Origin of the sequence: Allobosea rubneri (assembly GCF_032464875.1) — a bacterium.
GTDB lineage: Bacteria > Pseudomonadota > Alphaproteobacteria > Rhizobiales > Beijerinckiaceae > Allobosea > Allobosea rubneri.
In genome coordinates, this window is the sequence record NZ_JAWDID010000010.1 from 56,396 (window position 1) to 110,996 (window position 54,601).

Here is a 54,601-nt window from a genome sequence, read left to right on the forward strand (position 1 = left end):
GCTGCTCCGGCAGGATGCCGACGGCATCGCCACGCTGACGCTGAACCGGCCGCAGGCCCGCAACCCGCTGAGCGAGGCGATGCTGGCCGCGCTCGCCGAGAACTTCGCCGCTATCGCAGCCGACCGCAGCGTGCGGGCGGTGGTGCTGGCGGCGGCCGGCCCGGTCTTCTCGGCCGGGCACGACCTCAAGGAGATGAGCGCGCGGCGCGCCGATCCCGATCGCGGCCGCGCCTATTTCGCCGACATTCTCGGTCGCTGCTCGCGGGTGATGCAGCAGATCACCGCCCTGCCCCAGCCGGTCATCGCAGCCGTCGAGGGCACCGCCACAGCCGCCGGTTGCCAGATCGTCGCCAGCTGCGACCTCGCCGTAGCCGGCGAGGATGCAAGGTTCAGCACCCCCGGCGTCCATATCGGCCTGTTCTGCTCGACGCCGATGGTCGCGCTGTCGCGCAACCTTTCGGCCAAGCACGCAATGGAGATGCTGCTGCTCGGCGAAATGGTGCCGGCGCGGGAAGCGGCCCGGATGGGGCTGGTGAACCGCATCGTTCCGGCAGGAGAGGCCCTCGCGGGGGCAAGGGCGTTTGCGGCGATCATCGCCTCCAAATCCGCCGCCACGATCAAGACCGGCAAGCGCACCTTCTACGAGCAGCGCGAAATGGGGCTCAAGGCGGCCTATGACCATGCCAGCGCGGTGATGGTCGAGAACATGCTGGCGCGCGATGCGGAGGAAGGCATCGGCGCCTTCATCGAAAAGCGGCCGCCGGTCTGGGGCCAGTCGTGACGCGGCAGGCCAGCCTCGGTCGGCCGGCCTGCCGGAAAGGCGGCCGCCGGAACCTCCGGCGGCCCGGTTAGCGCGATGTGCCCGTCAGAAGCCGAAGGAGATGAGCGCCATCTCCGATGCGGGCCTCGCCTCCTCCTGCGGCTGCGTCCTCGGCTCCGCATCGGAGGTCTGATCCGCTGGCAATTGCAGGACGGTGGCCGTCTGGCCATCCGACAGGTTGGTCACCAGAACGATCTGCCCATCGGGCAGTTCGAGCGCGTCATGGTGGACATAGGGCTTGTCGAGATCGACCTGGCGGAAGCGCGCGACCCTGGCCGCGAACTTGCGGTGCGGCAGGAAGCCGACAAGGCGGTCGCATTCTATATCGGCCGCGAAGGCCAGTTCCGTGCCGGGCAGGACACAGACCGCAACATTCGGATCGCCCGCGGCGCAGAAGCCGCGCGTGCTCGAACCGATGAAGCTGGTCGTCTTGAGGACATCGCCGACCTTGGCCGGGGTCGACATCACATGCTGCAGACTATAGTCGCACATGGCAGGCCCTCCTCGCTGGGAAGACTGGGATTGCCCCTCCAGTCCCTATCGACCAAACGACCATGGCGAAGCTGTGTTCCAGGCGCCGCCCCGCCGGGCCGGAAAAACCGCCGATGCTCGCAACCGCCTCGATTTGCTAGGATTTTCGTGCCGTGAACCATGATTCCTATGATGATGCGCTCATTCGCCGCATTCTGCGCGAGGTCAAGACCGTGGCCCTGGTCGGCGCTTCCGCCAACGAGGCGCGGCCGAGCTGGATCGTCACCAAATACCTGCTCGACCGCGGCTACGAGGTGATCCCGGTCAATCCCGGCCTCGCCGGCCAGACGCTGCTGGGCCGGACGGTCTACGGCTCGCTGAAGGACATCCCCGGCCCGGTCGACATGGTCGAGATCTTCCGCAACTCGGAAGCCGCCGGCCCGATCACCGACGAGGCGCTGACGCTCGATCCCTTGCCGAAGGTGATCTGGATGCAGCTCTCGGTGCGCAATGACGAAGCCGCGGCCCGGGCCGAAGCGAAAGGCCTCACCGTGATCATGAACCGCTGCCCGAAGATCGAATACGGCCGGCTCTCGGGCGAGATCGGATGGCAGGGCATCAATTCGCGCATCCTCTCCTCGAAGAAGCCGGTGCTCGCCGGCAAGGGCTTCCAGAAGCTGACGATCAACCGGCCGGGAACGTAAGACCACAGGCTCGACAGAGCCGCTTGATCACGAGTGTCTTGATCTCCACTCTTCGGGGCGTCCCGGGCGACCGAAGGGAGACCCGGGACCCATTCCGGAACCTCTCTCGGAAAGGCTCCGGAATGGATCCCGGATCGGCGCCGCTGACGCGGCTTGTCCGGGATGACCACGATGTTTGTGAGCCATCCCGTGGAGAAGGCCGATGCCCCCTCTCGATCGCCGCACCCTCCTGCTCGCCGGCCTCGCCAGCGCGCTCGGCGCCGGCGGCGCCCGTGCCGCTTTCCCGGAACGGCCGATACAGCTCGTCGTGCCCTTCGCCCCGGCAGGTGGTACCGACATCGCAGCGCGCCGCCTCGGCGAGACGCTGGCCGGGAAGCTGGGCGGCTCGGTGATCATAGACAACCGCCCGGGCGCGAACGGCATCGTCGCCGGACAGGTGGTGGTGAAGGCGCTAGCCGACGGCCACACCCTGCTCATCGCGACCGCCGCGAGCTTCGCCGCAGCCCCGGCGCTCGGCCAGAAGCTGCCCTATGACGTCGCATACGATTTCGCGCCGGTCGCGATGCTCGGCCTGTTCCCGCTGGTGCTGAACGCTTCGCCGACGCTCCCGGTCAGGACGCTGTCCGAGTTCATCGACTATGCCGGGCAGCGGCCGGGACAGCTCAATTTCGCCTCGGCCGGGATCGGCGGCACCAACCACCTCGTCTTCGAGATGATCATGCAGGCGACGGGAATCCGGCTGGCGCATGTGCCCTATCGCGGCGCCGGTCTCGCCGCGGCCGATCTCATCTCCGGCCAGGTCCAGGTGATGATCGACAGCCTTGCAGCCAGCCTCGGCAATCTCCAGGGCGGGAAGCTCAAGGCGCTCGGCGTCACGACCGCTGAGCGCCAGCCGCAACTGCCCGATCTGCCGACGCTCAGGGAACAGGGCGTCGACGTGGTCTATCCCGGCTGGGCCTCGATCGTCGCGCCGGCCGGCATACCGGCCGAGACGATGCGCACCCTCAACGGTGCGATCAACGAGGCGATGGCCGATACGACGCTGGTCGCCCGCTATCGCGAGCTGGTGATCGAACCGGTCGCATGGAGCGCCGAGGAGACCGGCGCCTTCATGGCCCGCGACCGCGCGGCGCTGAGCGAGCTGGTGGCAAAGACCGGCATCAAGCTCACCGAATAGGTGGAGCAATGGCCATGCTCCGCGAGAGGACGACCTGCTGCATTGCCGGGGGCGGCCCGGCCGGGATGATGCTCGGCTTTCTGCTCGCCCGGGCGGGAGTCGACGTCGTCGTGCTGGAGAAGCACGCCGATTTCCTGCGCGATTTCCGCGGCGACACCATCCATCCCTCGACCATGGAGGTGATGCACGAGCTCGGCCTGCTCGATGAATTCCTCGAGCTGCCGCATGTCCGGGAGACCGATCTCGTCGCCCGCTTCGGCAAGGAGGACATCACCGTCGCCGATTTCAGCCATCTGCCCGTCAGGGCGCCCTTCATCGCCTTCATGCCGCAATGGGACTTCCTGGACTTCCTCGCCGACCACGGCCGGGCCTACCCTAGCTTCCGGCTGCTGATGCGAGCGAAGGCGACCGGGCTGATCGAGGAGAACGGCCGCGTCGTCGGTTTGAAGGCGGAAGGGCCGGACGGCCCTATGGAGATCGCTGCCGATCTCGTCGTTGCGGCGGATGGGCGGCGCTCCGATGTGCGCGCCGCGGCGGGCTTCGCGGTGACGGAGCTCGGCGCGCCGATGGACGTGCTCTGGTTCCGCCTGAGCCGCCGGCCGGACGAGCCGGCGCAGGCCATCGGCCAGGTCGCAGCCGGGCGTTTCTTCATCCGGCTCAACCGCGGCGACTACTGGCAATGTGCCTTCATCATCCCGAAGGGGTCGCTGGAGCGTCTGCAGGCCGCCGGGCTCGATGCCTTCAAGGCCGGGCTGCTCGCGCTCGAGTCGGAACTCGCAGACCGCACCGGCGAACTTGCCTCCTGGGACGACATCAAGCTGCTCTCGGTCGCCGTCGACCGGCTGGAGCGCTGGTGGCGGCCCGGGCTGATCTGCATCGGCGATGCCGCGCACGCCATGTCGCCGATCGGCGGCGTCGGCATCAACCTCGCGATCCAGGATGCGGTCGCGACGGCGAACCTGCTGGCCAGGCCGTTGCGCGATCGCCAGCTTACCAACAGCGACCTCGCCGCGGTTCAGAAGCGGCGCGAATGGCCGGCGAAGGTCACGCAGACCGTGCAGATCGCGATCCAGAACCGGGTGATCACGCCGCTGCTGGCAGCGGACAAGCCGATCGCTCCACCCTGGCCGCTCAGGCTGCTGCAACGCTTCCCACTGCTGCGGCGCCTGCCGGCGCGCATGGTCGGCATGGGCGTGCGGCCGGAGCATCTCGGGCCGGAGCTGAGCCCTCGACGCTGATTTGACGCCCTGCGAGGCGTTCGTTAAATCGAACAAGACGTCCGAGATCAGAAGTTTCGAGGGAGCACGCCATGACCGACCGCATTCCGGGTTTCAACACGCTCGCCATCCATGCTGGCGCAGCCCCCGACGCGGCGACCGGCGCGCGTGCGACGCCGATCTACCAGACCAGCAGCTTCGTCTTCGACGATGTCGACCACGCCGCCTCGCTGTTCGGCCTGCAGGCCTTCGGCAATATCTACAGCCGCATCGGCAACCCGACCAATGCCGTGCTCGAGGAGCGCGTCGCGGCGCTCGAAGGCGGCACCGCGGCGCTCGCCGTCGCCTCCGGCCATGCCGCCGAGTTCCTGACCTTCCACGCGCTGCTGCAGCCCGGCGACGAGTTCGTCGCGGCCAAGAAGCTCTATGGCGGCTCGATCAACCAGTTCAACCATTCCTACAAGAACTTCGGCTGGAACGTGATCTGGGCCGATTCAGACGATCTCGAAGCCTTCGCCGCGGCGGTGACACCGAAGACCAAGGCCATTTTCGTCGAGTCGATCGCCAATCCGGGCGGCGTCATCGTCGACCTCGCCGGCATCGCGGCCATCGCCAAGAAGCACAACATCCCGTTCATCGTCGACAACACGATGGCGAGCCCCTATCTCGTCCGACCGTTCGAGCATGGCGCCGACATCGTCGTGCATTCGGCGACCAAGTTCCTTGGCGGCCATGGCAACTCGATTGGTGGCCTGATCGTCGACGGCGGCTCGTTCAACTGGGTCGGCGACGAGCGCTATCCGATGCTCTCCAAGCCGCGGCCGGAATACAACGGCATGGTGCTCGGCGAGACCTTCGGCAATTTCGCCTTCGCGATCGCGACCCGCGTGCTCGGCCTGCGCGACATGGGCCCGGCGCTCTCGCCCTTCAACGCCTTCATGATCCTGACCGGCATAGAGACCCTGCCGCTGCGCATGCAGCGCCACTGCGAGAACACGCTGAAGGTCGCGACGCATCTCGCCCAGCACCCGGCGGTGGAATGGGTGAACTATGCCGGCCTGCCCAACAACAAGTACCATGCGCTGGCCCAGCGCTATTGCCCGAAGGGCGCCGGCGCGGTCTTCACCTTTGGCCTCAAGGGCGGCTACGACGCCGGCGTCAAGCTGGTCTCGAACCTCCAGCTGTTCTCGCATCTCGCCAATATCGGCGACACGCGCTCACTGGTGATCCACCCGGCCTCGACCACGCATCGCCAGCTCAGCGACGCGCAGAAGACGGCTTCGGGCGCCGGGCCGGAAGTTGTGCGTCTCTCGATCGGTCTCGAGGACGTCGAGGACATCATCGCCGATCTGGAGCAGGCCCTGGCCTGAGCCAAGACGACGTAAGATCCTGAAGTATGGCCGGCCTCGCGCCGGCCATTTTGGTTTCCGCCCCCAGCGCGCACTCAGGGCAGGATAATCGCTACCGAGGCGCGGCCAAAGGCGCGTCAGGCGCTTTCCGGACGCAGGCCCTGCTCGGTGCGGGTGAGATGAACGACGCCCATGGCGAGCACGGCGAAGCCGAGCGCCTGATGGGCGAGGCCGGCCCAGAGCGGCACCACCAGCAGCAGCGTGACGATGCCGAGCGCCGATTGCGCCAGGACGAGGCCGGTGATCGCGGTCGCGCGCTTGGCGCCGCCCGAGCCCGGCGCAACACGGCGCAGGCCGGCGAGGTGCCAGAGCGCCAGCGCCAGCAGCAGATAGGCGCCGATGCGGTGGTTGAACTGCACCAGCGCGACATTGTCGACGAAGTTCTCCCAGAAGGGCGTTCCGGCGAAGAGCGTCGAGGGCGGCGGCATCAGCGCCCCGTCCATCAGCGGCCAGGTATTGAAGGTGAATCCCGCCTTGGAGCCGGCGACGAGCCCGCCGAGCGCGATCTGGACGAAGAGCATCAGCAGCAGGAACCGGGCGCCCGCCCCGCCCTGCCGCGCCTCGAGCCGGCGGAGCGGCGTCAGCCAGGTGGCGAAGGCGATGACGCTGGCGAAGAACAGGCCGGCGAAGGTCAGATGCAAGGTCAGCTTGACCGGCGCGACGGCGACCATGCCGGGCTCGAGGCCCGAGGCGACCATGATCCAGCCGATCGTGCCCTGCAGGCCGAGCAGCAGGCCCATGCCGAACAGCACCGCGACTTGGCGCCAGGGCAGCAGCCGGCGCAGCGCCACGACGAAGAAGCCGGCGAGATAGAACAGGCCGATGAAGCGGCCGAGCTGGCGGTGGCCCCATTCCCACCAGTAGATGAACTTGAAGTCGGCCAGGGCCATGCCGGCATTGAGCAGCTGGTATTGCGGGCTGGCGCGGTACTTGTCGAATTCGAGCGCCCAGGCGGCGTCTGTCAGCGGCGGCAGCGCGCCGGTGACCGGCCGCCATTCGGTGATCGAGAGGCCGGATCCGGTCAGACGCGTCGCGCCGCCGACGACGATCATCACGAAGACCAGGAAGGCGGTTGCCCAGAGCCAGCGGCGGATGCCGGGGTGGCCGGAAGCGGCGGCGGCCTGCCGGGGGTGTTCGAGCGCGATCGTCACGGAAGCGGGACCTCGGGTCGCAGGTGAAAGGCCGGAATGCGCTTCACAAGCGCGGCGTCGGGTGACAGATAGTCCGGCGGGCAAGCCCGAACAACGCCCGCAATGCCGCAGCCGGAAAGCAAGACCCATGACCCAAAGCCATCGCAAGCTCGTCGGCACGGTCGTGATCCTGGTCTTCGTCTGCGTCTACGCGCTGGTCGCCATGGCCCTGGCGCAGGGACGCATCACCGAAGCCTCGAAGCCGGTGCAGACCATCGCCTATATCGTGCTCGGCCTCGCCTGGGTGCTACCGCTGCTGCCGCTGATCAAGTGGATGGAGCGGAAGGACGAAAGCTGAGGCCAGAACCTCTCTCCTTCCAGGAGAGGGTTCCCCGCGCTAACCGACATTCAGCTTCCGGCCCCGGTTCCAGAGCAGGAATGGCAGACCGGAAAGTAGCGACCCGAGCGCCGCCTCACTCTGATGCAGCCCGTTGAGCGAGACGCGCGGCAGCGCGTGCAGGTGCTCGGCATGCTCGGCAAAGAGGTGTCCCGGCCGTGTCGTCACGGCACTGGCAAAGCCTGCCTCCTTTGCCAGCGCGAATTCGCGCGGGCCGGCCGAGCCGGGATCGCCGACCGGATAGGCGAAATGGCGGATCGTCAGGCCGAGCTTCTCCTCCAGCCAGGCCTTGCTCGCGACGATCTCGCGGCGCGCCTCCTCTTCCGGATGCTTTGCGAGCATCGGATGGCTCATCGTATGGGCGCCGATAGTGACGCCGGGGGCGCCGGCGAGCGCACGCAGCGTCTCCAGCGGCAGGCATTCGCGCTCGACCAATGCAACCGGGTCGACGCCGGCCTGGCGGCAAAGATCGGCGATCGCCGACAGCAGGACCGCTTCCGGCCCCCTGCGCAGGCGCCAATAGAGACGGTCGAAGGCCTTCTGCTTCTCGGCGTCGGAGCCGGTGGGCGCACTGAAGCGGCCATCAGGCAGATCGAGCGCGATCTGCGGCAGGGCGCGGATCGCCTCCTCCAATTCCAGCCACCAGAGCCGCGCCGTGCGCTCGGCGAAGCCCGGCGTCACGAAGAGCGTCCAGGGCGCCTGATGTTTCGCCAGCACCGGCCAGGCATGGTCGAGATTATCGCGATAGCCATCGTCGAAGGTCAGCGCGACGAAGAAGCGGCCGGGCCTGGGGTCGGCGAGCCGCGCCGGAACCTCGTCGAGCGGGATGATGTCGTAGCCCTCGGCCCGGATCAGCCTGAGGGCGCGGGCCAGGAAGCCGGGCGTGATTTCGAGCAGGCCGTTCGGCTGGAAGCCCGCGGCCCGCGCAGGGCGGACGTGGTGCAGCATCAGGATCGCGCCCCGGCCCTGCGCCAGCCCCCTGCCCCAGCGGTCGGCGCCGGTCAGCGCGATCGCCTTGAAGGCGGCGGAAAAAGCCTTGTGGCGCAAACTCATGCCAGGCCTATCGAAGAGTTTGATTCAACCGATCGCTAACGCTGTTCGGCGATCGCGGGATGCGATGGTTCCGATAGTGGCAGGTCCGTTCACAATGCGGGGTTAAGGAAGCCAGTCACGAAGAGCCGGGAACCGATCGAGGAATGTCAGCCGTCGCATGTGCACCGGGCCTGCCAGCCGCCGCCGCTTCGCAGCGGGCGGGCGCGCGCGGCTGGAGCCGGATCTGCGTCGGCAGCGAGATCGGCGCGCTCGAGAGCGAATGGCGCCAGCTGGAAGCTAGCGGCCTCGCCACCCCCTATCAGGCCTATGACTGGATCCGGCCTTTCGTCGAGACCGTCGGCCGCGCCGAGGCGATGGCGTTCCGCTTCGTGCGGATGTGCGACGCCGAGGGCGCGACGCTCGGCCTCCTGCCGCTGGTGATCACGCGCCGGCACGGCACCCGCTTCGCCGAGTTCATCGGCGGCAAGCATGCCAATTATCACATGGGCCTCTACCGGCGCGATTTCGCGGAGAGCCTCGACGACGACATGACCAGGCAGCTACTGGCAGAAGCCGGCGCCGCGATCGGCGAGGTCGACGCCTTCGTCTTCGTCAACCAGCCGGCCTCCTGGCAGGGCATCGAAAACCCGATGGCCCGCCTTTCCGCCGGCGCGAGCCCGAGCCGAGCCTACAAGCTCGCGCTCCAGCCCGGCGACTGCGACGGCACCTTGCGCCGCTCGATGAGCAAGCACGCCCGCAAGAAGCTGACCACCAAGCGCAACCGCTTCGCCGAGTTCGGCCATTCGGAGCTGGTGCAGGCGCAGAATCCACTCGCAGTTGATCGCGTGCTCGATGCCTTCCTGGCGCAGAAGGCGGCCCGCTTCGCCCAGATGCGCCTGCCCGACCCCTTCGCCGATCCGGCGATCCGTAGCTTCCTGCGCGAGGCCGCCCTCGGTACGCCCGGGCGCCCGCCGGTCGTAGAGCTCTATTCGCTCGATCTCGAAGGGCAGCCGGTCGCGACCTATGTCGGCGCGGTCCATGGCGCGCGCTTTTCAGGCATGGCGACGTCTTTCGACCTCGCCTCGCCTGCAGCACGTACCAGCCCCGGCGAGATCCTGCTGGTCCAGCTGATCAAGCGCAAATGCCGGGCCGGGCTGACGATGTTCGATCTCGGGGTCGGCGAGGCCCGCTACAAGACGACGATCTGCGACGACCGGGACGACCTGGTCGACACCTTCTTCCCACTGACCGCCAAGGGCCGCGCCTATGCAAGCTTCAGCCAGGCGAAGCGGGCGCTGAAGCGGCGGATCAAGGCCTCGCCGCTGGCATTGAAGCTGTCGCTACGCGCGCTCGGCTGGCTGAAGCGTCGGCCGTCGCCTGGCGACGACGACTGAGGTCGCCGTCGCGAGGCTTTGCAACGCCGCTTCAGGCCATGACCGGGCTGGGCTCGCGCGTGATCTCGCCGGCGCGTCCCTCCCCTTCGACCATCACCAGCGCGATCGGCGCCTTGGTCAGATCGGAGAGGCGGTAGGCGGCCTCGACCGCATGACCGTTGCCGACATGGCCAGCCATGACCAGCGCTGCCTGGGCCTGGGCGACGAGCGGCGCCAGCACGGCGGCCTCGTCGGTCGAGGCGGCGACGACCAGAACCCAGTCATAGGTCTCGCAGAGCGCATCGAGAGCGACCTCGACGATATCGGGCGCGGCGAGTACGGCGGCGCGTCCGGCATAGCCCGGCCCGATCTCGTGCAGGCGCGAGTTCGGCCTGCGGGTGATGATGTCGGAGAACAGCGCCTCGCCGGAGAGCAGCTCCGAGAAGCCCGGCTGGTGACGCTCGGCATCGCTGCCGAGATCGATCAGGACGCAGCGGCAGCGCTCGGAAAGCAGGGTCGCCAGCTCCCGGGCCGAGGCATCGCCCGGCGCCGCGCCGTCGAGCACGACGACAAGCGGGGCATAGCCAGGCCGGCCGTCATCGACCCGCGCGGACAGGTCGGCGAGGCTCCGGTCGGGATCGGAAAGGTCGAGCTGCATCTGGCCGACGCGGCCGCCATGGGTGAGCAGGCCGGCGACGCGGGCTTCGCGCGGATCGACGGTCTTGTCGCCTCCCGCTTCCGGCTGCGTGTCAGGACGGCCGGCAGCGGCGCCGACCCAGCCCGGCGGCTTGCGCGGCGGCCGCGAGGTGCCCGCGCCTCCAGGTCCCGCCGCCCCGTTCAGCAGCTCGCGCGAGATGATGGCCGCGAGCGCGATCAGGAAGGTCGCGAGCGTCGCGACGATCATCGTCGGAATCTTCTTCGGGAAGGAGGGCTGCGTCGGCTCAACGGCGCGCGAGATGATGCGGGCATCGGCCGGCGTCGCATTGTCGGCATCGCGCGCGAGCGCCTCGCGATAGCGCAGCATGTACTGTTCGAGCTGCTCGCGCTGAGTACGCGCCTCGCGCTCGAGCGCGCGCAGCTGCACTTCGCTGTCATTGGCGCCGGAGACGGTCTTCTTCTGCCCCTCCAGGGCGGCGGTGAAGCTCTCGACGCGCTGGCCGGCAATCTTCGCCTCGTTCTCGAGCGTGCGCACGGCGCGCTCCGAGGCGGCGCGCAGCTGGCCTTCGAGATCGGCGAGCTGGGCGTTGAGCTCCTTGATGCGCGGATGCTCGGAGAGGAGGTTGCGCGATTCGAGCGCGATCTGCGCGCGCAGATTGACGCGCTGCTCGATCAGACGGCGCACCAGCTCGTTGTTGGCGACATCCGGAATCTCGAAAGTGCGCCCGGTCTTCATCGCGTCGCGGATGATCGAGGCCTTGGCCTGCGCCTCGGCCTGCTGGGTGCGGGCGTTGGAAAGCTGGCTCGAGAGATCGGCGAGCTGCTGGGAGGTGATCGTCGTATTGTTGGTGCCGACCAGCAGGCCATGGCGCGAGCGGAAATCCTCGACCTTGGCCTCAGATTCCGCCAGCTTCTTGCGCAGCGGATCGATCGTGGTCGAGAGCCAGGACGAGGCGCTGCGGGCGGTGTCCTGCTTGGCCGCGCCCTGCATCTCGAGATAGGTGCTGGCAATGACGTTCGCAGCCCTGGCGGCAAGCTCGGGATCCTGCGAGGTAAACTCGATCGCGACGATGCGCGAGCGACCGACGGGGTAGACCAGCAGCCGGTCGTAATACTTCTCCAGCACGCGCTCCTCGGGCGAGCGGTCGGCCGGGTGCGCGCCAAGACCAACCAGCACGCCGAGCTTCTTCAAGGCTCCGAGCGCGCCCGCGCCGGAATCGAACTCGGGATTGCCGACAAGGCCGATGCGCTTGATCGCCTCGCGCGCCAGATCACGCGACATCACGACCTGGACCTGGCTCTGGACGCCTTCGCTGTCGAACTGCGCGCCGTAATTATCGGCTGTCGGCCCTGGGCGCGTGTAGAAGCTGTCGCCGTTCTCGAGCAGCAACCGCGCCTCGCCGGTATAGCGCGGCGGGATGACGTTGACGGCAACGAAGGACAGGCCAAGCGCCACCAGCGTCGGCCCGATGATCCAGGCCTTCCTCGCCTTGATCGCGGCCCAGAGCGCAGTCAGATCGAGCATGTCACCGGAGCGGCCTTCGCCGGCAGCCGGGGCAGTGTCATCGCGAGCGGTCATGACTCTTCCATTCACGCAAAACTCTCGCGCCCTCGGCAGGACGCAGCGTCAATGAAAGCGGATTAAGGTTATTGGGCGGTAAACGCGGCCCGGCGACAGCGTATGATCGACACCGAGCACAACTTCAGCTCCGCGACGGCGGCAACCTCCCACGAGAATGCGTCCAGCACGGCCGACATGGTTAATCGGGAGCGAATTTTAACCTGCTCTTAAGCATGTCCGCATAACCCTGACCCTGGCTTTTTCGATGGGTTCAGCACGCGATGATGAGTAGACGCCCCGTCTGTCTTGCGCTGGCGGTCGCGCTTGCGGCGGCAAGCTGCGCGCCTCGCATCGTCGCGCCGGAATTCTCCGTCGAGAGCGCGGGCCCCTATCAGCTCGCCAGCGGCGACCGGCTGCGCATCATCGTTTTCGGCCAGGACAACCTCTCCAACGTCTATGCCGTCGACGGCAGCGGCCGCATCTCGATGCCGCTGATCGGCGCGGTCGACGCCAATGGCCGCACCACCGCGCAGCTCGAGCGCGCCATCGAGGCGCGGTTGCGTTCCGGATATCTGCGCGAGCCGAGGGTTTCGGTCGAGGTCGACGCCTACCGGCCATTCTTCGTGCTCGGCGAAGTCACCAATTCCGGCCAGTTCCCGTTCGTCAACGGCATGACGGTGCAGACCGCCGTGGCGATTGCGGGTGGCTTCACGCCGCGCGGCCAGCGCAACTACGCCGAAGTGACACGACTGATGGACGGCCAGCTCGTCACTGCCACGGTGCCGATCACCTATGCGGTGCGCCCCGGCGACACCATCGTGATCAAGGAACGCTGGTTCTAATCCCGGCGCGGAGCTCGACCCCATGCCCGCCGCGACCGACGCCGGCCCCTTGAAGATCCTACATGTCTTCCGCGCCCCGCTCGGCGGGCTGTTCCGGCATGTACTCGATCTCGCGCGCGGCCAGGTTGAACGTGGCCACGAAGTCGGCATCTTCTGCGATTCGACGACCGGAGGCGCCCGTGCCGACGAGGTCTTCGCCGAGCTCGGACCGAAGCTCTCGCTCGGCGTGACGCGCGTGCCGATGTCGCGCTATCCGAGCCTGACCGACGCCAGAGCTCAGCTTTCCGCGGCCGCGACGCGGCGCAGGGTCGCGCCGCAGGTCGTGCATGCCCACGGCTCCAAGGGCGGCGTCTATGCCCGCCTGCCCGCGCTGATCTCTCCCGGGCGCAGCTACATCACGGCCTACACGCCCCATGGCGGCAGCTTCAACTACAAGCCGGGCAGCACGGAGCACCGCGTCTATATGGGCGTCGAGCGCCTGCTCGAGCCGGCGACCGACATGTTCCTGTTCGAGAGCGCCTTCATCGCCGGCCGCTTCCAGGCTTGCACCGGCCACCTGCCGCGCACCGACCATCGCATCGTGCTGAACGGCATCTCGGATGCCGAATTCGCGCCGATCGACCATACCGCCGCGAGCTTCGATCTCGTCTATCTCGGCGAATTGCGCTCGGCCAAGGGTGTCGACACGCTGATCGAATCGCTGGAGATCCTGAAGGCGTGCGACGGGCTGACCCCACGCGTCCTGATCGTGGGCTCGGGACCGGACGAGGCGTTGCTCAAGCAGATGACGGTCGATCACGGCGTCGCCGGACAATGCGCCTTCGAGCCGCCCGGACCGATCCGCGCCGCGCTGGCCAAGGCCAGGATCATGGTGATCCCCTCGCGCGCCGAATCGCTGCCCTATGTCATTCTCGAAGCAGCGGCCGCAGCCCAGCCGCTGATTGCGACCGATGTCGGCGGCATCAAGGAAATCTACGGCCCCAAGCACGCGCCGCGGCTGATCCCGCCCAATGATCCGACGATCCTCGCGGACACGATTCGCGCGACCCTCGCCATGCCGGAAGCGGCACGCCGCGCCGAAGCGACCGATCTCGCGAGCTATGTGCGGGCGAATTTCTGCCTGAATGCGATGGTCGACGGCGTGCTCGGCGCCTATCGCAGCGCGCTGGCCAAGCGCCTCGGCTGAGCGCCTGCGCCTTCCCGCGAGAGCGTGGAAAAGCCGTTCGACTTTCGCGCCCCCTGCGCTATAGGCTGGCCTTTCCCTCACTGCGGCGGGCCGGCGATGGCCTGATCCCTCCGCACGAGAACTGGTTCGGATGGCGCGATCATGTGGCGCGACGGACGCAAGTCGACGCGCAATGCGCGGCTCGAACGCGAATGGACTCGGCTCTTCCGCTATGCCTGCGCCCTGACGCGGGATCGCGAACGGGCCGGCGACGCCGCCCAGGAGGCGGCGCTGCGCGTACTCAGCGCGAAGAGTGAGCCCGCAGACGACGTCGCCTATCGGCGCTGGCTCTACTGCATCCTGCGCAACCTGCTGGTCGATCAGAGCCGGCGGCAAGCGCGCGAGGCAGGCGGCGAAGCGCCCGAACCGATCGACTGGCGTGTCGCGGAGCGCGCGCTCAACGCCATCACGGTGCGGCAGGCGCTGGAGCAATTGCCGCTCGCGATGAAAGAGGTGGTGGTCTTGGTGGATCTCGATGGCTTCAGCTATGCGGAAGCGGCGGCGATCATCGGCGTGCCGACCGGCACGGTGATGAGCCGGCTGGCCCGTGCCCGGGCCGCCATGCTCGCCATCATCGGCGAGACCAATATCCGCATGCTGCCGCAGCGCCATGTCGCGGCGCGCTGACATGCCCGGCCCGGCCGACTGGGAGCGGCTCAACGCCTTTGCCGATGGCGAACTGGCGGTCGCCGATCAGCGCGAGGTCGCGGCCCTGCTCGGCGCCTCGCCTCCGGCGGCGCAGGCCCTGCGCGGCATCATCGGGCTGAAGGAGCAGTTGCGAGCGCTGCCGATCGGCGACGCACCGCCCTTCCCCCGCGCCAAGGCGCCGCCGCAGCGACGCCATCGCAACCTCGCCGCCGCAGTTGCCCTGGCGCTCGTCGCCGGCGCAGCCCTCTTCGCCCTTGGACCGGCGGGCAGTCCGCCGGACGACCGCTTCCTGGCCGCATCGCTCGCTGCCCATGAGCGCCATGCGGACACCGTCCCCGCCGAGGACGTGGTGCAGGTTTCCTCCGATCCGATCGCGAGCGAGCTGGCGCGGCTCGGCCTGCGGCCGGCCTGGCGCAATCTGGCGGCAGGCGGCGAGGAACATGCCGGCTTCACCGGGACGCGCGGCTGCCGCCTGAGCCTGCACGTCACGACGCAGCTTCAGCCCGAGCGCCCGCCCGGCCGCAGCGAGACACCCCATGCGCTCGCCCGCTGGAACGCCGACGGCAAGAGCTATCTTCTGATCGCGACGGGCATGCCGGCGGCGCGCTTCGCCATCATGGCGGGCTTCCTGAGAGACCTGACCACACATCCCGGTCCCGGCATCGAACCCCTGCGCACGGCTCTTCGCCAGGACTGGAGCGCCGCGCCGTCCTGCCTCGCCTGAGGTCCCATCCTAAAAAGACGGGACAGCATGGAATTATTCCAGACGCTCGAACGTCTCATCCTCCAGTGGCGCCCTTTTCGTGATGCGCCTGAAGGAGGAAACCGATGGCGAAGGCTGAACGCTCCCTGGCGGAACTTTATCGCGACGATCCAGAGCGGGCCGATGCGCAGGCCTTCGGCCGGCGTACCGATTCCTCGCGACGCGGCTTCCTGGGCGGCGCCGGTCTCGCGGCGATGGGCGCGGCCGTCGGCGGGGCGATCCCCTTCTCGGCCAACATGCCGGCCGGGCTGATCCCGGCCGCGATGGCGCAAGGCACCGCGGCCCCGGCGGGCGCGCCGCCCGCTGCCGCGCCCAAGGGCCCGCAGCTCCTCGATTTCCCGGGTAAGGCCAAGGGCCTCGTCCTGCTCGGCGACCGTCCGCTCGTCGCCGAGACTCCCGAGCACATGCTCGACGACGACACCACGCCGACCGAGAAGTTCTACATCCGCAACAACGGCCAGACCCCGGAAGGCTTCACCGAAGGTGACGCCTGGGAGTTCAGCATCGACGGCGAGGTCAACACCCCGCTGAAGATGAAGCTCGGCGAGCTCAAGCAGAAATTCGCCGCCAAGACCTATCGGATGGTGCTGGAATGCGGCGGCAACGGCCGCTCCTTCTTCCAGCCGACCGCGCGCGGCAACCAGTGGACCAATGGCGGCGCCGGCTGCGCCGAATGGACCGGCGTCTCGCTCGCCGAGGTGCTGAAGAGCGCCGGGCTGAAGCCGAGCGCGGTCCACACCGGCAATTACGGTGCCGACCAGCATCTCTCGGGCGATCCGAGCAAGGACGTGCTCTCGCGGGGTGTACCGATCGAGGCCGCGATGGAGCAGCACGCGCTGCTGGTCTGGGCGATGAACGGCCAGCCGCTCAACAACATCCATGGCGGGCCGCTGCGGGTGATCATTCCCGGCTTCCCGGCTTCCGTCTCGCATAAATGGCTGAAGCGCATCGCGATCCGCGACAAGGTCCATGACGGCCAGGGCATGGGCGGGACCTCCTATTCGGTCGCGATCAAGCCGATGATCCCCGGCGGCAAGACCGACGAATCCAACATGCGCACCATGACCTCGATGCCGGTGCGCGGCATCATCACCAACCCGGCCAATGGCACGCGCCTTCCGGCCGGCACGCGCAAGCTCGCTTTGCGCGGCGCCGCCTGGGACGGGCATGACGGCGTCTCCCGCGTCGATGTCTCGATCGATTTCGGCGCGACCTGGCAGCAGGCCAAGGCGGCCGAGCCTCGCAACCGCTTCGACTGGCGCCGCTGGACGGCCGAGGTCGAGCTGCCCTCCGATGGCTATTACGAGCTCTGGGTGCGGGCGACCGACGGCAAGGGCCGGGCGCAGCCGCATGTCGCCGGCGGCTGGAATCCGCAGGGCTACGGCGCAAACCCGATGCATCGGGTGGCGGTGCTGGTCGGATGATCTCGATGAGTTCGTTGTTGCGCCGCGCCGGGCTCACGCTCGGCGCGGCAGTGATGTTCACGGCCTCGCTGGCCCTGGCGCAGGCGCCCACCCCCGCCGAGGAAACGCCAGAGATGTTCCCGGAGGCGCCTCATCGCGAGGAGGCGTTCTACGCCTGCGTCGCCTGCCATAACTTCAAGCTGGTCGCGGCCCAGGGCATGAGCCGCGACAAATGGGAGGAGACGCTCGCCTGGATGGTCAGCAAGCACAACATGCAGCCGCTCGGGGACGAGGACCGCAAGAAGGTGCTCGACTATCTCGAGGCGAGCTTCCCGCCCAAGGCTCCCGCCCAGCAGGGCGGCTGGAAGAACCCGTTCCTGCAGTGAGGAGAGGGCTCAGGCCAGCTTGAGCGCCACCACGCCGGCGACGACCAGCGCGATGCCGAGCCATCCGGCCGGCCGGATGGCCTGGCCGAAGGCGAGCGCGCCGACCACCGCGGTGATGACGAGACCCGCCCCGCCCCAGGCGGCATAGGCAACCGAAAGGTCCATGCCGCGGATCGCCTGGGCCAAGGCGCCGAAGGCGCCAATGACGAGGATGACGCCGGCGCCGCCGATCAGGCGGCGCTTCAGCCCGTCTGAGAGCTTGAGCAGCGCCGTGCCGGCGACCTCGAGCCCGACCGCGAGCACGAGCCAGAGGATGGCCAGGCCTTGCGGAGAGAAGGTGGCGCTCATGCCGTCCTCCTCTGCTGTTCATGGCCGACCTCGTCATGGTCGGGCTCGTCATGGCCGACGCCGCGCTCGAGCAGCACGATGCCGGCTACGATCATGGCCAGCGCCGCAAGGCGCTCCGGCGTCAGATGCTCGGCGAACAGGACATGGCCGATGACGGCGATGCCGACGATACCGAGCCCTTCCCAGACCGCATAGGCGACGGCCATCGGAATGACGCGCAGCGCCAGGCTGAGCAGGGCAAAGGAGAGGCCGATCAGCACGAGCGGCAGAAAGGCCAGGAAGAGCGGCGCTGAAACGAAGACCTTCAGCGCCGACGTAGCGAGAACCTCGACGGCAACCGCCGCGAGCAGAACAATCCAGTGAAAAGACACAGGTCACACAATTGGCGCGGGCCCAGGGCGCCGGCGACGCGGGTGCGACGTCGACGGGGTGCGCATCGTTGGCGTTTTAAAGACGAAGCAAGAGAGTAAAAGGAACGCTTCGATTGTCACCGAAGGTCAGCACAGCATCTCACCCTGTTTCCGGAAATCCCGGGGGCGGAGGCCTTCAAAAATGTGCTTCTCAGTCGCTCATCGCGACCCTTGAATGCCTGAAACGGGGCCTTTTGTCAACGCTACGCTGGATTTTGACGCTGAAAACTGTATTTTCAGGGTATTTTCTGGCCAGCGAAAACTATGGCTATCACCTTGAATGCCTTCGTTAAAATCCATCCCCGCCGCGGGCGCCTCCGGAGGGGCGAGGCGTGCCGGTTAAACACCCGGAAACCGCGCTCGAACTCCCTCAAATCGCTGCACCTTTCGCAGCGGCGGGTTAAACCTTCCGAGAGCAATTTGCGCTAGTCGACAGCCGATGCTCGGACCTCTGGTCCGGGCAGGCGGAGAGGACATGACGAGATGGGCGCTTTCGACGTTCGCGACCTGATCAAGGCGGATTCGGCCGGCCCGGCACAGGAGGGCACGCCCACCTCCGGCGCCACCCGCGCCTTCCATCCGTTGGCCGAGCGCATCGCCGCCATGCCGGTCAAGCGCACATTATCGCCGGTGCTGATCGAAGGTCTGGTGCGGCTGGCAGACTTCGTGGTGGTGGTCGGCGTCGGCGGCCTGATCTTCTGGCTCTATGTCGCCGGCAAGGTCGAGAACGCCCTGCCCTATCAGGTCACCATTCCGCTGCTTGCGGTCGGCGCGCTCGCCGCCTTCCAGGCGCTGCATCTCTATCATATCGGCGCGCTGCGCAATTTCGTCACCATGGCGGTGAGGATCATCGCCGGCTGGACAGTGCTGTTCCTGCTGGCGCTGGCGGCGTTCTTCTTCCTCAAGATCGGCGATCAGGTCTCGCGCGTCTGGCTGGCGAGCTTCTATGCCGGCGGCCTCGCGCTGCTGCTGGCCGAGCGGCTCGCCGTGACGATGATCGTGCTGCGCCTGACCCGTCTCGGACGGCTGGAGCGGCGCACTGCGATCGTCGGGGGCGGGCCGGCGGGAGAGGAGCTGATCAAGGCGCTGGAAGCCCAGCGCGACACGGGGCTGCGCGTCTGCGGCGTCTTCGACGACCGCAATGACGACCGCTCGCCCGACCTCGTCGCCGGCTATCCCAAGCTCGGCACGATCGACGATCTCGTCGAGTTCGCCCGCCGCACAAAGCTCGACCTCGTGATCTTCACCTTGCCGATCTCGGCCGAGGCGCGGCTGCTCACCATGCTGCGCAAGCTCTGGGTGCTGCCGATCGACATTCGGCTCTCGGCCCATATGTCGAAGCTGCGTTTCCGGCCGCGCTCCTACTCCTATATCGGCGCCGTTCCGGTGCTCGACGTCTTCGACCGGCCGATCGCGGACTGGGACATCGTCGTCAAATGGCTGTTCGACAAGATCGTCGGCACGCTGGCCCTGATCCTGCTCTCGCCGCTGATGCTGGCGACCGCGATCGCGATCAAGCTCGACTCGAAGGGCCCGATCCTGTTCCGCCAGAAGCGCTACGGCTTCAACAACGAGCTGATCGAGGTGCTGAAATTCCGCTCGCTCTATCACGAGATGAGCGACTTCGCCGCCGCCAAGCAGGTTACCAAGGACGACCCACGCGTGACCCGCGTCGGCCGCTTCATCCGCAAGACCTCGATCGACGAGCTGCCGCAACTCTTCAACGTCGTCTTCAAGGGCAATCTTTCGCTGGTCGGCCCGCGCCCGCACGCGATTCATGCCACCGCCTCGAACCGCGCCTATGAGCAGGTGGTCGACGGTTATTTCGCCCGCCACAAGGTCAAGCCCGGCATCACCGGCTGGGCCCAGATCAATGGCTGGCGCGGCGAGACCGATACCGAGGACAAGATCCAGCGCCGCGTCGAGCACGATCTCTATTACATCGAGAACTGGTCGGTGCTGCTGGACCTCTACATCCTGATCAAGACGCCGTTCTCGCTCCTGACGAAGAACGAGAACGCCTATTGAGCACGCTGGCGCAGGGAGGTGAGGCTGGTGGCCGGCGCCATGGCGGCCTGCAGATTTCCTATGCCGCGATCAAGCGCGGGGCTCTCTGGCTGCTCACCGCCTCGAGCGGCTTTGCCCTGATCGAGCCCTCGCCCTACGAACTCGTCTTCCTGATCGCGCTCTTTGTGTTCGCGCTGACCGGTATCCGCTTCTCGCAGAAGCTGCTGCCCCTCGCGATCCTGCTGCTGCTCTACAATCTCGGCGGCGTCTTCTCGCTACTGCCCTGGATGGACGAGCCCCCCTCGGTCCGCTTCACCGCCGTCTCGGTCTATCTGATGCTGACGGCGATCTTCTTCGCCGCGATCATGGCGGAAGACCCGCTCGGGCGCCTCGACACGCTGCGCAAGGGCTATCTCTTCTCGGCCTGGTGCGCCGGCTTTGCCGGCCTGCTCGGCTATTTCGACGTGGCCGGCCTCGGCAGCGTGCTCTCGCTGCATGGCCGTGCCTCCGGCACCTTCAAGGACCCGAATGTGCTCGGCCCCTTCCTGGTGCTGCCGATCGTCTACACCCTGCATGCCGTGCTCACCGGGCGGGTCGGCCTGGTCAAGGGCTTCCTGCTGATGAGCGTGCCGCTGCTCGCGCTCTTCCTGAGCTTCTCGCGCGGCGCCTGGGCCAATCTTGTCGCCGCCACGCTGATGATGACGGCGCTGACCTTCCTGACCTCGCCGAGCAGCAAACAACGCACCCGCATCGTCTTCCTGACGCTGGTCTCGCTGGTGCTGGTCGTGGTCGCGATGCTGATCGCACTGTCCTTCGAGAACATCCGCAGCGTCTTCGAGATCCGCGCCAGCCTCGACCAGGACTACGACCAGGGCGTCACCGGCCGATTCGGCAACCAGCTGCGCTCGATCCCGCTCCTGCTAGACTTACCGAACGGCTTCGGCCCGCTGCGCTTCCGCTGGCACTTCCCGGAAGACCCGCACAATGTCTACATCAACGCCTTCGCCTCCTATGGCTGGCTCGGCGGCGTCTCCTTCCTGGCGCTGATGGCCGCGACCTGCCTTGCCGGCTGGCGCGTCGCGATGCGGCGCTCGCCCTGGCAGGGCCATGCGATCGTGCTCTGGTCGGTGCTGTTCGTGACGATCCTGCAAGGCATCCAGATCGACACCGACCACTGGCGGCATTTCTACCTGATGCTCGGCCTGGTCTGGGGGCTGGCCGTGCTCAACCCGGCGATGCCGCCGCGCGGTGACCAGCCTCAGCGCTCCTTCCGCACGACCACATAGGCATAGGTCGTCAGGGCCTCGAAACCGATCCTGGCCGCCAGCCGGTTGAAGGCATCGTCGACCTGGCGCAACCCCGGCATCCGGTCGAAATAGCCGTGCCCCCAGAAGGGCTGGACATGGATGTCGCTGAAGCCGGCCCGCTTCAACATCGGCGCCAGCCTGGTGCGGCTGCCACGGCACCAGTCATAGAAGGCAGGGAACTTCGGATCGTCGCCACCTTCGCGCCGTGCCGGAAACAGAGCGTGGACGATGGCGCGGGAGGCCTTCTCGGGCAGGACATGGTTGAGCGCGAAGACCGGCGCCCAGAGCGTCGGCACGAAGGCGAGACCGACGCCCCCCGGTGCCAGCAAGGCATGGATGTTGGTCCAGGCGCGCTCGACGTCCTGGACATGCTCGAAAACCATGCGCGAGACCATCATGTCATAGCCGCCGCGCGCGATATCGGGCTCGGAAAGGTCGCCCGCGATGTCGAAGCGGGCGGTGCGCAAGCCTTTCGGAGTCAGTGCGAGCTCACCGGCGTCGATGTCGTTGACGACGAGGTCGAGCCCGTAGCGGCGCGCCTCCTCCGGCGAGAATAGCGGGTCGCGCCCTCCGCCGACCTCGCAGACGCGCCTCAGGCCGAACTGATGCGCGAGCGCCAGGATCGTCGCCTCGTAATGGTCCCAGGCCCAGCGCGAGTGCCAGTCCGGCGCGAGACCGGCGAAGAAGCTCTCCAGCGAGCCTCTGCCCGGCTCGGCGGCGGCTCGAACAGGGCGCGGCCTGCGATCGGCCAATGCCATCGACATGACGTTTCTCTCGCGTTTGCGATTTCAAGGCGCAATCTTGCGTCCGAGGAGCCGCCGCCGCAATCGAATGCTTAACGAATGGTTAAGGCGCGACAGGCGTCGGTCCCACGCGCGACTCAGGCCGCCAGCTTGACCTGGTTCCGGCCGGCCGATTTCGCCGCGTAGAGCGCTTCGTCCGCGCGCCGGAGCAATGCGTTGAAATCGGCATCCTCCCCCCGGCAGATGGCGACACCGACTGAGACGGTGATCGATATCTTGACGGTGCCAGCAGTGAAAGAATGAAGCCGCACCGCAGAGCGCAGGCGCTCGGCCGCAGCCTCGACCTCTTCGGGACCGACCCGGTCGAACAGCACCACGAACTCCTCGCCGCCGGTCCGGGCCACGAGATCGACATCGCGTATGGCCGATTTCAATCTTGCGCCGACATGCTTGAGGGCGATGTCGCCAGTCTCGTGGCCATATTGGTCGTTGATGGTCTTGAAGCGGTCGATATCGATGACGGCGATCGCGAAGCCCTCCTCGCGGGCACGCGCCGCCTTGAAACGCTCGACGCCGGCCTGCGTGAGCGTGCGCCGGTTCGGCAGGTCCGTCAGGTAATCGGTCGACGCGGCCCGCTCCCATTGCCGGCGAATCCGCTCCGAGCACATCAGGACGAACGCGGTGGTCCCGATCACCGGCAAAGCCGCTCCCAGCATCGGCGTAGCGAGGTTCATCCAGCTCGCATCGGTGGCAATGCTGAAATCCGCCGCCATTCCGAGACGAACGTAGTGCAGCAGGCGCAAGGCCGTGAACAGGAAGACGCCCGCGAAGATGGCGAGGAGCATACGGCGGCTCAGCGCGTCGTCACGCCGCGCGCCACGCTTCAGAATCAAAACGCTGTTTCCCATCAGCACCAGCCAGGCCGCGGAAATCAGGACGATCCGAATCTCGGTATTCGGCTGAACGGCGGAGAACCAGAAGACCCCCAGCACGCCAAGGATGGCCGGCAGTGGCAACCATGCGCGTGGCGAGCGCTCGTAGAAGGCATAGAGAGCCCGGCAATAGGCGGTGAGCCCGAGCAGGATCAGGCCATTCGAGACCGTCACCATCACCGGCAGCGGCAGGAGCGGCTGGACCGCGTACATCGCGCAACCGCAGGCGACGAGCAGGGTGCCCGATTGCCAGCTCCGCGAGGCTGGACGCAGGGAAACCGGTAGGTCGCCATGCATGAACCCCAGGACAGTACCGTTGGCGAGCATCATCAGGGATGCCGCTATAAAAGCAGTGCTGGAGTCCATTTCGAAGAGAACACTCCCGGGATCGCGCTGATTCTCGGGCCTCGCACCGATTCGCAGTCCAAACCTGCTTGTATCAGGGCATTCTTTCCGAGACCTTGTCGCTTTGCGTTGATCTGGCGCCTTTCCGCTGGAGCAGGCCCGTGAATGCAGAACTTCCCACTTTCAGACTACATCCGATCCGCCGAATGATCTTCCGCCGCCCCTGCGACAGGCCGCGCGCAGGATCGCCGATCGGGCGGGGCAAACCACCGGTATCGACCTGCCCACCGAAGATTTGCATGCTTCCCCATCTGGCGCGTTGCATCGCGGCGGCAGCGCCTCTATAAGCCGACCCGTCGGAGCGTAGCGCAGCCCGGTTAGCGCACTTGTCTGGGGGACAAGGGGTCGGAGGTTCGAATCCTCTCGCTCCGACCATTTTTCATTCTGTTCAGTCTCGGCTGCGGGCGCCCTGCCCTCGCATCTGCCGGGGCACGTGATCGAAGCCAACTGCGGGCGGAGCAGTGCGCCGCCAGCCAGGCCTGCCGCATCCTCACCAGAGGCACGACCATGAGCCATGACAGAACCCGCCGGCCGAGCGATCCTCGCAAGCTCGCGGAAGCGCTCTTCAAGCCGGCGCCCCCCAAGGCACCGGCCCCGAAGCGGGCAGTGGTTCCCGGGGCGCGGGAGATGGTGACCCTCCGGATCGACCGCGAAGTGCTCGAGCACTTCCAGAGCGGCGGTCCGGGCTGGCAGGACCGAATCAACGCGGTGCTGCGCGAGGCGGCCGGCATCGGCGGCGGCGATGGCCTGACGCCGGACGAACTCAACTCCTCGAACGACGGCTGAGCCGGAACGACTGCCCGGCAGGAGCCGGGCCGCTCGTTCGCGGGGCTTGCAGGATCAGTCGCGCTTCGGCTCCGACCGACGCCCGGCGATCTCGGCCGGCGTGATCCCCAGGCGCCGGCTGCGGCGCACCATGGTCCTGAGCAGACCGGCGAAGACGATCGCCAAGGGCAGCGCCATCACGGCATTGCCCTCGAAAGCCAGCCATAGCGCCGTCGCGACGGTCGCGAGCATCGAGATGGCAAGGAGAAGCGTGACCATCGCAGGAAGGTGAACCTCGCGCGCGAGAGCCGCAAGCGCCTTGCAGGACCTGCGGGGGAGCCCGCCCTAACTTTGCCAGCTTCGCGGGAATCATTTTGACTGGCCGCACAGTGAGAGGCTGCCAGCGATGACACCGCCCTGCATCATCACCGCCGCCGATACGGGTTCCCCGCCGAGCAGGCGCGACAGTCCGGTTGTTTCGATCGGCACCGCCGAGCGGACTGCTTCGACGCAGATTGCGCGCGAATCTGGCGCGACGCCCGCTCATCGAACGCCGCGCTGGCCGGAAGAATCGTCGCGCTCTGCCCGGAATATGGCCGCCGGCCAGTTGTCGCGAGTGAAGCGGCAGAGCTGCCGAGATTACCGCAAGCCCATTAACGAAAGTCCCGCCGCTGCAATGTTCGGTTAACGCATTTCATTCAAATGCGGTTCAGCGGGTCAACTCTATCTTTATGATGCTGCCCACCAGAGGAGGAGGTTGTCATCATGATCCTGGACTGGCGCAACGGCCTCATGCTCGGCTTCATCGCGGCGGTTTTCGTCGCCTGCCTGTTCGGGCCCTACATGATATCGGTCATGCTCGGCGGGCTCGGGCTGATGTGCTATCTCTCGAAGCGCGCCTGAGCGCCTGCCCGCCGGCCTGACCGCGTCCTCCTACGCCTAGACGGGGCGACGCCACACCTACGCGGCCTTCGCCCGCTGCCCCGCAAGCCACTTCTCGAGCAGGCCCACATCCGCCTGGGACAGGCCATGGCCAGTCTGCAGGACATGATGCTCCACCGCAGCACCCGCCCGTTCGAGCGTTGCCGCAAGGCCAGCCGCATTCGCCGCCGGAATGATCGGGTCGAGCTCACCCGAGAGCAGTAGCACCGGCTTGCCTGAAAGCTGCGCCTCCGGCGGCTTTGCGAAGGGCGCCATCGCCCGCAGCAGCGCGGCACCGGCGAGCGCTTCCGGCCGTAGCAAGAGCAACGCGGCGGCGATGTTGGCGCCGTTCGAGAAGCCGAGCGCGACCGGGGCCTGCAGCCCATAGCGCGTGCGAGCATCGGCGATGAAATCCGCCAACTCATGTGTGCGCTTCGTCAGGTCCGCCTCGTCGAAGACGCCTTCGGCGAGCCTGCGGAAGAAGCGCGGCATGCTGCCCTCCAGCACCTGGCCGCGCGGTGAGAGCAGCGCGGCGCCCGGCAGCACGGCACGCCCGAGCGGCAAGAGGTCATTCTCGTCGCCCCCGGTGCCGTGGAGCAGCAGCAGCGGCGGCAGGCCCGGCGCGGTCGCCGGCTCGAAGCGGTGGATGAAGGCAGAGGATTCAACCATGATTCGTCTCCTTTTGTGATCGAGAGCACGTCGGCGCACCGAAGCAGCGCGCCGAAGCGGCTCAGACCAGGGCCGGCAGCGCGGCTTCGATCTCGCCGCGGCGCTTCTCGTATTGCGACGGCAGCTTGAGGGCGCTGCCGAGGCTTTCGGCCGGCTCGTCAGCGGCGAAGCCGGGAGCGTCGGTCGCGATCTCGAACAGCACGCCACCGGGCTCGCGGAAGTAGACCGAGCGGAAGTAGTTGCGGTCGCGCTGTCCGGTGGTGCGCAGGCCGAATCTGTCGGACAGCAGCTTCACCATCCGCGCCTGCTCGGCATCATCACGGGCGCGGAACGCGACATGGTGGACCGAGCCGCCACCGAGACGGGCAGGCAGGGAACCGCGCCCCTCGCGCAGGTCGACGACCCCGCCCTGGACGGTGCCGGCAGCCTGCATCCGGACGATGCCGTTCTCGCGCCCGACCTCGGCGAAACCGAAGACCTCGGACAGGATGGCAGCGGTCGGACCGGTCTCGGTCAGCAGCAGAGTGACCCCGTGGAAGCCGCGGATCGCGAAGGCGCCGGGAATCTCGCCATTGTCCCAACTCGGCTCTCTCTCGCTGCCGGGAACCGCGACGAGGGCGAGGCGCATGCCGTCCGGGTCGCGAAAGGCGAGCACCGTCTCGCCGAACCGCGTCTCTGGCGCATCATGCACGACGCCGAGGCCAACGAAACGCTGCGTCCAATAGTCCAGCGCCGACGCGGGAATGCGGAATGCCGTCTCCTGCGTCTCCCCGACGCCGAGCCGGCCGGGCGCGACATGCTCCCAGGGGAAGAAAGTCAGGATCGAGCCGGGCGCGCCATCGGCATCGCCGAAATAGAGGTGCCATGTCGTCGGGTCGTCGAAATTGACGGTCTTCTTGACCAGACGCAGGCCGAGGATGCGGCTGTAGAAATCGAGATTGCGGCGCGCCGGGCCAGCAATGGCGGTGACGTGGTGGATGCCGTTGATCTGCATGGTGGCGGTCCTTTCGGGCTGCGGAACGCCGCCCTCGTTGACGCCAAGATGGTGATCGCGAACGTGCAGGCCAGTCCAAATTGATTGCGATAATGCAATTTCAGTATCGCTAAATCGATATTTGAATTGCACAGCAGCGACGCGCATCTTTCTCCGCAGAACGACCCCGCCTTTCCTCGCGACCTTCGGAGAACCATCATGATCGACACCCGTCTCGCCCCTTATGGCGCCCTCGGCCTGCGCGTTGCGCTCGGCCTGATGTTCATCGCCCACGCCTATCTCAAGCTCGCGGTCTTCACCGTTCCGGGTTTTGCCGGCTTCCTCGGCCAGCTCGGCCTGCCGGGCTTCCTGGCCTGGCCGATCATCCTCGCAGAGCTCGTCGGCGGCCTCGCCATCCTGACCGGCTTCTATGGCCGCTATGTCTCGCTGGCGCTGCTGCCGGTCCTGCTCGGCGCGCTCGCCGTCCACGCCCCCAATGGCTGGCTCTTCACCGCCCCGAATGGCGGCTGGGAGTATCCGGCGTTCCTCGCGCTGACGGCTTTCGCCCATGTGCTGATCGGCGACGGCGCGCTCGCCCTGCGCTCCGGTCCGCTCCCGGGCTCGCGCCAGGCCGCCCTTGCCTGAGGCACCGATTTCCGGCTGAACGGGCGGCGGGTTGCTCCAACCCGCCGCCCGCACCATTTTATGGACCCCCGTCAACGGGCGCCCTGCCCCCGGAGCCGACGCCTTGCCGAACCCGCCCTACACCGTCGCCTGGGATGATTTCCGCCTGATCAAGGCCATTGCCGATGCCCGCAGCCTGCCGGCGGCGGCCGAGCTGATCGGCCTCAACCATTCGACGGTGTTTCGCCGCCTCGGCCAGATCGAGGAGGCGCTCGGCACGCGCCTGTTCGAGCGCCATCGCAGCGGCTATGTCACGACGCCGGCCGGCGAGGAGATGGCGGCGCTGGCGGAGCGGCTCGACCACGACATCGCCGGCTTCACCCGCCGCCTCGCCGGTCGCGAGATCGTCCCCGCCGGCGAATTGCGCGTCACCACCAATGATTCCCTGCTGGTCGAGCTGCTGACGCCGCTCTTCGGCGCCTTCATGCGGCAATGCCCGGACATCCGGCTCGATGTCCTGCTCGGCAACCAGGCGCTCAACCTCTCCAAGCGCGATGCGGATGTCGCGATCCGCGCCACCGATACGCCACCGGAGAACCTCGTCGGTCGGCGCGCCGCGCGGATCGGCTGGGCGCTCTATGGGCGTGGGGCCGACTTCCCGGAGGGGCCGCCTGCCGACCAGGGCACGCTGGCGCAGCGGCGCTGGGTCTCGCTCAACGACCAGTTCGGTGCCTTCAAGGTCGTGCAGTACGTGCAGAAGCACATCGAGGCCGATCGCGTCGTCTACAAGCTGAACACGGTGCTGGGCCTCGCCGAAGCGGTCGAGGCCGGGATCGGGATCGGCTTCCTACCCTGTTTCATCGGCGACAAGCGCCCCGGTTTGAAGCGTCTCGGACCGCCGCAGGCCGGCTATGCCGCGGACCTTTGGCTCCTGACTCATCCGGACCTGCGCCAGGCGCCGCGCGTGCGCCTGTTCCTCGACTTCATGGCGAGCGAGCTCGTCCGCCTGCGGCCCCTGATCGAGGGTGTGGCCGAGGCCGAGATCCAGCCGGCGGAGGACGCCCAGGCTTCAGCCGCGAGCTGAACGCATTGCGGGCTCACACTGCCGGAAAGGCAGGCGTTGCGCCTTTGATATTTCCATCGGGCCGCAGCGCGCTTTAGACTGCCGCCATGGAAATCGCGATCCCCCTCATCATGGGCCTGACGCTGATCTGGCTGATCGGCCGCGGCACGCCCTGGAACGCCAAGCTGATGACGCTCGTGGTGACGCTCGCCGTGATCGTCCTGATCCTGCTGCTGGAGCGCAGCGGCTTCTGGCCCGACGCCTTCCGGCGCTGAGGTTCCTAGCCCTGCCTCCTAACCAACCAGCTTGAGGCCGACGATTCCAGCGACGATCAGGCCGATGCAGAGCAGCCGCAGCACCGTCGCCGGTTCGCCGAACAGGATGATGCCGAGTATCGCCGTGCCGACGGTGCCAATGCCGGTCCAGATCGCATAGGCGGTGCCCAGCGGCAGGCTCTTCAGCGCGAGGCCGAGCAGACCGAGGCTCACCGCCATGCTGGCGACCGTCAGCACGGTCGGGACCAGCCGGGTGAAGCCCTGCGTATATTTCAGCCCGATCGCCCAGCCGATTTCGAAGAGACCGGCGAAGAAGAGATAGGTCCAGGCCATCGCGGCCCTCCTGTTCGGCAGCTGGGCAGTTCACGCGGAGAAGGAAAGCGGCCCCGCAATCGACGGCGGATGGCCTGCGCAAGGGCCCGCTGGCGCGATCAGGCTTCCTCGACCGCCCCGGAGCTCAGCGCTGCCCGCAGCAGCCGCCGGCATTCGGCGAGCTCCAGCAGCGTCGTCTTGAGGAAGGCCAGTTCGTCGTCGCCGAAAGCAGCCGGCTGAGGCGCCTGCGACATGGAAGAAAGGAGAGCCTTGGCGGCGAAGCCCGGCTCGCCAGCGGGAGCCGGCCGCAACGATGGATTGGCGGCCATTTCGGCTGGTCCCGCCGCAACCGTGGCGGGCCGAGCTGCGGAGCCTGGCGGCGGCGCGATCTCGGCCCCGCGGCCGATCGCCTGGACGTGGCGCGGCCCCTGCTCCTTGAGGATCCGCTGCAGGCCCTTGATGGTATAGCCTTCGCCGTACAGCAGACGGCGGATACCCTTGAGCAGGGCGACATCGTCGGGGCGGTAGTAGCGCCGGCCGCCGCCGCGCTTCAGCGGCTTGATCTGGGAGAAACGCGTCTCCCAGAAGCGGAGCACATGCTGGGGTATGTCGAGGTCTTCGGCGACCTCGCTGATGGTCCGGAAAGCGTCTGGGCTCTTGGTGTCCAATTCGGCCTCTGTATCGCCGTTGTGGAACTCCAGGCTCACTCGTCTTCACCCTCGCCGTTCTGCCCGTTGATCCGGGCCTTCATCACGTTCGAGGGCTTGAAAACCATGACGCGACGCGGCTCGATCGGAACTTCTACGCCAGTCTTGGGATTACGCCCGATTCGCTCGCCCTTGTCGCGTACGACGAACGAGCCGAACGAAGAAAGTTTGACATTCTCGCCGCGCGCCACGGCATCGCAGATCTCGTCGAGGACCGCTTCGACGAGCTTGGACGACTCCGTCCGCGACAGGCCGATCTTCTGATAGACCGCCTCGCAAAGGTCCGCGCGCGTCACAGTTTGCCCTGCCATCAGCTCCCTCCAAGGCGTTATAGAGCAGCCACTACCCTGTCGAAGCATCCCCTACCAGAAACGGCGGACGCCAGAGCCGGCCGCCTTCGGATGAACGCACGGGGCGCCCCGATCCGAAAAAACGTGTCCGTCTCTCAACCAAGTGTCGGCGCGGAGCCTGTGCAGATGACCGGCCCCGCTTTCGCCTTCTGCTCTAGGCGCCAAGGCAATTCGGGTCAATCCTCGCGCTGCACGCTCAGGTTGAAATGGCAAGAATCTGCGGCGATAACCGCCAAAAAAGTCGATAAATCGAAGTAACTTAGCGTGAGGCCCTGAAGGACCGTCACCAGCGGATCAGCGCCGAACCCCAGGTGAAGCCGCCACCCATCGCCTCGATCAGCACGAGCTGGCCGCGCTTGATGCGCCCGTCCGCATGCGCTTCGGCCAAAGCGAGCGGGATCGAGGCGGCGGAGGTGTTACCATGCCGGTCGACGGTGATGACGACCCGTTCCTCACCGATGCCGAGCTTGTGGGCGGTGGCGTCGATGATGCGGCGGTTGGCCTGATGCGGCACGAACCAGTCGATATCGTCGCCGGAGAGCCCGGTCTCCTCGAAGGTATGGCGCACCGTCTCGGCGAGGTTGACCACCGCGTGCTTGAAGACCTCCCGGCCCTCCATGCGCAGGAAGCCGACCGTCTTGGTCGAGCCCGGCCCGCCATCGACATAGAGCTTGTTGGCATAACGCCCGTCGGAGCGGATATGGGTCGTGAGCACGCCGCGGTCGGCAAGCGTCCCGGTTCCAGGCTCGGCCGTCAGCACGACAGCGCCGGCACCATCGCCGAAGAGCACGCAGGTGGTGCGATCCTCCCAGTCGAGGATGCGCGAGAAAGTCTCGGCGCCGATGACCAGCGCGGCCTTGGCAGCGCCGCTGGTCAGGAACTTGTCGGCGGTGGCGAGGCCGAAGACGAAGCCGGAGCAGACGGCCTGCAGGTCGAAGGCCGCGCCATGGCTGATTCCGAGTTCGGCCTGGATCTGCGTCGCCGTCGCCGGGAAAGTGTTGTCCGGCGTCGCCGTCGCGACGATGATCAGGTCGATTTCGCTCGCGTCCATGCCGGCATCGGCGAGCGCCGCCTGCGCCGCCTTCAGTCCGAGCGTGGCCGTGGTTTCGCCCTCGGCCGCGATACGGCGCTCGCGGATCCCGGTGCGCTGCACGATCCACTCGTCGGTGGTGTCGATCTTCTTCGCCAGATCGGCGTTGCTGACGATCTGCGCCGGCAGATAGGAGCCGGAGCCGCGCAGGACGGATCGCAGGATGGACAAAGGAGCGTCTCTCTTCCCTATTCGCCGATGGCCGGCTGCATGCTCTTCGGGCTCGCATCCGGGCGCGCGGTCGACGCGACCATCTCGCGCACCTTCGCCATCAGGTTCTCCCGCGCCATCTCGTAGCCCATTTCGGCGGCACTGGCGAACCCGATCGCATCGGTGCCGCCATGGCTCTTGATCACGATGCCTTCGAGGCCGAGGAAGACGCCGCCATTGACCTTGCGCGGGTCCATCTTGTCCTTCAGCGCGGAGAAGGCGCCGCGGGCGAAGAGGTAGCCGATCTTCGACATCAGCGAGCGGCCCATCGCGGCGCGCAGATACTCGCCGATCTGCCTCGCCGTGCCCTCGGCGGTCTTCAGCGCGATATTGCCGGTGAAGCCTTCGGTGACGACGACATCGACCGTGCCCTTGCCGAGATCGTCGCCTTCGACGAAGCCCTGATAGTCGAGATGGGCCAGATTGCTTTCGCGCAGGATGCGGCCGGCTTCCTTGACCGCCTCGACGCCCTTGATCTCCTCGACGCCGACATTGAGCAGGCCGACGCTTGGGCGATCGATGTCGAAGACGACGCGCGCCATGGCCGCGCCCATCACGGCGAGGTCGACGAGGTGCTGCGCGTCGGCGCCGATGGTCGCGCCGACATCGAGCACGACGCTTTCGCCGCGCACCGTCGGCCACAGGCAGGCGATCGCCGGGCGGTCGACCTGCGGCATCGACTTCAGGCAGAACTTGGACATCGCCATCAGCGCGCCGGTGTTGCCGGCGGAGATGGTGACGTCCGCCTCGCCGGTCTTGGTCGCGTCGATGGCGCGCCACATCGAGGACTTGTAGCGGCCATAGCGCAACGCCTGGCTCGGCTTGTCGTCCATCTTCACGGAGACGTCCGTGTGATGGAACACCGTCGCGGCCTTGAGCTTGGGATGGGCGTCGAGCAACGGCTCGACCTGCGCCTGATCGCCGAAGATCACGAACTTGGCGTCAGGGCGGCGTTCCAGCGTAAGGGCCGCGCCGGGGATGACGATGGACGGACCGTGGTCGCCGCCCATCGCATCGAGCGCGAGTGTAACCGGACGTGTCATGAGGAGGCGATCAGTTCCAGGGGCGGCGCCCCTGGCTGGAGCGGCTCGACGCGGCGGGACAATAGCGAGTTGAACGCCGGCCGCAAGAAAAAGCCGCGGCCGGGGCTGGCATCATTCCGAGCCCTTCAGGCGCGCCAGCGCCGCGAAAGGCGATTCGGGTGCCGCTTCCGGCGCAGTCTCATCGAAGCTGACGCCAGGTTTGCGCGGATAGGGATCGAGCGCCAGCGCCAGGAATTCGAGGGTGATCGCGCCAAGATCGATGACGCCGTCGACGATCGGCTCCGGCGGATCCTCCTCGTTGAGCAGGACCTCGATGTCGATCTCGCCCTCGCCTGTATCGCCAGCCGCCAAGGTGGCCAATTCGGCCTCCGGCACGAAATCGAGCTTCACCGGCACCTTGAGCGCAACGGGAAAAGCCTCGAGCGTAACGACGCAGGTCTGGTGCAGCGCCGCGGTGATCTTGCCTTCGAGCTTGACCCGATCGCCATTGCGGGACAGCGAATAACTCGCCTTCAGCGACTCAAGCGAAGCGACGCCGATGTGGCGCGCGATCGCGGCGAAGTCGGGCTGCGCCGCCGCGATCTCGAAGGTCATCGGCCGCAGCGTGATCGTCTCGACGCGAACGGGATGGCGCAGCGGCAACGCGTCCTTGCTGGCGGAACTCATTTCGACAGGCTGCTCTCAAACTTGGGAAAAATCGGATCGGCGGTGAGAATACCGTCGAGATCAAGGGGCGCCAACTGTGCCGCAGCGGCATGGGCATGGCGGGCCAAGGCCTCAGCATCGGCCTGCGGCGAAACATTGCGCCCCAGCGCGGCGGCCAGCGCACCCGGCTCGCCCGAGGCGAAGGCCTCCTCATAGGCGCCGACCCGGCCATAGAAGCTGCGGCCGATCTTCTTCATTCGCTTCGGCACGGAGACGTCACTGACGCCGCCCTGACGGAAACCGAGCTCGAGATAGCTGAAATTGGCGTCGACGAGATCCTGCGCCACCTCCGCGGCAGGCGCCGGCAGTTCACGCAGCCGCCGCAATACCAGGAAGACATGGAGCGTCAATGCCTCGAAGCGCCCCTCGAAATCGTCGGGCACACGCCCTTCGAGATAGAGCGCGGGCTCCCGGGAGGCTGCGACGATGCGCGCCATCAGGGCGTTGACCGGCGCCATCCGGTCGGGTCTCTTGCCGAACAGACCGAAAATCACTGCCGCCACTCCACCGATTGCGCTTGCGATTGCGCTCGCCTTGCCAAAGCCATGCTCGGGCGTTACGCCAAGCGTACCCCTCATGACAAGCGCGGCCTCGCTGTCGCGTGCCTGCCGTTGGACCTTCCCCGCATGACCGCTCCGACCCGCCGCACTGTCCTGATCGGCACGCTCGCCGCAATGTTGCCGCTCGCCGCCTGCAGCGGCGCCAATCACGGCTTCCGCGTCCCGACTTCCGCCGGCCTCAACGAAGAGTTCACGCGCGGCTTCATCATGGATGACGAGCTGATCGCCAAGGTCAGGCCCGGCATGGACGTGCAGGCGGTGCTGACCACGCTCGGAACGCCCTCGACGACCTCGACGGTCGGCAACCGCACCTTCTACTACATCAGCCAGACCGTGCGCCGGCGCTTCCAGTTCCAGGACTTCACGGTGATCGACCAGCGCGTGCTGGTGATCTATTTCAACAAGGCCTTCAAGGTCGAGCGTATCGCCAATTACGGCCTGCAGGACGGCGTGATCTTCGACTTCATCAGCCGCACCACCCCGACCGGCGGCGAGGAGCAGAGCTTCCTGCGCAACCTCTTCCGCGGCGTCACCAAGTTCAACCCGCTCGGCGCCTGAGGACCTCCTCAGCTCCAGAACGAAGAGGCCCTGCGGCGCTGCCGCAGGGCCTTTTTCTTTGCTCGCGCTCGCCTAGCGGGCGGGCGGCCTGCGCTCCGGCAGGGTCATCGCGAACACACCGATCAGCACCAACGCGAGACCGGTCCAGGCGGTCGGGCTCAGGCGCTCGCCGAGAAAAACCACGCCTATGGCGACGCCGGTCGGCACGCGCAGATAGGCGACCGAGGTCGTCGCGACCGTCCCGAGCCTGTCGATCAGGCGGAAATAGATGATGAAGGCGAGCGCGGTCGAGAACAGCGACAACGCCAGCAGCGCCTGGATCGAGGCGGCCGAAGGCGAGAGCGTCCAGGGCCGGTCGACGAACAGGCTGAAGGGAATCAGGACCGCCGCGCCGCAGAGCAGCGAGCCCGCCGCGGGCATGATCGGATCGAGCCCCTTGAAATTGCGCCCGAACAGCGCTGCCCCGCCATAGCAGACCGCAGCCGCGACCAGAGCGAGCTGGGCCCAGAGCTCGCGGCCGAAGCCCGACAGCGCCTCGACGCCGACGATCAGGCAGACTCCGAGCATGCCGGCAGCAACACCGAAGAGCTTGCGGCCGGCAGCCGCCTCGCCACGCGCCAGGACCAGGGTGAACAGGAACGCGAAGATCGGCGAGCCCGCGTTCAGGATCGAAGCCAGGCCGGCCTCGACGCTGGTCTCGGCCCAGGCGATAAGCGTGAAGGGCACGGCGCTGTTGAGGCAGGCCTGGATCAGGAAGCGCCGCCAGATGGCGGGATCGCGCGGCAGGGCCAACCCGCGCAGCCGGATGACGACGAGCAGGATCACGCCGGCGATCAGGGTGCGCGCCACGATCAGCGTCAGCGGCGGGATCGTCTCGACGCCGATCCTGATGAAGCTGTAGGAGGCGCCCCAGAGCGTCGCCAGGACGAACAGCAGGACAAGGTCCGTCGCCTGTCCGGAGCGTGCGGGTGCTGAAGCGGCTGGGATGGTCATCGAGTCCTCCTTGAGACGGGCGGACCATGACAGGCAGCTGCGAGCGCGTCGCGCGGGAACGCTACGGTCCCGGCCGTAGGCTCCCGGTTTGATTCAACTGCCTCGCGGATTGATTCCGCTTCAGCGCACAATGCATTGCGAGCAAAAGAAAAACCCCGCGGATCGCTCCGCGGGGCCGAGCCTTGCTCAGACGATCTCGCCGATCAGCTATGCGCCAGGATGGCGAGCAGCAGGAGCGCGATGATGTTGGTGATCTTGATCGCGGGGTTCACGGCGGGGCCCGCCGTGTCCTTGTAGGGGTCGCCGACGGTGTCGCCGGTCACCGAGGCCTTGTGCGCCTCGGAGCCCTTCATATGGCGCACGCCGTCCTTGTCGACGAAGCCGTCCTCGAAGCTCTTCTTGGCGTTGTCCCAGGCGCCGCCGCCCGAGGTCATCGAGATCGCGACGAAGATGCCGGTGACGATGACGCCCATCAGCATGGCGCCGACCGCAGCGAAGGCCTGGTTCTTGCCGGCGATGGCGTTGATGACGAAGAAGGTCACGAACGGCGCCAGCACCGGCAGGAGCGAGGGCACGACCATCTCCTTGATCGCGGCCCGGGTCAGCATGTCGACGGCCCGGCCATAGTCGGGCCGGTCCTTGCCTTCCATGATGCCAGGCTTCTCCTTGAACTGGCGACGCACCTCCTCGACGACCGAGCCCGCGGCCCGGCCTACCGCCGTCATGCCCATGCCACCGAAGAGGAAGGGAATCAGGCCGCCGAGCAGCAGGCCGACGACGACGAAGGGGTTGGAGAGTGAGAAGTCGACCGTGACGCCCTTGAAGTACTGGAAGGTCGTCGAGCCCGCCTTGTTGGCCTCGGCCACGAAGAAGTTGAGATCCGAGGTATAGGCCGCGAACAGCACCAGCGCGCCGAGGCCGGCCGAGCCGATCGCGTAGCCCTTGGTGATCGCCTTGGTGGTGTTGCCGACCGCATCCAGCGCGTCGGTCGACTGGCGGACCTCCTTGGGCAGGCCGGCCATCTCGGCGATGCCGCCGGCATTGTCGGTGACCGGGCCGAAGGCGTCGAGCGCCACGACGACGCCGGCGAGCGCCAGCATGGCGGTGGTCGCGATGGCGATGCCGAACAGGCCGGCGAGGCCGTAGGAGACGATGATGCCGGCGATGATCACGATGGTCGGCAGCGCCGTCGATTCCAGCGACACCGCGAGGCCCTGGATGACGTTGGTGCCGTGGCCGGTGACCGAAGCCTGGGCGATAGAGACGACCGGGCGCTTGCCGGTGCCGGTGTAGTATTCGGTGATGACGACGATGAGCAACGTCACCGCGAGGCCGACCAGCGAGCAGGCGAAGAGGCCGCCCGAGGTGAAAGCGACGCCCTGCCCCGTGGTGAACTGGGCGCCGAAACCGCCGAACATCACATGCGTCACCGCCGCGATGGCGCCGATCGAGAGCACGCCGGCGGCGATGAAGCCTTTGTAGAGAGCGCCCATGATCGACTGGTTGGCGCCGAGCTTGACGAAGAAGGTGCCGATGATCGAGGTCACGACGCAGGCGGCGCCGATCGCCATCGGGTAGAGCATCATCGCGTTCAGGACCGGCTGGCCGGCGAAGAAGATCGCGGCGAGCACCATGGTCGCGACCAGGGTCACGGCATAGGTCTCGAACAGGTCCGCGGCCATGCCGGCGCAGTCACCGACATTGTCGCCGACATTGTCGGCAATGGTCGCGGGGTTGCGCGGATCATCCTCGGGAATACCGGCCTCGACCTTGCCGACGAGGTCGGCGCCGACATCCGCGCCCTTGGTGAAAATGCCGCCGCCGAGACGGGCGAAGATCGAGATCAGCGAGGCGCCGAAACCGAGCGCCACCAGCGAATCGATGACGACGCGGCTGGAGGGCGCGAAGCCCTGCATTGAGGTCAGGAAGCCGTAATAGACGGCGACGCCGAGCAGTGCGAGGCCGGCGACCAGCATGCCGGTGACCGCGCCCGCCTTGAAGGCGACGTCGAGCCCCTGCCCCAGCGACTGCATCGCCGCCTGGGCGGTGCGGACATTGGCGCGCACCGAGACGTTCATGCCGATGAAGCCGGCGACGCCGGAGAGCACGGCACCGATCAGGAAGCCGATGCCGACATAGCGCCCGAGCAGCCAGGTCAGGCCGACGAAGAGCACGACGCCGACCATGGCGATGGTGACGTATTGCCGCTTGAGATAAGCCTGCGCGCCCTCTGCGACCGCGCCGGATATCTCCTGCATGCGCTGATTGCCGGCGTCGCGTTTCATCACGTCGCTATAGGCCCAGATGCCGTAGACGATCGAAAGCGCACTCAGAAGTATGATGATGAGCAAGGCCGACATCGACTTTCCTGTCCCTGAGATCTGCATCTGGGGCAGGACGCCCCGACGGAGCCGGCTTGTCGCCGGTCTGTTGAACGCCAGGGACTGCTCTTCCGGGCTCTAGAATCGCGCCCGTAGCGCCGATCGCCAGTGTCTGCCGAATTGTTGCCAAGTTTCCGACAGAATCGCAAACCCGGCGGCTGACAATTCGGCCAGCTTGTCAGGCGGCGGCGGAACGCCGGCGAAAACCCTGCCAGGCGACCAGCGCCAGCGCGATCGCGACCGGCGGGAAGACGAGCCAGTTGACGCTGTCCCAGCCGCCGGCGCTGAGCAGGCCGCCGGCCGAGAAGGAGGCGATGGCGACCGAGCCGAAGACCAGGAAGTCGTTGGCCGCCTGGACCTTGACCCGCTCCTCCGGGCGATAGCAGTCGGTGACCAGCGCGGTCGCACCGATGAAGCCGAAATTCCAGCCGATGCCGAGCAGGACGAGCGCGATCCAGAAATGCGCGACGCTGAGCCCGGACAGGCCGACGATAGCCGCGACGGCGGTCAGCAGCAGGCCGAGCGCGGTGATCTTCTCCTTGCCATAGCGGGCGATCAGGCGGCCGGTGAAGAAGCTCGGCCCGAACATCGAGAGCACGTGCCACTGGATGCCGAGCGCCGCGTCACCGATCGAATGGCCGCAGGCGACCATGGCGAGCGGCGCCGCGGTCATGACGAAGCTCATCAGCCCGTAGGCGACAAGTGCCGCCGTCACCGAGGCGATGAACTTGGGCTGGCGCATGATCTCGGAGAGGGGCCGGCCACCACCGGAACGCTTCTCGACCACTGGGGGAGCGCGCAACAGGAGGACCACGCCGACGGCTAGCAAGGCGAGCCCGCCCTGCGCCAGGAAACTCGCCGCGAAGGGCGCGGCCGGCGTCAGGTCGCGCGTCCAGTAGACCGATTGCGGGCCGATCACGCCGCCTGCCAGCCCGCCGAGCATCACCCAGGAGATGGCGCGCGGCTTGAAGGCCTCGCTCGCCGTGTCAGCCGCGGCGAAGCGATAGCTCTGCACGAAGGAGCCGTAGACGCCGCAGAGGAAGGTGCCGAGGCAGAACAGCCAGAACATGCGACTGCCGGTGCCGCTGGCGGCGACGCTGGCGCCGATGACGCCGACCAGCGCCCCGATCAGATAGCCGTTGCGGCGGCCGAGCCGTCGCATCAGCATCGCGGCTGGAATGACGCCACAGGCGATGCCGAGCTGCATTAGGCTGACCGGCACGGTGGCGAAAGCCTGGTCCGTGACGAGCTGCGAGCCGACGATGCCGCCGAGCGAGACCACGATCGCCGGGCTGGCGCCGCCAAGCGACTGGGCGCAGGCGAGGACGACCGCATTGCGCTTCGCCAGGGTGTCGTCGCTCACCGGAACATGCTGGTTCATTTGCAGGCCGCTGACTCTCTGCGGCCGGGGCCGCTCTCAGAAATGAACGAAGGAGCCTCGCGCAAAGCTGCGCGGCTTGCCCGCCTCGCTATATCGCACGGTCCCTGCCTCCGCCGTGACGCGGCCGATGCAGGCAAGGCCGAGGCCTGCCGCCTGCGCCGCCGCGACAAGGGAAGGAAATTCCATCTCGGAGGCCGTGCAGAGAATTTCGTAGTCGTCGCCGCCGGTCCAGGCCAGTTCCGCCAGTGCGGGATCAGCCATGACGGCATTGCGGGCCGCGGGCGAGAGCGGCACCGCATCGAGATCGATCTCGGCGCCGACGCGCGAGGCTGCGAGCAGCTTGCCGAGGTCGCCGACGAGCCCGTCCGAGACGTCCATCGCCGCCGAGGCATGTAGCTGCAAGGCCTGCGCGAAGGCCAGGCGCGGCTGCGGATGCAGATAACGGTCGGCCAGGAAGGCACGGTCGGCCTCCGAAAGGCGGGCGACCCATTCCGGCCGCGCGGGGCCATGGGCGCGCAGACCCAGCGCACCATCGCCGATCGTGCCCGTGACCAGCACGAGGTCGCCGGGCTTCGCGCCCGAGCGCAGCACCATGCGTCCGGCGGGAACGCTGCCGAAGGCGGTAATCGAGAGCGTCAGCGGACCGGTCGTCGCAACCGTGTCGCCGCCGATCAGCGGACAGGCCGCCTCTCCCGCGACCGCAGCGAGCCCCGCGGCGAAGGCCGCGAGCCAGTCCTCGGTCCAGCCCTTCGGCAAAGCGAGCGTCAGCACGAAACCGTCGGGCCGGGCGCCCTTGGCCGCGAGGTCCGAGAGATTGACCGCCAGTGCCTTGCGGGCGATCGAGCCGGCAGGATCGTCCGGGAAGAAGTGCATGCCGGCGACCAGCGCATCGGCGGTGACGACGAGCTCATAGCCCCGCGCGGGGCGCAGCAGCGCGGCGTCGTCGGTGAGACCGAGGCCATCACGCCCGGCGATCGGCGCAAAATGCCGGGCGATCAGCTCGAACTCGCCGGGGCGATTGTCTTCTCTCGACATTGCGGTCTCGCTGGCAACTGCAGCTCATCCTGAGGAGCCGCGAAGCGGCGTCTCGAAGGATGCTTCAGAGAATGCAGACGGAGCAATCTGGTTCATCCTTCGAGACGCCGTTCCTGTTGGAACGGCTCCTCAGGATGAGCGCTCGGAGGTTGTCCTCTTGCTCACGCCGCCGGGACGTCGAATTCCTCGGCGCGGAAATCGCGGGCGAGCTTGTCGAGCACGGCGTTGACCATGCCGATCTCCTCGCCTTGGTAGAAGGTGCGGGTCACCGCGACATATTCGGAGATCACGGCGCGGGCCGGAACGTCCTTGCGGAAGGCGAGCTCGTAGGCTCCGGCACGCAGCACTGCACGCACGACCGCCTCGACGCGCTTCAACGGCCAACCCGACGCGAGCGCATCGTCCACCGCGCGGTCGACCAGACGCTGCTCGCTGACGACGCCGCCGAGCAGGTCGCGGAAGAAATTCAGTTCGGCCTTCGGCAGCTCGATCTCCTCGACCTCCTTGCCGATCCAGAAATGCTCGAACTCGGCCATGGCCTCGACCACGCCGCGCCCGCCGACCTCCATCTGGTAGAGCGCCTGCACGGCCGCCAGCCGCGCGCCGCGGCGCATTTCGGCCCGGCTCACTTCGAGTCCTCCGCCAGCGAGCGCTTGTAGCGCAGCACCGAGAGAGCAGCCTCGGCCGCGCCGCCGCCCTTGTCCATCTCGGAACGATTGGCACGGGCCCAGGCCTGCGCCTCGTTCTCGACGGTCAGGATGCCGTTGCCGAGCGGCAAAGCGAAAGCGACCGAGAGGTCCATCAGGGCGCGAGAACTCTCGCCCGCGACAATGTCGTAATGACCGGTCTCGCCGCGGATCACGGTGCCGAGCGCGACGACGGCCTCATAGGGATCGACAGCCTCGTCGGCGGCACGCAGGCCGATGACGATGGCGGAGGGGATTTCGAGCGCGCCGGGCACGGTGACGACATCGACGCGGCAGCCAGCCTTCTCGAGCACGGCGGTCGCGCCGGCGAGCAGCTCGTCGGCAAGGCCGTCATAGAAGCGGGCTTCGACGACCAGGACGCGCACGTCATCGAGCGGGGCGGCTGAGGCAGCCGATGATTGCCGGGATCCGGCCATGCAGGAATTCCTTCTGGTATCGTCGGAGATGCCTTCGACCGGGTCGAAAGCAATCAAGCCCTCATCCTGAGGAGCCATTTCGTCAGAAATGGCGTCTCGCAGGATGGCTCAGAGCGCGCTGGGCCATCGTTCGAGACGCCGCTGCGCGGCTCCTCAGGATGAGGGCTGAGGCTGGACCGGCTCTTAGCCCCCCGGGCGCGCCTCCGCAAGCCGCGCGGCATACCGCGCCATCAGATCGACCTCGACATGAACGCCGTCTCCCTGCTTGCGCTGCCCCCAGGTGGTGACGCTGAAGGAATGCGGGATCAGCAGAACCGTGAAGACGTCATCCTCGACGGTGTTGACCGTCAACGAGGTGCCGTCGAGGCAGATCGAGCCCTTGGCGGCAATGAAACGGGCGAGCCCCTGCGGCGCACGGATGTGGAAGCGCGCGGTCGCGCCCCAGGGCTCGTCAGGATCGGGCGCGATCGCGTCGACCTTGATGATCGAGCCGACGCCATCGACATGGCCGGTAACCAGATGGCCGCCGAGTTCGTCGCCCATCTTCAGCGAGCGCTCGAGATTGATCGGCGTCCCGACATCCCATTCGCCGACCAGGGTCTTGGACAGCGTCTCGGCCGCAGCCTCGACCTGGAAGACGCAGCCCGGCTCGCCGTCCTCGCGCGGGCTCAGGGCGGTGACGGTGAGGCAGACGCCGGCGCAGGCGATCGAAGCGCCGATCTCGATGCCATCAGCCTCCCAGGGGCAGGAGATGGCGAGCCGCTTCAGGCTCGGCCCCATCTTCCGCGCCTGGGTGACGGTGCCAATGGCGGTGACGATGCCGGTGAACATCAGGCGATCCTCGTGAAGTGCTGGAAACGGTCCTGGCCGATGAGCCTGGTTTCGGCGATGGCGTACATCTTGGGGTCCGCGAGCAGCGCCGCAAGGCCCGGCCGCACGGCGATGACGCCCGGCTCGCCGAGGACGGTCGGCGAGGTGGAGACGATGACCTCGTCGGCGAAGCCGCCGAGCGCCAGCCTTTCGCCGATGGTCGGCCCTCCCTCGGAGAAGACCCGGGTGATGCCGCGCGCGGCCAGGAGCCGAAGCGCCTCGCCCAGATCGAGATGGCCGTCGGCGGCCCGCCCGACGCGCATCACCTCGACGCCGGCGGCGACGAGGCGCGCCTCGGCTTCGACCGGGGCATCCTCCGCTGCGATCGCCCAGACCGGCACCTCGCCGGCGCCGCGCACCAGTTGCGAGTCCGGCGGCAGGCGCAGATTGGAATCGAGCACGACGCGGACCGGCGAGCGGATCTCCAGCCCGGCGAGTCGCACGGTCAGGAGCGGATCATCGGCGAGAACCGAGCCAATGCCGAGCATGATCGCGTCGTAGCGGGCGCGCTCGCGATGGACCCATTCGCCCGCCTCCGGGCAGGAAATCCTGATGCGGGCCTGCCCTGGCCCACCGGCGAAGCCGTCGGCGGTGCGCGCCACCTTGAAGGTCACCATCGGCCGGCCCTGCGTCACCCGCAGCACATGGCCGCGATGGCTGCGCTGCGCCTCGTCTTCGAGCACGCTGGTGACCACCTCCACGCCCGAACTGCGCAGCAAGGCATGGCCGAGCCCGGCTATGCGGGGGTTGGGGTCGGCCATGGCCGAGACGACGCGGCGCACGCCGGCGAGCAAGGTGCGCTCGACGCAAGGCGTGCCGCCGCGCAGGGTCCGGTGCGAGCATGGCTCGAGCGTCACATAGAGCGTGCCACCGGCGGCCGCGGGGCCGGCCTGCTCGAAGGCCATCGCCTCGCCATGCGGCCTGCCGCCGGGCTGGGTATGACCGGCGCCGACGACGACCGGACCGTCCGGCCCATCGCGCGTCACCACGGCCCCGACAGAGGGGTTCGGCCAAGTCTGGCCGAGGCCGCGTGCGCCGAGCTCCAGCGCCCGGCGCATGAAGGCGCGGTCGATCTCGTCGCGATCAGGCATCGTCGCGCGGCCTGATCCTCTCACCGGCCGGCTCGGCTTCGCCCTCTGCCTCGTCGCCGCTCAGCTGGCCGAGCAGCTCCTCGAAATCTCGGGCCTCGCGGAAATTCTTGTAGACTGAAGCGAAGCGGACATAGGCGACGTCGTCGAGCGACTTCAGCCCCTCCATGACCAGCTCGCCGATGGTCGAGCTCATGATCTCCGCCTCACCCGAACTTTCGAGCTGGCGCACGATGCCGTTGACCAGCCGCTCCACCCGCTCGGGCGCGACCGCGCGCTTGCGCAAGGCGACATCGATCGAGGTCTGGAGCTTGTCGCGGTCGAAGGCGGTGCGCCGGCCCGAGCGCTTGACCACGGTGAGCTCGCGCAGCTGCACCCGCTCGAAGGTGGTGAAGCGACCGCCGCAATCCGGGCAGACGCGCCGCCGCCGGATCGAGGCGTGGTCATCGGTCGGCCGCGAATCCTTCACCTGGGTGTCGAGCGAGCCGCAATAGGGACAGCGCATGAATGGGGCCTCGATGTTGACCTGAGGGACGATACCGTCCGCGGCCCTTCATTGCCCCAGCCATGCCGTCGCAGGCCAGCGAAAAACGACCGGACGGCAGCAAGTGGGCAAGCGCAATATCGCATGATGCTTCGGCCGATGAAGGGAGGCGCCTCGCAAAAAGGACGCAGGTCGAGCCGCCTTCTCATGCCAAGATGAACCCGCTACCCGCCTGCCCTTCACCGCTTGCGCCTGCCCGCCGATCCCGCAGCTCGCCAATCGGAGTTTTGCAGATGTCCAACGACAGTACGGGCGATGCCTTCGGCGGCCTGGTCGTCCTGGCTTTCGACCTTCTCGACAGCGAGATCCACCGGTCTCCCGAACGTCTCGCCGAGGTGCTCAAGAGCCCGGTCGTGCTGGCGACGGCCCAGAAGGGGCTCTTGAGCTTTGCGAATGCGAAGCTCAAGAGCCAGACCACGCAGCTCTCGCCGGACGACATCCAGAAGCTCCGCTCGATCGGCGACGATGTCCTCTCCAAGGCGGCCGACGAATACTTCAAGCAGATCAAGAAATCGTCGGCGTACAAATCCCTGGAGAAGCAGGTCGATGCCTTCAAGCAGGCGGCCGGCTCGTCAGCGCTCGGCGTCTGGGTCGATCAGCACAAGGGCGTCGTCTATGTCGTCGGCGCGGCGCTGGCACTCGGCGCGGGCGCGGCGCTGTTCGTCACCAAGCCGAACAGCGGAGCGGTGACACTCGGTCTGCAGCAACTGGAGAAGCTGCAATTCGAGGTCGTCAAGCTCGGCGCGCTGAAGCTCGGCGTCGGCGGGATCGTCTTCGACCCGACGGCCGAACTCGTCGGAGCGAAGCTAACCGGCAAGCTGAAATGGGACCGGCTGAAGCTCGACCTATCGCTTCAGGTGGTGACCAGATCGGCCGCCATCGACAAGGTCGAGGGGGAGGTCATGGTCAAATACGGCTCTTTCGACCTCACCGGCATTGTCAGGAAGGACGTGAGCAAGCCGACCGTCGATCTCAACCTCAAGCTCAGCGCGACGGAGGACCGCTTCAATGTCGCCGTCGCCGCACAGGTCAAGGACGGCCAGTTCGGCGGCAGCGCCTCTGCCGGCTACAAGGTCACCAAGGGGCTCGACCTCAGCGCGGAACTCAGCCGGACCGGCCGAGGCGATGCCCCCGGCGGCCCGGAGAACCTGTTCATGATCAAGCTGACCGGGACCTTCCCCTGAGGGTGAGGTCCCGGCGCTTTCCGTTCAGTAGATCGGGAAGCGCGAGGTCAGCTCGTGGGCCTTGGCCTTGACCGCCTGTTCGACGGCGGCATTGCCTTCCTCGCCATGCGCAGCGAGGCCGTCGAGCACGTCGGCGATCAGCTCGCCGACCTTCTTGAACTCGGCGACGCCGAAGCCGCGCGAGGTCGCAGCCGGGGTGCCGAGCCGGATGCCAGAGGTGACCATCGGCTTCTCGGGATCGAAGGGGATGCCGTTCTTGTTGCAGGTGATATGGGCGCGCCCGAGCGCGGCCTCGGCCGCCTTGCCGGTGATCTTCTTCGAGCGCAGATCGACCAGCATCAGGTGATTGTCGGTGCCGCCGGTGACGAGGTCGAAGCCCTTCGACTTCAGCGTCTCGGCCAGGGCCTTGGCGTTCTCGACCACAGCGCGGGCGTAGATCTTGAACTCGGGCTGCAGCGCCTCTTGGAAGGAGACCGCCTTGGCCGCGATCACGTGCATCAGCGGGCCGCCCTGCAGGCCGGGGAACACGGCCGAATTGATCTTCTTGGCGATCGCCTCGTCATTGGTCAGCACCATGCCGCCGCGCGGACCCCGCAGGGTCTTGTGGGTGGTGGTGGTGACGACATGGGCGTGCGGGAACGGCGAAGGATGGGCGCCGCCCGCGACCAGCCCGGCGAAATGGGCCATGTCGACCATGAAATGGGCGCCGACCTTGTCGGCGATCTCGCGGAAGCGGGCGAAATCCCAGTGGCGGGCATAGGCCGAGCCGCCGGCGACGATCATCTTCGGCTTGTGCTCGACCGCCAGGCGCTCCATCGCCTCATAGTCGATCAGCTGGTCGACGACGCAGACGCCATAGGGCACGACCTTGAACCACTTGCCGGACTGGTTGACCGGGGCGCCATGAGTGAGATGGCCGCCGGCGGCGAGGTCGAGGCCCATGAAGGTGTCGCCCGGCTGCATCAGCGCCATGAACACGGCCTGGTTGGCCTGGCTGCCGGAGTTCGGCTGGACGTTGGCGAACCCACAGTCGAACAGTCGGCAGGCGCGCTCGATCGCGAGCTTCTCGGCGATGTCGACGAACTGGCAGCCGCCATAATAGCGCCGGCCGGGATAACCCTCGGCGTATTTGTTGGTCATCACCGAGCCCTGCGCCTCGAGCACGGCCTGCGAGACGATGTTCTCCGAGGCGATCAGCTCGATCTCCTCGCGCTGACGACCGAGCTCGAGCTCGATGGCGCGGGCGATCTCGGGATCGCGATCGGCGAGGCCAGCAGCGAAGAAGGAATTCGAGAGGTGCTTCTCGGGGGCTTGGCTCATGGCTCTGCTCCATCGGCGCGCCGGAGCCGCCACCGGCACGCTGCCGGCCCGCCCGATGCGCGCCCTGTTCGGCTTGGTCGCGAGGCCGGCGCAACCCTTGCCCGGCGCTGCGGCGTCCTTAGACCATGACCGGCAAAAGGGGAATGCGGTTTTGTCGCCATCGGGGCGCAACCGGTGCGTGCCGTCGTCGCGCGTCAGAAGAGTCCGCCACAAGCACCGTCGCAATTTCGCCGTCTCAGCGGCGGAACCATGGCGAAGTTCGGGCGTTGCTCATCCAGCGGCGGAGGCGACCATGGGCTTCGGACTTCTCGAAATCGCGATCGTGATGAGCTGCATCTCGATCCTCGGCTACATCATCGCCGACAATTTCGTCTGACGGCGGAATTCTCCCAGCGCAGGCCACCTCGGATGCGCGCTCTGCCGACGGCTCGTCGGCAGGGCTGACCGCGGGATCAAACGCGCTGCAGAGAACGCTGACAAGAGAAAGGGCTCCCGGACCGCTGTCCGGGAGCCCTTATCAACTGGACGGCAGGAAAGACCCGCTCAGATGTCCTGCTCGCCCTGGAGCCGGGCGACAGGGACCGGGCCGAGCCCGTCCTTGTTGTAGATGTCCTCGCGGAACTGGACGCCGCCATCGGGCGTCGCCCAGGCGGTGATGTAAACCCAGTAGCACGGCACGGGGTTGGCGATGCGGGCGTTGATGCGCTCGCCGGACTGGATCGTCTCGTCGATCTTGGCGCGATCCCAGCCGGGGGTCTCCTTCAGCAGGAAGGTGATGTAGTCGCGCACATTCTGGACGCGGATACAGCCCGAGGAGACGAAGCGGAAATCGTCGCCGAAAATGCCCTTGGCCGGCGTGTCGTGCATGTAGACGCCGTGCGGGCTCGGAATATTGATGCGCACGAAGCCGAGCGAGTTGAACTCGCCGCCCGGATCCTGGCGGAAGGTGTAGCGCGTCGCCTCGTCGGAGTTCCAGTTGACCCGCTCCGGTGCGATCTCGCCATTGGGGCCGATGATGCGGATCCGGTTCTCGGTGAGATAGCCCGGCTGCTTGCGCATCATCGGAATCAGATCCTTGCGGATGATCGATGCCGGCACGGTCCAGGTCGGGTTGAAGTTGACCTCGGGAATCTTGGTCTGCAGCAGCGGCGACTGGCGGTCGGCCTTGCCGACGCCGGCGGCGTGGCGGGTCGCGACATGACCGTTCTCGACGGTCTCGATCGCAGCCGCCGGGATGTTGGCGACGACATAGCGGTTGCCGAGATTGCCCGACCAGGTCCGCAGCCTGACGACGTTGGTCTCGAGCTGGCGGATGCGCCGGTCGATCGGGATGTTCAGCGCGTTCAGGGTCGCGCGATTGACGGTACCCGTGGTCGACAGGCCCATGCGCGACTGGAAGCGGCGCACCCCCGCCTCGACATAGGAATCATAGACATTGCTCGTGCCGGCCGACTCATCGAGGTCGCCGGTGATGATCAGGCGCTGGCGCAGCTGGACGACGCCCTGCCCCTTCGAGCCGACGGCAAGGCGATCCCCGACCTGGAGCGTCGGCCAGCCGCCGCGCGCAGCAAGGTCGCGATAGCTCGCGATCGCCTGCTCGGTCGCTGCCAGCGCCGCCGGGGACAGCATCGGGGTCGAAGAACGCAGCACCGCATTGCGGGCGCCGGCATCATAGGTCTGGCGCCATTCGGCCTGCTGGGCGAAGGCAGGCAGGCTGACGCCCGCCGCGGCGCTCGAAAACAGGGCCAGCACCGTCTCGCGACGCGTCAGGCTGATATGCGGCATCGATCGTACCCCTCGGACTCGCAGTCAACATAAAGCGGGACGAACCCGCCCCTGTCAGCGAGGCCGGGCCACGCTGGTTGCTGGGGACGATCCCCTACCACAGTTAACAGGCTATGATGAGAGCGGCATTTTTGGGGCGGCGTTGCGTAAAGCTCACGCCAGTTTGACTTTTTACGCGCACCTCTACGGCAGGTGAGGCCCCCGACAGGTGGGCAGCGCGCCCCGGCCCTCAGGCCGGGAGTTCTGCGGTCCATCCAGCCGCGCGCGGCTGGAGGCAGAGCGCATCAGAGCTTGTAGCGGATCTGGTCGGTCCAGAAGCGCTCGAGGCGCAGCAGAGCATTGTTCATGCGCTCGAAATCGTCGGTCGCGATGCCACCGATCTGCTCGACCGTGCGGACGTGCTTGTCGTAGACGCCCTTCACCAGATTGTGCACCTCGCGCCCCTTCTCGGTCAGGCTGATGCGCACCGAGCGACGGTCGATCCGCGAGCGGGCATGGTGCAGGAAGCCGAGCTCGACCAGCTTCTTGACGTTGTAGGAGACGTTCGAGCCGAGATAGTAACCGCGGGTCCGCAGTTCGCTGGCGCTGAGCTCGGCATCGCCGATATTGTAGAGCAGCAGGGCCTGGACGCTGTTGACGTCGTCGCGGCTGCGGCGCTCGAATTCGTCCTTGATGACATCGAGCAGGCGCCGATGCAGCCGCTCGACCAAGGTGAGGGACTCAAGGTAAAGCGGCTTCACCTTGAGTTGAACTTCCTCGGACACGGCTGGCGCCGCAGTCTTTACATTGCTTTTCATGGTATATCCCGCCTGTTGTATCCCGGCCAGGATTAGTCTCCCGGTCCGCTTCTGAGAGACACCATAGGATGGGCGGATGAAAACGAGTTTAAATATCAGGATGAATCAGGGATTTACCCATTTGGGTGAATGCGAAATGAACCGCAAATCCCTTAAGCTAAAGCGTTTCTTACCGCGGCCGTTCGCATTCGAACGGCCGCGCGGGGCTCAGCCCTCCTGGTTTTCGGCCGCCCAGGTCGCGACGAAATAGGCCAGCATGAGCATGACATAGCTGCCGATCAGCACCGGCGAGAGCGGCAGCCAGCGCGGGAAGAAGAAGCCGAGCAGGAGCTGGCTCATCGCCGCCAGCAGCCAGAGCACGCCGCCCCAGGTCGAGGTCAGCCAGAGGCCGACGGCGGCGACGAGATCGAAGACCGCGAAATAGACGGTGATCGCCTGGAAGGTCAGAGGGCGCGATTCGAAAGGCGGCCCGCTCTCGGGGCCGAGGCCGAGGATCACGGCCCATTGCAGCAGGCCCTTGGCCATCCAGGCGATGGAGAGCAGGCGCAGCAGCCAGACCAGGATCGTCCGCCAGCGCATGCGGCCGGGCTTGCCTTCGCCGCTCGCACCGCCGGGCTGGCTGCGTAGGACCTCGCTCTCGCGCACCAGGCTCACGCCTGACCGCCCAGTACGAGTTCGCTCGCGCCGAGCGGCGTGAAATGGGCCTCGACGGAGGCAGGGTCGACCGCCTCGATGCTGGCCGGCTGCCAGACCGGCGCCTGATCCTTGTCGATCACCACGGCCCGCACGCCTTCATAGAAGTCGTGATCGTAGGCGATGCGCGAGACGACGCGGAATTCCAGCGCCATCGCCCCCGCGAAATCGAGGGTGGCGCCGCGGCGCATCTGCTCGAAGGCGATGGCGACGCTGGTCGGCGACTTCGCCCTGATCGTGGCGAGCGCCTTGGTCGCGAAGGCCTCGCCAGCGGCGGCGCGGGCCTCGAGACGCGCAAGAACTTCGGCCAGCGTCGGCGCGCCGAATATCGCGGCAATGGCCTCGCGCTCGCCGAAGAGCTTTCCGGGAGCGACCGGCTGCACGAAGGCGGCGAGGATCGCGTCGACGGGCTCCGAGCCGGTCAAGGCCTCGGCAAGTTCGGCCATGCGGGCAGAGGGAACGGCGTGCGTCACAAGGCCGAGCGCCAGCGCATCGCCCTGGCCGACGCGGTCTCCGGTCAAGGCGAGGTAGACGCCCGCCGCATCCGGCAGCCGCGGCAGCGCATAGGTCGCCCCGACATCCGGGAAGAAGCCGATGCTGACTTCGGGCATGGCGAAGAGATAGCGCTCCCCGGCGACGCGATAGCGGCCATGCAGGGATATGCCGACGCCGCCCCCCATGACGATGCCGTCGATCAGCGAGAGGAACGGCTTGGGATAAGATTGGATACGGGCGTTGAGGATGTACTCCTCGCGCCAGAACGCCAGCATCTCATCCTGCCGGCCGGCCTTGCCGAGATCGTGCAGGGCACGAATGTCGCCGCCGGCACAGAACGCCTTCTCGCCAGAAGCCGTTACCACGATGCGGGTCACTGCCGGATCGTTCTCCCAGGCATCGAGCGCGCGCGCCAGCTCGCGCACCATGCCGTGGCTGAGCGCGTTCAGTGCCTTCGGGCGGTTGAGCAGGACATAGCCCGCCGCCCCGCGCCTCTCGCAGATGATCTCCTGGTCCTGCGTCATGTCCCGGATGCCGTCCTGATCATCCAGCGGTTCTGGAAGCCGTGACCGGGCTTGTCAACGCGAGGCCGCGGCCTATCCGATCCTGTTTCGGCGCACAGCGGCACACGCCGGGCCGGCATGCGACGCTGGTGCCTGTTTTGGAATGGTTCCGATGTGCTAAAGCAACGCACAAGACTGCCGTCGGGCAGGTTGGAGGCGTTCATGGCATCTCGGGTTGTGCGGTCTTTCCCCGCCCCGCAAGCAAGACTGGTCGAGGCCCCGACATCGACTTCCCTCGGCCTCACCCGCCGCATGCGCCGCAACCGCAAGGCCGACTGGTCCCGCCGGCTGGTGCGCGAGAACCTGCTGACGGTCGACGATCTGATCTGGCCGATCTTCCTGATGGATTCGCGCGAGGCGCGCTCGCCGGTCGCCTGGATGCCCGGCGTCGACCGGCTCAATATCGACGAGGCTGTGCGGCAGGCAGAAGAAGCCGCTTCGCTCGGAATCCCGGCCATCGCGCCCTTCCCCTTCGTCGAGCGCGAACTGCGCGACCCGACCGGTTCGGAAGCGCTGAACAGCCGCAACCTGATGTGCCGGGCCGTCCGGGCGATCAAGGCGGCGGTGCCGGAGATCGGCATCATCTGCGACGCCGCGCTCGATCCTTACACCTCGCATGGGCATGACGGCGTCATGGATGGCGAGAAGGTGCTCAACGACGCCAGCGTCCACATCCTGACGCAGCAGGCCCTCGCTCTGGCGGAGGCCGGCGCCGACGTGATCGCCCCCTCCGACATGATGGACGGACGTGTCGCCGCGATCCGCGCCGGGCTCGACAACGCCGGGCTCGAGGACGTGCAGATCATGGCCTATGCGGCGAAATACGCCTCGGCCTATTACGGCCCGTTCCGCGATGCGATCGGCACCAATGCCACGCTGGTCGGCGACAAGCGCACCTACCAGATGGATCCGGCCAATTCCGACGAGGCGATCGCCGAAGTGGCGCTCGATCTCGAGGAAGGCGCCGACATGGTGATGATCAAGCCCGGCCTGCCCTATCTCGACGTCGTGGCGCGGGTGAAGGACACCTTTGCGGTGCCGACCTTCGCCTATCAGGTCTCGGGCGAGTACGCGATGATCATGGCCGCCGCCAATAATGGCTGGCTCGACGGCGACAAGGCGATGCTGGAGAGCCTGCTGGCCTTCAAACGCGCCGGCGCCGACGGTGTCCTGACCTATTTCGCGCCGAAGGTGGCGCGGATGCTGAAGGCGCGCGGTTGAGCAAACGCCGTCTTTCTCAGGCGAAGCGAAGCGCAGGCCCGAGAATCTCCTGGAAGCGATGCTCGGGTCAGGCTCGGGCATGACGCTCCGCACAAGCCGTGTTCCGCGCAGCCTTGAAGCGCGCTAGCGTCAGCACCGATGCGCGCGCTGCTCACGTCGATTCTGCTCTGCCTGGCGCTCGCCTCCTGCGGGCAGCGCTTCGACACCGACCAGCGGCGCGCCTGCCGGCTGGCGATCCCGGCGCTTAACCCCGGCGACAGCACGATCGTGATCGAAGGCAGCGGCCAGGGCCCGCGCCCCGGCATATTGCGCATCGTCTACCGGGTCGAGCGCCCCGACCTGCAGCCGAGGCGGCGCACCATCGACTGCATCTTCGCCGGCGAGGGCACGCCGCTGCAGCGCGGCGCGCTAGCCGGCCTCGCCTCGGACGGGCGGCCGATGACCGATGCGAGCTTCCTGCTCCTGCGGCGCTTCTATCTCGAGAACAAGGCCGAGCCGCCGGTCGACCCGGAAGCGGCGCCGGTCGGGCATCTGCCATTGCTTCCGCCGGGCGCGGCCTATCTCATGCAGCAGAGCCTCGCCGCCCTGCCCTCGGCCGCGATCTACGCCCTGCTCGCCAGCGCCTATGCGCTGATCTACGGGCTGAACGGCCGCATTATCCTGACCTTCGGCGAATTCTCGGCGCTGGGCGCCGCCGCGGCCGTGGTCGGCGTGGCGCTCGTCTTCTCCCTCGCGTCCTCGACCCCGGCCTCCGGCCTCGCCATCGCCTTCCTGGTCGCCATCGCGGTCAGCGCCATCCATGGCTTCGCCATGGGGCGCTTTGTGCTGCGCCATCTCGACAAGGCAAACGGCCAGCAGGTGCTGATCGCGACGATCGGCCTCGCCATCGCGCTGTCCGAGTATCTGCGCCTCGCACAAGGGGTCGAGCTGCGCTGGCTGCCGCCTGTGTTCAACGAGCCGCTGCCGCTGGCGCGGGCCGCTAACTTCACCGTGACCACCACGCCGGTCGGGCTCGCGATGACGGCGGGCGGGCTCGCGGCGGCACTGGGGCTGATCCACTATCTGCGCCGCTCGGCCTATGGCCGGGCCTGGCGGGCGGTGGCCGACGATGCCCGCACCGCCGCCCTGTTCGGCGTCGATGCGCGGGCCGTGCACGATCGGGCCCTTGTCATCGCCTGCGCGGCCTGCGGCGCGGCCGGCGTGATCGTGACGGTGATCTATGGCGGCATGGGCTTTTCGGGCGGCTTCACGCTCGGCCTCAAGGCGCTGGTGGCAGCGGTGCTCGGCGGCATCGGCTCGGTTCCGGGCGCCTGCCTCGGCGGGCTCGCCATCGCCGCCTTCGAGATGGCATGGTCGACGGCAATGCCCCTCGAACAGCGCGACATCGCCGTCTATAGCTTGCTCGCCGTGACGCTGATCCTGCGCCCCGGCGGCTTCTTCGGCGATGGCGCGCTGTCGCCGCGCCAAGTCTGAAAGCGCTCCGGGGGAAAAACGTGGCAGAGACCGCATTCGCCATCAGCTTCGCCGATATCGAGGCTGCGGCGCGCACCATCGAAGGCCATGTGCTGAAGACGCCGCTGATGCCGGCGCCGCGCCTCTCGGCCCTCACGGGAGCCGAGGTCCTGGTCAAGCACGAGAACATGCAGGCCACCGCCTCGTTCAAGGAACGCGGGGCGGTGAACAAGCTGCTCAGCCTCTCAGACGAAGAGAAGCGCCGCGGCGTGATCGCGATGTCGGCCGGGAATCACGCCCAGGCGGTCGCCTATCATGCCAGGCGCTTCGGCATCCCGGCGACGATCGTGATGCCGGAGCCAACGCCGTTGGTGAAGGTCGAGAACACCCGCGCCCATGGCGCCGAGGTGGTGCTCTTCGGCGAGACACTCTACGAGGCCGCCCAGCAGGCCCGCAGCATCGCGCAGGAGAAAGGGCTGGTCTTCGTCCACCCCTATGACGATGCGGCGGTGATGGCCGGCCAGGGCACGGTCGCGCTCGAAATGCTGCGCGAGGCGCCGGATCTCGACGTCCTGCTGATCCCGATCGGCGGCGGCGGACTGATGGCCGGCAATGCGGTCGCCGCCAAGGCGCTGAAGCCGGGGATCGAGCTGATTGGCATCGAGGCCGCGCTCTACCCATCATTCCACAACGCCATTCACGCGGCCGAGCTACCGATCGGCGGCGCGACGCTCGCCGAAGGCATCGCGGTGAAGACGGTCGGCGTGCAGACCCTGCCGATCGTCAGGGAACTGGTTTCCGACATCGTGCTGGTCGGCGAGGATCTGATCGAGCGCGCCGTCAACGCCTATGCCACCCTGCAGCATACGCTCGCCGAGGGCGCGGGGGCGTCCGGGCTGGCCGCCATGCTGCAGCAGCCGGAGCGCTATCGCGGCCGCAAGGTCGGACTCGTTCTCACCGGCGGCAATATCGACACGCGGCTGCTCGCTGCCATCATGGTCCGCGAACTCGAGCGCGAGCAGCGCATCGCCGCCTTCCGCCTGACGGCGAGCGACAGGCCGGGCCTGCTCGGCAAGGTCGCGAGCCTGCTCGGCACGCTCGGCGCCAACATCCTCGAGGTCAGCCATGGCCGGCTCTTCCTCGACGTCCCCGCCAAGGGCGTGACGCTCGACGTCACCGTCGAAACCCGCGACGAGCACCATACCGCGGCGATCGAGCAGGCGCTGTGCCGGGAAGGTTTTGCGCCGCGGCGAATCTATCCGCGCGGCCAGGAGACCGATCGCTCCGGTCAGTGACACTTCGGGAGCGTGAATCGGTCTCCTTCTCAACGAACCAGTGCGTGATCCTGGGCGAAAGCCGCTTGCACTTTTCGACATCGCGGACTTGCGGAACCGGGAGGCTGATCAAACATTGTCGGTGCGGGCGCCAATTCCGATCAGCAGCTTGCCCGCACGAGACAAAGGAAGGTCGACCACCCGATGAGC

General features: G+C 67.3%; 59 protein-coding genes and 1 tRNA gene (2 of these 60 cut by a window edge). 28 read left to right on the top strand and 32 right to left on the bottom strand.

Annotated features, from left to right (window positions below; all coding sequences use genetic code 11):
* Positions 1-781, top strand: partial view of an enoyl-CoA hydratase gene (locus RKE40_RS09060; protein WP_316017903.1) — the 3' portion only. It extends 35 nt beyond the left edge of the window; the window shows 781 of its 816 coding nt (coding positions 36-816); the start codon falls outside the window, past its left edge; its stop codon occupies positions 779-781.
* Between the two features lie 84 nt (positions 782-865).
* Here the strand turns inward: RKE40_RS09060 and RKE40_RS09065 are convergent, their stop codons facing one another.
* On the bottom strand, positions 866-1,312 hold the full coding sequence (locus RKE40_RS09065; RefSeq protein WP_316017904.1) for a hypothetical protein: 447 nt from the start codon (positions 1,310-1,312) through the stop codon (positions 866-868).
* Between the two features lie 152 nt (positions 1,313-1,464).
* Between RKE40_RS09065 and RKE40_RS09070 the strand changes: the two genes are divergently transcribed.
* From RKE40_RS09070 to RKE40_RS09085, 4 genes are all read left to right on the top strand, one after another.
* Positions 1,465-1,995, top strand: coding sequence for a CoA-binding protein (locus RKE40_RS09070; protein WP_316017905.1), 531 nt, complete (start codon positions 1,465-1,467; stop codon positions 1,993-1,995).
* 202 nt (positions 1,996-2,197) lie between these two features.
* A complete protein-coding gene (locus tag RKE40_RS09075; RefSeq protein ID WP_316017906.1) occupies positions 2,198-3,172 on the top strand; it encodes a Bug family tripartite tricarboxylate transporter substrate binding protein in 975 nt (324 codons plus the stop codon).
* A 14-nt stretch (positions 3,173-3,186) separates the two neighbouring features.
* Positions 3,187-4,410, top strand: a complete 1,224-nt coding sequence (locus tag RKE40_RS09080; protein ID WP_316017907.1) for an FAD-dependent oxidoreductase — start codon at positions 3,187-3,189, stop codon at positions 4,408-4,410.
* 71 nt (positions 4,411-4,481) lie between these two features.
* On the top strand, positions 4,482-5,759 hold the full coding sequence (locus RKE40_RS09085) for an O-acetylhomoserine aminocarboxypropyltransferase (RefSeq protein ID WP_316017908.1): 1,278 nt from the start codon (positions 4,482-4,484) through the stop codon (positions 5,757-5,759).
* A 116-nt stretch (positions 5,760-5,875) separates the two neighbouring features.
* On the opposite strand, the gene RKE40_RS09090 is transcribed toward RKE40_RS09085, so the two are convergent.
* Complete coding sequence (locus tag RKE40_RS09090) at positions 5,876-6,949, bottom strand: COX15/CtaA family protein (RefSeq protein WP_316017909.1); 1,074 nt, start codon at positions 6,947-6,949, stop codon at positions 5,876-5,878.
* Positions 6,950-7,076: 127 nt separating this feature from the next.
* Between RKE40_RS09090 and RKE40_RS09095 the strand changes: the two genes are divergently transcribed.
* Positions 7,077-7,286 (top strand): DUF2842 domain-containing protein, encoded by a 210-nt coding sequence (locus tag RKE40_RS09095; RefSeq protein WP_316017910.1) that lies wholly within the window; start codon positions 7,077-7,079, stop codon positions 7,284-7,286.
* Between the two features lie 39 nt (positions 7,287-7,325).
* On the opposite strand, the gene RKE40_RS09100 is transcribed toward RKE40_RS09095, so the two are convergent.
* Positions 7,326-8,378 (bottom strand): polysaccharide deacetylase family protein, encoded by a 1,053-nt coding sequence (locus RKE40_RS09100; RefSeq protein ID WP_316017911.1) that lies wholly within the window; start codon positions 8,376-8,378, stop codon positions 7,326-7,328.
* 143 nt (positions 8,379-8,521) lie between these two features.
* Here RKE40_RS09100 and RKE40_RS09105 point away from each other — a divergent pair, with 143 nt between their 5' ends.
* The gene (locus RKE40_RS09105; RefSeq protein WP_316017912.1) at positions 8,522-9,751 is read left to right on the top strand and encodes a GNAT family N-acetyltransferase; all 1,230 of its coding nucleotides are present in this window, start codon (positions 8,522-8,524) and stop codon (positions 9,749-9,751) included.
* Positions 9,752-9,782: 31 nt separating this feature from the next.
* Here the strand turns inward: RKE40_RS09105 and RKE40_RS09110 are convergent, their stop codons facing one another.
* Positions 9,783-11,966 carry a GumC family protein gene (locus RKE40_RS09110; protein WP_316017913.1) on the bottom strand — a complete coding sequence of 728 codons (2,184 nt, stop codon included), beginning with the start codon at positions 11,964-11,966 and terminating at the stop codon, positions 9,783-9,785.
* Positions 11,967-12,232: 266 nt separating this feature from the next.
* Here RKE40_RS09110 and RKE40_RS09115 point away from each other — a divergent pair, with 266 nt between their 5' ends.
* The 6 genes from RKE40_RS09115 to RKE40_RS09140 all read left to right on the top strand — a co-directional run bounded on the left by RKE40_RS09115 (position 12,233) and on the right by RKE40_RS09140 (position 17,215).
* Positions 12,233-12,790 (top strand): polysaccharide biosynthesis/export family protein, encoded by a 558-nt coding sequence (locus tag RKE40_RS09115; RefSeq protein WP_316017914.1) that lies wholly within the window; start codon positions 12,233-12,235, stop codon positions 12,788-12,790.
* Positions 12,791-12,812: 22 nt separating this feature from the next.
* Entirely contained in the window at positions 12,813-13,976 is a 1,164-nt protein-coding gene (locus tag RKE40_RS09120; protein WP_316017915.1) for a glycosyltransferase, read from the top strand.
* Positions 13,977-14,117: 141 nt separating this feature from the next.
* Positions 14,118-14,642, top strand: coding sequence for an RNA polymerase sigma factor (locus RKE40_RS09125; protein WP_316017916.1), 525 nt, complete (start codon positions 14,118-14,120; stop codon positions 14,640-14,642).
* A gap of 1 nt (position 14,643) precedes the next feature.
* Positions 14,644-15,387, top strand: coding sequence for an anti-sigma factor (locus RKE40_RS09130; protein ID WP_316017917.1), 744 nt, complete (start codon positions 14,644-14,646; stop codon positions 15,385-15,387).
* Positions 15,388-15,491: 104 nt separating this feature from the next.
* On the top strand, positions 15,492-16,850 hold the full coding sequence (locus RKE40_RS09135) for a sulfite oxidase (protein WP_316017918.1): 1,359 nt from the start codon (positions 15,492-15,494) through the stop codon (positions 16,848-16,850).
* A gap of 5 nt (positions 16,851-16,855) precedes the next feature.
* Positions 16,856-17,215, top strand: a complete 360-nt coding sequence (locus RKE40_RS09140; protein WP_316017919.1) for a hypothetical protein — start codon at positions 16,856-16,858, stop codon at positions 17,213-17,215.
* A gap of 9 nt (positions 17,216-17,224) precedes the next feature.
* Here the strand turns inward: RKE40_RS09140 and RKE40_RS09145 are convergent, their stop codons facing one another.
* Entirely contained in the window at positions 17,225-17,563 is a 339-nt protein-coding gene (locus RKE40_RS09145) for an SMR family transporter (protein WP_316017920.1), read from the bottom strand.
* Positions 17,560-17,934 (bottom strand): DMT family transporter, encoded by a 375-nt coding sequence (locus tag RKE40_RS09150; RefSeq protein ID WP_316017921.1) that lies wholly within the window; start codon positions 17,932-17,934, stop codon positions 17,560-17,562. The genes RKE40_RS09145 and RKE40_RS09150 overlap by 4 nt, the downstream gene beginning before the upstream one ends.
* Positions 17,935-18,456: 522 nt before the next feature.
* Between RKE40_RS09150 and RKE40_RS09155 the strand changes: the two genes are divergently transcribed.
* Both RKE40_RS09155 and RKE40_RS09160 read left to right on the top strand, forming a co-directional pair.
* Entirely contained in the window at positions 18,457-20,001 is a 1,545-nt protein-coding gene (locus RKE40_RS09155; RefSeq protein ID WP_316017922.1) for an undecaprenyl-phosphate glucose phosphotransferase, read from the top strand.
* Positions 19,998-21,266, top strand: coding sequence for an O-antigen ligase family protein (locus RKE40_RS09160; RefSeq protein WP_316017923.1), 1,269 nt, complete (start codon positions 19,998-20,000; stop codon positions 21,264-21,266). The genes RKE40_RS09155 and RKE40_RS09160 overlap by 4 nt, the downstream gene beginning before the upstream one ends.
* Here RKE40_RS09160 and RKE40_RS09165 read toward each other — a convergent pair.
* Positions 21,239-22,051: a class I SAM-dependent methyltransferase gene (locus RKE40_RS09165; protein WP_316017924.1), complete on the bottom strand. Its 813-nt coding sequence runs from the start codon at positions 22,049-22,051 to the stop codon at positions 21,239-21,241. The genes RKE40_RS09160 and RKE40_RS09165 overlap by 28 nt on opposite strands.
* A gap of 116 nt (positions 22,052-22,167) precedes the next feature.
* On the bottom strand, positions 22,168-23,292 hold the full coding sequence (locus tag RKE40_RS09170; protein ID WP_316017925.1) for a GGDEF domain-containing protein: 1,125 nt from the start codon (positions 23,290-23,292) through the stop codon (positions 22,168-22,170).
* Positions 23,293-23,664: 372 nt separating this feature from the next.
* Between RKE40_RS09170 and RKE40_RS09175 the strand changes: the two genes are divergently transcribed.
* Positions 23,665-23,742: transfer RNA gene (locus RKE40_RS09175), tRNA-Pro, on the top strand.
* Positions 23,743-23,874: 132 nt separating this feature from the next.
* Positions 23,875-24,153: a BrnA antitoxin family protein gene (locus tag RKE40_RS09180; RefSeq protein ID WP_316017926.1), complete on the top strand. Its 279-nt coding sequence runs from the start codon at positions 23,875-23,877 to the stop codon at positions 24,151-24,153.
* 54 nt (positions 24,154-24,207) lie between these two features.
* Here RKE40_RS09180 and RKE40_RS09185 read toward each other — a convergent pair whose 3' ends face one another.
* Complete coding sequence (locus tag RKE40_RS09185; RefSeq protein WP_316017927.1) at positions 24,208-24,411, bottom strand: hypothetical protein; 204 nt, start codon at positions 24,409-24,411, stop codon at positions 24,208-24,210.
* 486 nt (positions 24,412-24,897) lie between these two features.
* On the opposite strand from RKE40_RS09185, the gene RKE40_RS09190 reads away from it, so the two are divergent.
* Positions 24,898-25,035: a hypothetical protein gene (locus tag RKE40_RS09190; protein WP_316017928.1), complete on the top strand. Its 138-nt coding sequence runs from the start codon at positions 24,898-24,900 to the stop codon at positions 25,033-25,035.
* 57 nt (positions 25,036-25,092) lie between these two features.
* Here the strand turns inward: RKE40_RS09190 and RKE40_RS09195 are convergent, their stop codons facing one another.
* Both RKE40_RS09195 and RKE40_RS09200 read right to left on the bottom strand, forming a co-directional pair.
* The gene (locus RKE40_RS09195; RefSeq protein WP_316017929.1) at positions 25,093-25,722 is read right to left on the bottom strand and encodes an alpha/beta hydrolase; all 630 of its coding nucleotides are present in this window, start codon (positions 25,720-25,722) and stop codon (positions 25,093-25,095) included.
* A gap of 61 nt (positions 25,723-25,783) precedes the next feature.
* Positions 25,784-26,716: a ring-cleaving dioxygenase gene (locus RKE40_RS09200; protein WP_316017930.1), complete on the bottom strand. Its 933-nt coding sequence runs from the start codon at positions 26,714-26,716 to the stop codon at positions 25,784-25,786.
* Between the two features lie 198 nt (positions 26,717-26,914).
* On the opposite strand from RKE40_RS09200, the gene RKE40_RS09205 reads away from it, so the two are divergent.
* From RKE40_RS09205 to RKE40_RS09215, 3 genes are all read left to right on the top strand, one after another.
* Positions 26,915-27,340: a DoxX family protein gene (locus RKE40_RS09205; protein ID WP_316017931.1), complete on the top strand. Its 426-nt coding sequence runs from the start codon at positions 26,915-26,917 to the stop codon at positions 27,338-27,340.
* 103 nt (positions 27,341-27,443) lie between these two features.
* Positions 27,444-28,403, top strand: a complete 960-nt coding sequence (locus RKE40_RS09210; protein ID WP_316017932.1) for a LysR family transcriptional regulator — start codon at positions 27,444-27,446, stop codon at positions 28,401-28,403.
* An 86-nt stretch (positions 28,404-28,489) separates the two neighbouring features.
* Positions 28,490-28,657, top strand: a complete 168-nt coding sequence (locus RKE40_RS09215) for a hypothetical protein (protein ID WP_316017933.1) — start codon at positions 28,490-28,492, stop codon at positions 28,655-28,657.
* A gap of 18 nt (positions 28,658-28,675) precedes the next feature.
* Here the strand turns inward: RKE40_RS09215 and sugE are convergent, their stop codons facing one another.
* The 7 genes from sugE to RKE40_RS09250 form a co-directional block, all read right to left on the bottom strand.
* The gene (gene sugE, locus RKE40_RS09220) at positions 28,676-28,990 is read right to left on the bottom strand and encodes a quaternary ammonium compound efflux SMR transporter SugE (RefSeq protein WP_316017934.1); all 315 of its coding nucleotides are present in this window, start codon (positions 28,988-28,990) and stop codon (positions 28,676-28,678) included.
* Positions 28,991-29,088: 98 nt separating this feature from the next.
* The gene (locus tag RKE40_RS09225; protein WP_390893296.1) at positions 29,089-29,676 is read right to left on the bottom strand and encodes a MerR family transcriptional regulator; all 588 of its coding nucleotides are present in this window, start codon (positions 29,674-29,676) and stop codon (positions 29,089-29,091) included.
* On the bottom strand, positions 29,673-29,987 hold the full coding sequence (locus RKE40_RS09230) for an integration host factor subunit alpha (protein ID WP_066474510.1): 315 nt from the start codon (positions 29,985-29,987) through the stop codon (positions 29,673-29,675). The genes RKE40_RS09225 and RKE40_RS09230 overlap by 4 nt, the downstream gene beginning before the upstream one ends.
* Positions 29,988-30,309: 322 nt before the next feature.
* Positions 30,310-31,287, bottom strand: coding sequence for a beta-ketoacyl-ACP synthase III (locus RKE40_RS09235; protein WP_316017935.1), 978 nt, complete (start codon positions 31,285-31,287; stop codon positions 30,310-30,312).
* 17 nt (positions 31,288-31,304) lie between these two features.
* Positions 31,305-32,369, bottom strand: coding sequence for a phosphate acyltransferase PlsX (gene plsX, locus RKE40_RS09240; protein ID WP_066474506.1), 1,065 nt, complete (start codon positions 32,367-32,369; stop codon positions 31,305-31,307).
* A gap of 111 nt (positions 32,370-32,480) precedes the next feature.
* A complete protein-coding gene (locus tag RKE40_RS09245; protein ID WP_316017936.1) occupies positions 32,481-33,035 on the bottom strand; it encodes a YceD family protein in 555 nt (184 codons plus the stop codon).
* The gene (locus RKE40_RS09250; RefSeq protein WP_316017937.1) at positions 33,032-33,511 is read right to left on the bottom strand and encodes a ubiquinol-cytochrome C chaperone family protein; all 480 of its coding nucleotides are present in this window, start codon (positions 33,509-33,511) and stop codon (positions 33,032-33,034) included. Before RKE40_RS09250 ends, RKE40_RS09245 begins: the two co-directional genes overlap by 4 nt.
* A gap of 189 nt (positions 33,512-33,700) precedes the next feature.
* On the opposite strand from RKE40_RS09250, the gene RKE40_RS09255 reads away from it, so the two are divergent.
* The gene (locus tag RKE40_RS09255) at positions 33,701-34,192 is read left to right on the top strand and encodes an outer membrane protein assembly factor BamE (RefSeq protein ID WP_316017938.1); all 492 of its coding nucleotides are present in this window, start codon (positions 33,701-33,703) and stop codon (positions 34,190-34,192) included.
* A gap of 72 nt (positions 34,193-34,264) precedes the next feature.
* Here RKE40_RS09255 and RKE40_RS09260 read toward each other — a convergent pair whose 3' ends face one another.
* From RKE40_RS09260 to nrdR, 9 genes are all read right to left on the bottom strand, one after another.
* On the bottom strand, positions 34,265-35,185 hold the full coding sequence (locus RKE40_RS09260; protein ID WP_316017939.1) for a DMT family transporter: 921 nt from the start codon (positions 35,183-35,185) through the stop codon (positions 34,265-34,267).
* A 203-nt stretch (positions 35,186-35,388) separates the two neighbouring features.
* Positions 35,389-37,545, bottom strand: a complete 2,157-nt coding sequence (locus RKE40_RS09265) for a sodium-translocating pyrophosphatase (protein WP_316017940.1) — start codon at positions 37,543-37,545, stop codon at positions 35,389-35,391.
* A 199-nt stretch (positions 37,546-37,744) separates the two neighbouring features.
* The gene (locus tag RKE40_RS09270; RefSeq protein ID WP_316017941.1) at positions 37,745-38,947 is read right to left on the bottom strand and encodes an MFS transporter; all 1,203 of its coding nucleotides are present in this window, start codon (positions 38,945-38,947) and stop codon (positions 37,745-37,747) included.
* 36 nt (positions 38,948-38,983) lie between these two features.
* Positions 38,984-39,982, bottom strand: coding sequence for a thiamine-phosphate kinase (thiL, locus tag RKE40_RS09275; protein ID WP_316017942.1), 999 nt, complete (start codon positions 39,980-39,982; stop codon positions 38,984-38,986).
* A 161-nt stretch (positions 39,983-40,143) separates the two neighbouring features.
* Entirely contained in the window at positions 40,144-40,596 is a 453-nt protein-coding gene (nusB, locus tag RKE40_RS09280) for a transcription antitermination factor NusB (protein WP_316017987.1), read from the bottom strand.
* 11 nt (positions 40,597-40,607) lie between these two features.
* Positions 40,608-41,105 carry a 6,7-dimethyl-8-ribityllumazine synthase gene (gene ribH / locus RKE40_RS09285; RefSeq protein WP_316017943.1) on the bottom strand — a complete coding sequence of 166 codons (498 nt, stop codon included), beginning with the start codon at positions 41,103-41,105 and terminating at the stop codon, positions 40,608-40,610.
* Positions 41,106-41,288: 183 nt separating this feature from the next.
* Complete coding sequence (locus RKE40_RS09290; RefSeq protein WP_316017944.1) at positions 41,289-41,936, bottom strand: riboflavin synthase; 648 nt, start codon at positions 41,934-41,936, stop codon at positions 41,289-41,291.
* Positions 41,936-43,066, bottom strand: coding sequence for a bifunctional diaminohydroxyphosphoribosylaminopyrimidine deaminase/5-amino-6-(5-phosphoribosylamino)uracil reductase RibD (ribD, locus tag RKE40_RS09295; RefSeq protein ID WP_316017945.1), 1,131 nt, complete (start codon positions 43,064-43,066; stop codon positions 41,936-41,938). Before ribD ends, RKE40_RS09290 begins: the two co-directional genes overlap by 1 nt.
* Positions 43,059-43,568, bottom strand: a complete 510-nt coding sequence (gene nrdR / locus RKE40_RS09300) for a transcriptional regulator NrdR (protein ID WP_316017946.1) — start codon at positions 43,566-43,568, stop codon at positions 43,059-43,061. Before nrdR ends, ribD begins: the two co-directional genes overlap by 8 nt.
* Positions 43,569-43,840: 272 nt before the next feature.
* Here nrdR and RKE40_RS09305 point away from each other — a divergent pair, with 272 nt between their 5' ends.
* Positions 43,841-44,791, top strand: a complete 951-nt coding sequence (locus tag RKE40_RS09305; RefSeq protein ID WP_316017947.1) for a hypothetical protein — start codon at positions 43,841-43,843, stop codon at positions 44,789-44,791.
* Positions 44,792-44,815: 24 nt separating this feature from the next.
* Here RKE40_RS09305 and glyA read toward each other — a convergent pair whose 3' ends face one another.
* The gene (gene glyA, locus RKE40_RS09310; protein ID WP_316017948.1) at positions 44,816-46,111 is read right to left on the bottom strand and encodes a serine hydroxymethyltransferase; all 1,296 of its coding nucleotides are present in this window, start codon (positions 46,109-46,111) and stop codon (positions 44,816-44,818) included.
* A gap of 55 nt (positions 46,112-46,166) precedes the next feature.
* Here glyA and RKE40_RS09315 point away from each other — a divergent pair, with 55 nt between their 5' ends.
* On the top strand, positions 46,167-46,487 hold the full coding sequence (locus tag RKE40_RS09315; protein WP_316017949.1) for a hypothetical protein: 321 nt from the start codon (positions 46,167-46,169) through the stop codon (positions 46,485-46,487).
* A 167-nt stretch (positions 46,488-46,654) separates the two neighbouring features.
* Here RKE40_RS09315 and RKE40_RS09320 read toward each other — a convergent pair whose 3' ends face one another.
* From RKE40_RS09320 to RKE40_RS09335, 4 genes are all read right to left on the bottom strand, one after another.
* Positions 46,655-47,896 carry a L,D-transpeptidase family protein gene (locus RKE40_RS09320; protein WP_316017950.1) on the bottom strand — a complete coding sequence of 414 codons (1,242 nt, stop codon included), beginning with the start codon at positions 47,894-47,896 and terminating at the stop codon, positions 46,655-46,657.
* Positions 47,897-48,180: 284 nt separating this feature from the next.
* Entirely contained in the window at positions 48,181-48,693 is a 513-nt protein-coding gene (gene ldtR, locus RKE40_RS09325; protein ID WP_316017951.1) for a transcriptional regulator LdtR, read from the bottom strand.
* A gap of 207 nt (positions 48,694-48,900) precedes the next feature.
* Positions 48,901-49,347 carry a DUF6163 family protein gene (locus tag RKE40_RS09330; RefSeq protein ID WP_316017952.1) on the bottom strand — a complete coding sequence of 149 codons (447 nt, stop codon included), beginning with the start codon at positions 49,345-49,347 and terminating at the stop codon, positions 48,901-48,903.
* Complete coding sequence (locus RKE40_RS09335) at positions 49,344-50,405, bottom strand: enoyl-CoA hydratase/isomerase family protein (protein ID WP_316017953.1); 1,062 nt, start codon at positions 50,403-50,405, stop codon at positions 49,344-49,346. The genes RKE40_RS09330 and RKE40_RS09335 overlap by 4 nt, the downstream gene beginning before the upstream one ends.
* A 201-nt stretch (positions 50,406-50,606) precedes the next feature.
* Here RKE40_RS09335 and hemB point away from each other — a divergent pair, with 201 nt between their 5' ends.
* The 4 genes from hemB to RKE40_RS09355 form a co-directional block, all read left to right on the top strand.
* The gene (gene hemB / locus RKE40_RS09340) at positions 50,607-51,665 is read left to right on the top strand and encodes a porphobilinogen synthase (RefSeq protein ID WP_390893297.1); all 1,059 of its coding nucleotides are present in this window, start codon (positions 50,607-50,609) and stop codon (positions 51,663-51,665) included.
* A 138-nt stretch (positions 51,666-51,803) separates the two neighbouring features.
* Positions 51,804-53,138 (top strand): branched-chain amino acid ABC transporter permease, encoded by a 1,335-nt coding sequence (locus RKE40_RS09345; protein ID WP_316017954.1) that lies wholly within the window; start codon positions 51,804-51,806, stop codon positions 53,136-53,138.
* Between the two features lie 20 nt (positions 53,139-53,158).
* A complete protein-coding gene (locus RKE40_RS09350) occupies positions 53,159-54,412 on the top strand; it encodes a threonine ammonia-lyase (RefSeq protein WP_316017955.1) in 1,254 nt (417 codons plus the stop codon).
* A gap of 183 nt (positions 54,413-54,595) precedes the next feature.
* On the top strand, positions 54,596-54,601 hold the start of the coding sequence (locus RKE40_RS09355) for an RDD family protein (protein ID WP_316017956.1). It continues 468 nt past the right edge of the window; only the first 6 of its 474 coding nucleotides appear in the window; its start codon is at positions 54,596-54,598; the stop codon falls past the right edge of the window.

Bases quoted from the DNA above. Each gene is read 5' to 3' on its own strand.
- RKE40_RS09065 (WP_316017904.1), bottom strand. From the start codon at position 1,312: ATGTGCGACTATAGTCTGCAGCATGTGATGTCGACCCCGGCCAAGGTC.
- RKE40_RS09075 (WP_316017906.1), top strand. From the start codon at position 2,198: ATGCCCCCTCTCGATCGCCGCACCCTCCTGCTCGCCGGCCTCGCCAGC.
- RKE40_RS09080 (WP_316017907.1), top strand. From the start codon at position 3,187: ATGCTCCGCGAGAGGACGACCTGCTGCATTGCCGGGGGCGGCCCGGCC.
- RKE40_RS09085 (WP_316017908.1), top strand. From the start codon at position 4,482: ATGACCGACCGCATTCCGGGTTTCAACACGCTCGCCATCCATGCTGGC.
- RKE40_RS09095 (WP_316017910.1), top strand. From the start codon at position 7,077: ATGACCCAAAGCCATCGCAAGCTCGTCGGCACGGTCGTGATCCTGGTC.
- RKE40_RS09100 (WP_316017911.1), bottom strand. From the start codon at position 8,378: ATGAGTTTGCGCCACAAGGCTTTTTCCGCCGCCTTCAAGGCGATCGCG.
- RKE40_RS09105 (WP_316017912.1), top strand. From the start codon at position 8,522: ATGTCAGCCGTCGCATGTGCACCGGGCCTGCCAGCCGCCGCCGCTTCG.
- RKE40_RS09110 (WP_316017913.1), bottom strand. From the start codon at position 11,966: ATGACCGCTCGCGATGACACTGCCCCGGCTGCCGGCGAAGGCCGCTCC.
- RKE40_RS09115 (WP_316017914.1), top strand. From the start codon at position 12,233: ATGAGTAGACGCCCCGTCTGTCTTGCGCTGGCGGTCGCGCTTGCGGCG.
- RKE40_RS09120 (WP_316017915.1), top strand. From the start codon at position 12,813: ATGCCCGCCGCGACCGACGCCGGCCCCTTGAAGATCCTACATGTCTTC.
- RKE40_RS09125 (WP_316017916.1), top strand. From the start codon at position 14,118: ATGTGGCGCGACGGACGCAAGTCGACGCGCAATGCGCGGCTCGAACGC.
- RKE40_RS09130 (WP_316017917.1), top strand. From the start codon at position 14,644: ATGCCCGGCCCGGCCGACTGGGAGCGGCTCAACGCCTTTGCCGATGGC.
- RKE40_RS09135 (WP_316017918.1), top strand. From the start codon at position 15,492: ATGGCGAAGGCTGAACGCTCCCTGGCGGAACTTTATCGCGACGATCCA.
- RKE40_RS09140 (WP_316017919.1), top strand. From the start codon at position 16,856: ATGAGTTCGTTGTTGCGCCGCGCCGGGCTCACGCTCGGCGCGGCAGTG.
- RKE40_RS09145 (WP_316017920.1), bottom strand. From the start codon at position 17,563: ATGAGCGCCACCTTCTCTCCGCAAGGCCTGGCCATCCTCTGGCTCGTG.
- RKE40_RS09155 (WP_316017922.1), top strand. From the start codon at position 18,457: ATGGGCGCTTTCGACGTTCGCGACCTGATCAAGGCGGATTCGGCCGGC.
- RKE40_RS09165 (WP_316017924.1), bottom strand. From the start codon at position 22,051: ATGTCGATGGCATTGGCCGATCGCAGGCCGCGCCCTGTTCGAGCCGCC.
- RKE40_RS09170 (WP_316017925.1), bottom strand. From the start codon at position 23,292: ATGATGCTCGCCAACGGTACTGTCCTGGGGTTCATGCATGGCGACCTA.
- RKE40_RS09180 (WP_316017926.1), top strand. From the start codon at position 23,875: ATGAGCCATGACAGAACCCGCCGGCCGAGCGATCCTCGCAAGCTCGCG.
- RKE40_RS09185 (WP_316017927.1), bottom strand. From the start codon at position 24,411: ATGGTCACGCTTCTCCTTGCCATCTCGATGCTCGCGACCGTCGCGACG.
- RKE40_RS09190 (WP_316017928.1), top strand. From the start codon at position 24,898: ATGATCCTGGACTGGCGCAACGGCCTCATGCTCGGCTTCATCGCGGCG.
- RKE40_RS09195 (WP_316017929.1), bottom strand. From the start codon at position 25,722: ATGGTTGAATCCTCTGCCTTCATCCACCGCTTCGAGCCGGCGACCGCG.
- RKE40_RS09200 (WP_316017930.1), bottom strand. From the start codon at position 26,716: ATGCAGATCAACGGCATCCACCACGTCACCGCCATTGCTGGCCCGGCG.
- RKE40_RS09205 (WP_316017931.1), top strand. From the start codon at position 26,915: ATGATCGACACCCGTCTCGCCCCTTATGGCGCCCTCGGCCTGCGCGTT.
- RKE40_RS09215 (WP_316017933.1), top strand. From the start codon at position 28,490: ATGGAAATCGCGATCCCCCTCATCATGGGCCTGACGCTGATCTGGCTG.
- sugE (WP_316017934.1), bottom strand. From the start codon at position 28,990: ATGGCCTGGACCTATCTCTTCTTCGCCGGTCTCTTCGAAATCGGCTGG.
- RKE40_RS09230 (WP_066474510.1), bottom strand. From the start codon at position 29,987: ATGGCAGGGCAAACTGTGACGCGCGCGGACCTTTGCGAGGCGGTCTAT.
- plsX (WP_066474506.1), bottom strand. From the start codon at position 32,369: ATGACACGTCCGGTTACACTCGCGCTCGATGCGATGGGCGGCGACCAC.
- RKE40_RS09245 (WP_316017936.1), bottom strand. From the start codon at position 33,035: ATGAGTTCCGCCAGCAAGGACGCGTTGCCGCTGCGCCATCCCGTTCGC.
- RKE40_RS09250 (WP_316017937.1), bottom strand. From the start codon at position 33,511: ATGGCGCGCATCGTCGCAGCCTCCCGGGAGCCCGCGCTCTATCTCGAA.
- RKE40_RS09255 (WP_316017938.1), top strand. From the start codon at position 33,701: ATGACCGCTCCGACCCGCCGCACTGTCCTGATCGGCACGCTCGCCGCA.
- RKE40_RS09260 (WP_316017939.1), bottom strand. From the start codon at position 35,185: ATGACCATCCCAGCCGCTTCAGCACCCGCACGCTCCGGACAGGCGACG.
- RKE40_RS09265 (WP_316017940.1), bottom strand. From the start codon at position 37,545: ATGTCGGCCTTGCTCATCATCATACTTCTGAGTGCGCTTTCGATCGTC.
- RKE40_RS09270 (WP_316017941.1), bottom strand. From the start codon at position 38,947: ATGAACCAGCATGTTCCGGTGAGCGACGACACCCTGGCGAAGCGCAAT.
- thiL (WP_316017942.1), bottom strand. From the start codon at position 39,982: ATGTCGAGAGAAGACAATCGCCCCGGCGAGTTCGAGCTGATCGCCCGG.
- nusB (WP_316017987.1), bottom strand. From the start codon at position 40,596: ATGCGCCGCGGCGCGCGGCTGGCGGCCGTGCAGGCGCTCTACCAGATG.
- ribH (WP_316017943.1), bottom strand. From the start codon at position 41,105: ATGGCCGGATCCCGGCAATCATCGGCTGCCTCAGCCGCCCCGCTCGAT.
- RKE40_RS09290 (WP_316017944.1), bottom strand. From the start codon at position 41,936: ATGTTCACCGGCATCGTCACCGCCATTGGCACCGTCACCCAGGCGCGG.
- ribD (WP_316017945.1), bottom strand. From the start codon at position 43,066: ATGCCTGATCGCGACGAGATCGACCGCGCCTTCATGCGCCGGGCGCTG.
- nrdR (WP_316017946.1), bottom strand. From the start codon at position 43,568: ATGCGCTGTCCCTATTGCGGCTCGCTCGACACCCAGGTGAAGGATTCG.
- RKE40_RS09305 (WP_316017947.1), top strand. From the start codon at position 43,841: ATGTCCAACGACAGTACGGGCGATGCCTTCGGCGGCCTGGTCGTCCTG.
- glyA (WP_316017948.1), bottom strand. From the start codon at position 46,111: ATGAGCCAAGCCCCCGAGAAGCACCTCTCGAATTCCTTCTTCGCTGCT.
- RKE40_RS09315 (WP_316017949.1), top strand. From the start codon at position 46,167: ATGCGCGCCCTGTTCGGCTTGGTCGCGAGGCCGGCGCAACCCTTGCCC.
- RKE40_RS09320 (WP_316017950.1), bottom strand. From the start codon at position 47,896: ATGCCGCATATCAGCCTGACGCGTCGCGAGACGGTGCTGGCCCTGTTT.
- ldtR (WP_316017951.1), bottom strand. From the start codon at position 48,693: ATGAAAAGCAATGTAAAGACTGCGGCGCCAGCCGTGTCCGAGGAAGTT.
- RKE40_RS09335 (WP_316017953.1), bottom strand. From the start codon at position 50,405: ATGACGCAGGACCAGGAGATCATCTGCGAGAGGCGCGGGGCGGCGGGC.
- hemB (WP_390893297.1), top strand. From the start codon at position 50,607: ATGGCATCTCGGGTTGTGCGGTCTTTCCCCGCCCCGCAAGCAAGACTG.
- RKE40_RS09345 (WP_316017954.1), top strand. From the start codon at position 51,804: ATGCGCGCGCTGCTCACGTCGATTCTGCTCTGCCTGGCGCTCGCCTCC.